Origin of the sequence: Aquabacterium sp. (assembly GCF_050725395.1) — a bacterium.
Classification (GTDB): Bacteria; Pseudomonadota; Gammaproteobacteria; order Burkholderiales; family Burkholderiaceae_C; genus Aquabacterium.
Window position 1 is genome coordinate 57672 of the sequence record NZ_JBOHHL010000006.1, and the last position, 57338, is coordinate 115009.

The window sequence follows — 57338 nt, forward strand, 5'->3', positions numbered from 1 at the left end:
ACATCCAGGACGTGATCCTGGTCGGCGGCATGACCCGCATGCCCAAGGTGCAAGAGAAGGTCAAGGAGTTCTTCGGCAAGGAACCCCGCAAGGACGTGAACCCCGATGAAGCCGTGGCCGTGGGTGCCGCCATCCAAGGCCAGGTGCTGGCCGGCGACCGCACCGACGTGCTGCTGCTGGACGTCAGCCCCCTGTCGCTCGGCATCGAAACCATGGGCGGCGTGATGACCAAGATGATCGCCAAGAACACGACCATCCCGACCAAGTTCGCGCAGACTTTCTCGACGGCCGAAGACAACCAGCCAGCCGTGACCATCAAGGTGTTCCAGGGTGAGCGCGAGCTGGCCTCGGGCAACAAGATGCTGGGCGAGTTCAACCTCGAAGGCATCCCGCCCGCACCGCGTGGCACGCCCCAGATCGAAGTGTCCTTCGACATCGACGCCAACGGCATCCTGCACGTGGGCGCCAAGGACAAGGGCACCGGCAAGGAAAACAAGATCACCATCAAGGCGAACTCGGGCTTGAGCGAAGACGAGATCCAGAAGATGGTGAAGGACGCCGAGCTGAACGCCGCCGACGACAAGAAGAAGGTCGAAGTGGTGCAGGCGAAGAACCAGGGCGACTCCATGGTTCACAGCGTGCGCAAGTCCCTGACCGAGTACGGCGACAAGCTGGACGCCGCTGAGAAGGAAAAGATCGAAGCCGCGATCAAGGACGTCGAGGAAGCCATCAAAGGCGACGACAAGGACGACATCGAGGCCAAGACCAACGCCCTGATGACGGCCAGCCAGAAGCTGGGCGAGAAGATGTATGCCGACATGCAGGCCGCCCAGGGTGCCGCTGGCAGCGCGCCGGGTGGTGCGGCCGAAGGCGCAGCAGCGGGCGCCGACACCAAGCCTGCGGACGACAACGTCGTCGATGCCGAATTCAAGGAAGTCAAGAAGGACTGATCGAGCGGCTTTTCACCGAGCTTTTGGGGCACAGCCGCGTGAGGGACAATCCCCCAGCACTGTGCCCCTTGTCACTCACAGCCTGAAAGCATCATGGCGACGAAACGCGATTACTACGAAGTTCTGGGACTCGCCAAGGGCGCCTCCGAGGAAGACATCAAGAAGGCCTACCGCAAGCTGGCCATGAAGCACCACCCTGACCGCAACCAGGGTGACAAGTCCAAGGAGGCCGAAGAGAAATTCAAGGAGGCCAAAGAGGCCTACGAGATGCTCTCGGACGCCAAGAAGCGCGCGGCCTACGACCAGTTCGGCCACGCCGGCGTCGACCCCAACATGGGTGGCGGACGTGGTGGCCCCGGCGCGGAAGGCTTCGGTGGTTTCGCCGATGCCTTTGGCGACATCTTTGGCGACATCTTCGGCCAAGGCGGCGGCGGTGGCCGTCGTGGCGGCGGCGGACCGCAGGTCTACCGCGGCAGCGACCTGTCCTACGCGATGGAAATCACGCTGGAAGAAGCCGCCAGCGGCAAGGACACGCAGATCCGCATCCCCAGTTGGGATGAGTGCGTCACCTGCCACGGCACCGGCGCCAAGCCCGGCACCAGCGCCAAGACCTGCCCGACCTGCAATGGCGCCGGCAATGTGCACATGCGCCAGGGTTTTTTCAGCGTGCAGCAGACCTGTCCTCACTGCCAGGGCACGGGCAAGGTCATCCCCGAGCCGTGCGTGACCTGCAGCGGCCAGGGCCGTGTCAAGAAGACCAAGACGCTGGAAGTCAAGATCCCGGCCGGCATCAACGAAGGCATGCGCATCCGCTCGGCCGGCAACGGCGAGCCAGGCACCAATGGCGGCCCCGCTGGTGACCTGTACATCGAGATCCGCATCAAGCAGCACGACATCTTCGAGCGCGATGGCGACGACCTGCACTGCAATGTGCCGATCCCGCTGACGTCCGCGGCGCTGGGCGGTTCGATCGAGGTGCCCACCTTGGGCGGCAAGGCCGAGATCGACATCCCCGAAGGCACGCAGCATGGCAAGACCTTCCGCCTGCGCGGCAAGGGCATCAAGGGTATCCGCGCCAGCTACCCGGGTGACCTGTACTGCCACATCGCGGTCGAAACCCCCGTGAAGCTGACCGAGCACCAGCGCAAGCTGTTGAAGGAACTCGACGAGTCCTTCAAGAAAGGCGGCGAGAAACACTCGCCCAACAGCAAGAGCTGGACCGACCGGGTGAAGAACATCTTCAAGTGACGCACAAGAACAAAGGCACCTTCGGGTGCCTTTGTCTTCAGTGGTTGTTGCTGCCCCGGTGCGCCCAGCCCGTGGTCCGGTTCTCGACCACCGAGAACAGTTCGTACATCACCATGGCCATGGCGCCCACCACCATCAGGCCGCCAAAAGCCAGCCCCATCTGCATGGACGATCCGGCCGAGATCAGCAGGTAACCGATGCCCTCGTTGGACGCCGTCATTTCGGACACCGTGGTGCCCACAAAAGCCAACGTGATCGCCACCTTCAGCGAACCGTAGAAGTACGGCATGGAGCGCGGCAGGCCCACCTTGACCAGCACGTCCCAGCGCTTGGCGCCCAGCACCCGCAACACGTCTTCCAGCTCGGGTTCCAGCGTGGCGAGCCCGGTGGCGATGTTGACCATGATCGGGAAGAAGCTGATCAGAAAAGCCGTGAGAACCGCCGGCCCCACCCCGATGCCGAACCACACCACCAGGATCGGGATAAAGGCGGCCTTGGGCAAGGCGTTGAACGCCGTCATCAACGGGTAGATGGCCGAATAGGCCAGGCGCGAGCTGCCCACCAGGAAACCCAGCAGCACGCCCACCACGATGGCGATGCCGAAGCCCACCATCGTCACCCAGAAAGTGCGCCAGGCGTGCTTGAGGATCTCTTCGTGGAACTCGACCAGTTGCTGCGCGATGCGCGCGGGGCTGGGGAAGATGTACTCGGACACCGAGAAGGCGCTGCAAATGACTTGCCAAGTCAACAAAATGATCAGCAGCAAGCCCCAAGGCGCCCACCGCTGTTGTTGCGCGGAACTCAACTTCATCGTCATGGCGCCACCTCCGCCGAGGTGCCCATGGCCGTGGGCTTGCGCAAGGCACCGATGTGCGCGCGCAACTCATGCACTGTGTCGCTGAATTCCGGGGCGTAGGTCACTTCCAGGTCTCGGGGGCGTGGCAATTCGATCTCGCGCTTGGCCAAGATGCGGCCGGGGCTGCGGCTCATCACGTAGACCGTGTCGGCCAGGAACACGGCCTCGCGCAAATCGTGCGTCACCAGGATGACGTTGAAGCCGCGCTGGGCTTGCAGGTCGCGCAAGGCGCACCACAGCTCTTCGCGGGTGAAGGCGTCCAGTGCGCCAAAGGGCTCGTCCAGCAAAAGCATCTTGGGCTCGTGGATGAGTGCGCGGCAAATGCTGGCCCGCTGCTGCATGCCGCCCGACAGCTGCCAAGGGAACTTGTCCTCGTAGCCGCCCAGGCCCACGCTCTGCAGCAGGGCCCTGGCCCGGGCTTCGTATTCGGCCCGCTTGGCGCGGAAGTTCGAGCGGTAAGGTTCGACGATTTCCAGCGGCAGGAGCACGTTGTCCACCGTGGTCCGCCAGGGCAGCAACGACGGGGCCTGGAAGGCCATGCCCGTGATCTTCAAGGGCCCGGTGACAGGCTGCCCACCGATCGTGATGCTGCCGCGCGAAGGCATTTTCAGCCCTGTCGTCAGCTTCATGAAGGTGGACTTGCCACAGCCGGACGGGCCCACGATGGCGACGAATTCGCCCTCGCGGATGCTCAGGCTCACGTCTTCGACCGCGAACTGCTGTTGTGCCAGCAAGCTCTCGTTGTAGGCCAGCCAGACGTGGCTGAAATCGACAAATGCAGGACTCATCGTGGCGGACTCACTCACTTCTTGGCTGCAGGCAGCACGTTCAGGTCGGCGGCCGATGGCAGGTAGGCGGGGGTCCAGACGGCATCCGGGTTCACGCGGGTCTTGGTCGTGTAGGCATCGGCCACCTGGGATGCCATCAGGGACAGGCGGGGCAGCTTGACCTGGCCAAAGCCTTCGGCGCGGGCATCCGGGCTGTTGACCACCTGGTCAATCGCCATCTTGAGGCGGCGCTTCTCGACCTCGACATTGATGATGCCGTCGCGGGCCTTGACGTGCTCGATGGATGCATCGGGGTTGGCCAGCACCTCTTTCAAGCCCTTGGTGAAGGCCAGCAGGAACGCCTTCACTGCTTCGGGGTTCTCCTTCAGGATCTTCGGCGACGCGATGATGGCGTTGCCGTAGAGCTTCACCCCGTACTGCAGGTAGGGCAAGACCACGATGTCTTGAGGCTTGACGCCCCGGGCTTCCAGGTTCAGCATGGACGTGAACGAGAAACCCGTGATGGCGTCGATGTCACCGCGCACGAGCATGGTTTCGCGCAAGGTGGGGTCCATGCTGGTCCAGGTGACCGCGCCGATCTTGTTGGCTTTGGCGAAGATGGGCCAGGCCTTGCGCCCGGCGTCGAAAACCGGGGCGCCCAGCTTCTTGCCTGCCAGGTCGGCTGGTGTCTTGATGCCGGAAGCCTTGAGGGCGAAAGCGGCAGCCGGGGTGTTGTTGTAGACCATCATGATGGCCACAGGCTTGTTGGGCGCATCGGGGTTGTTGGCATGGAACTCCATCAAGGCGGCCATGTCCGCGAAGCCCAGGTCGTAAGAGCCCGACGCAACCCGCGTGACCGTGCCCCCCGAGCCGTTGCCGGCATCGACGCTGACATCCAGGCCCGCCTGCTTGAAATAGCCTTTGGCCACGGGTTGCAGGAACAGGGCCGAAGGGCCCTCGAAACGCCAGTCCAACTGGAACTTGAGGGGGGTGGCCGCCTGGGTGGCCAGGCCTGCACCAGCGAGTTGAAGCAGAAGGACGCAGCGGATCAACTTGGACAGGGTCATTTTGAGGAAACTCCAGGAACAAATGGGGTGCCTCCGCTTACGCAAGATCTGTGCAAGCTTGGTGCATGGCCCCTCAAGTTGTCGGTGCCAGATGCCGAAATGCGAAATACGGGCCGGTCACGGCCTGTCGCACCAACCGAAGTGAGACTTTTGTCATGCCGATCCAAACCCAATTCTCGAACCTCCAGGCCCTGGTCATCGACGACATGTCGGTGCAGCAGACCACGCTGCGTGGCCAACTGGGTCAGTTGGGCATCGGCAAAGTCGATGTGGCCGCCAACGCGGAAGACGCCACACGCCTGATCAAGAGCCGGCGCTACAACCTGATCCTGTGCGACTTCAACCTGAACCACAAAACCGATGGCCAGCAATTGTTCGAGCACCTGCGTGACAACAAGCTGCTGCCTGCCGACTGCCTGTTCTTCATGGTGACGGCTGAAAGCGGCTATGCCTCGGTGGCCTCTGCCACGGAACACCACCCTGACGCCTACCTGCTCAAGCCCATCACCGCCAGCCACATCGAGGACCGCTTGAAGGCCCTGCTGGAAAAGCGGGACGCCCTCCTCTCTATCAGCCAGAAACTGGCCAAGGACGATCTGACCGGCGCCATCCTGGCCTGCGACCTGCTCCTGAAAACAGAAAACCGCTGGACCATGGCCGTGTTGCAGATCAAGGGCAAGACCTTGCTGGAACTGGGCAAACACGAGGACGCCAAGCAGGTCTACCGACAGGCCCTGGACAAGCGCGCCAATCTGCCCTGGGCGCAACTGGGCTTGGCGCGCGCGCACAAGGCCGCGGGCCAGTTCGACGAGGCCCGGCAACTGGCCCAGAACATCATCGAGACCCCGGAAGGCCAGAAAAACGTGGCCGCTTATGACGTGGTCGCCGAGTCGATGGAAGCGCAGGGCGACGCGCAAGGCGCCATGTGGGTGCTGCGCGATGCGGCCGCCGTCGTGCCCTCGTCCCGGAGGCAACGCCTGCTGGGCGAAAGCGCCTACCGCAACGGCGACCTCGAAACCGCCAAGGAATGCCTGCAAAAGGCTGCCAAGGCCACCCGGGGTTCCGTGATCGCCCAGCCGCAGGACTCCTTGTTGCTGGCCCAGACCATGGTCGACATGGGCGACTCGGCCGAAGCCTTGAAGCTCTTGACCGAAGCCAACAACCTGTACAAAAGCCTGCCCACCTTCGGCAGTGTGGCCCTGGCCATCCAGGTCCAGGCGCAGGTCAAATCAGGCGCCAAGGACGAGGCTGAAAAGACCCTCAAGCGCGCCCGCGAAACCCTTCGCAAAGGCAAGGCCGATTTCGCCACCATCGCGCTCGCCAAGGCTGAACTGATGGCTGGTCACGAAGACGAAGGCTTCAAGCTGCTGGCGACCGCCGTCAGTTCTGACCACGAGAACCCCAAGACCAAGCAGATGATCGGCAATGCCCTGCGTGACACCGGGCACGAGGACAAGATCGAACGCATCATCAACTCGTCATCGGCCGTCATGCAGACACGCGTGCAGGATGCCCGCAAGCTGCTGCGCGACAGCCAGATCGACGAAGCCGTGCTGGCCATTGAAAAGGCCGTGAGCGACTACCCCGAGAACACTGGTGTGTTGCTGCAGGCTGCGCAGATCAACTGCATGGCCTTGCGCCTGAAGAAGGAACACAACGTGAACATGGTCGAGCGGGTTCGCCTCTACCTGAATCGCCTGGACCAGCTCATGCCCGCCCACGACCGCGTGACCATGATGAAGCGCTACTTCCGCGAAACGCTGACCGCCATGGAGGCCGCACCGGCCGCCCACTGAGCCCCGACACCTCATGGAAACCGCCTCCTTCGCCCTCATCGCGCATGACTTGAAGAACGCGCTGGGCACGCTCGAAAGCGAGCTGGAAGCCCTGATCGACCAACCGGACCCCGGCCTGGCCCAGAGCGCCTATGTGCACTGCACGGAATTGCGCCGCCAGTTCGTTCAGTTCCTGACGGTGTACGGCGCGGGCGATGGCCTGCGGGTGCACAGCGAAGACGAGTCGCCCGTGGACATGCTCAAGGCGCTGCAGCACACGGCGGCGCTCAAGCGGCTCATCACGCCGGGCACACCCAAGGTCACATTGGGCGACGCTCAGGCCATGCCTTCGTTCTGGTACCTGGACCGCCGCCTGGTCTACATGGCGCTGGAAGCCGCGCTGCACAACGCCATGCGCTTCAGCAAGCAACAGGTGGTGATGGGGGCCCGCGAGCAGGATGGCTACCTGGTGCTGAGCATCGACGACGACGGCCCCGGACTGGGGGCCATCGATCCCTCGGACCAATCCACGGGCCTGGGCACGGCGCTGTGCGAGGCCGTGGCCAAGGCCCATCGCTGCGCCGACCGCACGGGCCGGGTGGCCCTGGTCAACCGGCCGGAAGGCGGCGCCAGCTTCGAACTCTGGCTGCCTTGATCAGGCCTCGTCCTTGACGCAATCCACGTAGTAGCAAAGCTCGCCCACTTCGTTGACCTGGGCGACCAGGCCGTGCACGTCCGTCGTGAAGCCTGGGAACATGCCGTTGAAATCGCGGGCGAAGCGCAGGTAGTCCACGATCTTCTTGTTAAAGCGTTCGCCAGGGATCAGCAAAGGGATGCCAGGTGGGTAAGGCGTCAGCAAGGCGGTGGTGACGCGCCCTTCCAGCTGTTCGATCTCGACGCGTTCGGTCTTGCGGTGCGCGATGTAGGCAAAGGCATCGCTGGGCTTCATGGCGGGCTGCAGGTCCGACAGGTACATCTCGGTCGTCAGGCGCGCGATGTCGCTCTTGGCGTACATCTCGTGGATGCGCTGGCACAAGTCGCGCAGGCCCATGCGCTCGTAGATGGGGTACTTGGCGGCGAACTCCGGCAGCACACGGCCCATGGGCTGGTTCTTGTCGTAGTCGTCCTTGAACTGCTGCAAGGCGGTCAGCAAAGTGTTCCAGCGGCCCTTGGTGATGCCGATGGTGAACATGATGAAGAAGGAGTACAGGCCCGTCTTCTCGACCACCACACCGTGCTCGGCCAGGTACTTGGTGACGATGCTGGCGGGGATGCCGGTGGGCGCGAATTTGCCCGACAGGTCCAGGCCCGGGTTCACGATGGTCGACTTGATGGGGTCGAGCATGTTGAAGCCTTCGGCCAAATTGCCGAAGCCGTGCCAGGTGTCGTCACCCTTGAGCGCCCAATCATCGGGCGAACCCACGTCGTCCTTGGTGAGCTTGTCCGGCCCCCAGACCTTGAACCACCAGTCCTTGCCGAACTCCTTGTCGACCTTGCGCATGGCGCGGCGGAAGTCCAGCGCTTCCTTGATGCTCTCTTCGACCAGGGCCGTGCCGCCGGGCGGCTCCATCATGGCCGCGGCCACATCGCACGAGGCGATGATGGCGTACTGAGGGCTGGTGGAGGTGTGCATCAAGTAGGCCTCGTTGAAGAGGTGCGTGTCCAGCTTGGTGTTCTGCGCGTCTTGCACCAGCACCTGCGAGGCCTGGCTGATGCCGGCCAGCAGCTTGTGGGTGGACTGCGTGGCATAGACCACGGCTTCCTTGGGGCGCACGCGGTCCTTGCCCATGGCGTGGAACTCGCCATAGAAGTTGTGGAAGGCGGCGTGCGGCAGCCAGGCTTCGTCGAAGTGGATGTTGTCGATCCAGCCGTCGAGCATGCCCTTGATGGTCTCGGTGTTGTAGAGCACGCCGTCATACGTGCTCTGCGTGATCGTCAAGATGCGCGGGCGCACCTTCTTCGGGTCCACGCCCTGGAGCAGCGGGTGCGCCTTGATCTTCTTCTCGATCGAGGCCCGCGTGAACTCGCTTTGCGGGATGGGACCGATCAGGCCATAGTGGTTGCGCGTGGGCGTGAGGAACACCGGCACCGCGCCCGTCATGATGATCGCGTGCAGGATGGATTTGTGGCAGTTGCGGTCGACCAAGACCACATCGCCGGGGGCCACGGTGTGGTGCCAGACCATCTTGTTGGACGTGGACGTGCCGTTGGTGACGAAGTAGCAATGGTCGGCGTTGAAGATGCGCGCGGCATTGCGTTCGGACGCGGCCACGGGGCCCGTGTGGTCCAGCAACTGGCCCAGTTCTTCCACCGCATTGCAAACGTCGGCGCGCAGCATGTTCTCGCCATAGAACTGGTGGAACATCTGGCCCACCGGGCTCTTCAGGAAGGCCACGCCGCCCGAGTGTCCTGGGCAGTGCCACGAGTACGAACCATCTTGCGCGTAGTCCATCAGCGCCTTGAAGAACGGCGGCGCCAGCGAGTCGAGGTAGCTCTTGGCCTCGCGGATGATGTGGCGCGCCAGGAACTCGGGCGTTTCCTCGAACATGTGGATGAAGCCATGCAGCTCGCGCAGGATGTCGTTCGGGATGTGCTGCGAAGTGCGCGTTTCACCATACAAATAGATGGGGATGTCGGCGTTCTTGAAGCGGATCTCGCTGACGAAGGCGCGCAGCATCTTGAGCGCGGCGTCCACTTCCTTTTTGGAGCCGGCGCCGAACTCTTCGTCGTCGATCGACAGGATGAAGGCGCTGGCCCGGCTTTGCTGCTGCGCGAACTGCGACAAGTCGCCGTAGTTGGTCACGCCCAGGACTTCGAAACCCTCTTTGACGATGGCGTCGGCCAAGGCGCGGATGCCCAGACCCGAGGTGTTCTCGGAGCGGAAGTCTTCGTCGATGATGACGATGGGAAAACGAAAACGCAGCATGGCCAGAACCCCTGTGGGCAAAGATGGGCGGGCGCCCGGAAAACGCGAAAGCGCGAAGTGTAGGACTTCTGGAGGCAGTCTGGATGACAGCGGCATGAAAACCGACACAGGCGCCGTACACTGCGGCCATGAGTGACGCAACCCTGTGGTGGATCGCAGCCGGCGTGATCGTCGGGCTGGAACTGTTGACTGGCACGTTTTACTTGCTGATGCTGGCCCTTGGCGCCGCAGCGGCAGCCATCAGTGCCCAGCTCGGGCACCCCATGTCGACCCAGACCCTGATCGCCGCCATCGTGGGTGGTGTGGCAGCCCTGGGCTGGCACCTCCAGCGGCAACGCCGCCGCGACCAAGCCCAAGGTGAAGGCCGCGCCAACCCGGATCTGCACCTGGACCTGGGCCAGACGGTCGAGGTGACCGCCTGGTCGGCCGACGGGCGCACGCGGGTCCACTACCGGGGTGCCGAATGGGACGCCCGCTACCTGGGTACGCCACCCGCCCTGGCCGGCGCCCACCGCATCCAGGCGGTGGAAGGCAACACCCTGGTCCTTGCCAAGATTTGAACCTACCGAAAGCCCGCGCACATGGAATTCGCCCTCGTCATCCTGGTCCTGGCCATCATCTTCGTCGCCAAATCGGTCAAGGTCGTGCCCCAGCAGAACGCCTGGGTGCTGGAGCGCCTGGGGAAGTACCACGCCACGCTCACCCCCGGGCTGAACGTGGTGCTGCCCTTCGTCGACGTGGTGGGCTACAAGCACTCGCTCAAGGAAATCGCCCTGGACGTGCCGAGCCAGGTCTGCATCACCAAGGACAACACGCAGTTGCAGGTCGACGGCATCCTGTACTTCCAGGTGACCGACCCGATGCGGGCCAGCTATGGCGCCTCGAACTATGTGGTGGCCATCACCCAACTGGCACAGACCACCTTGCGCTCGGTGGTCGGCCGCATGGAGCTGGACAAGACTTTCGAAGAGCGCGCCGTGATCAACACCGCCGTGGTCAACGCCCTGGACGAAGCCGCCTTGAACTGGGGCGTGAAAGTCTTGCGCTACGAAATCAAGGACCTGACACCGCCGGTCGAGATCCTGCGCAGCATGCAGGCCCAGATCACCGCAGAGCGGGAAAAGCGCGCCTTGATCGCGGCTTCGGAAGGCCGCCGCCAGGAGCAGATCAACATCGCCACTGGCGAACGGGAAGCCTTCATCGCCCGGTCCGAAGGCGAGAAGCAGGCCGAGATCAACAAGGCCCAAGGCGAGGCCGCCGCCATCACCGCCGTGGCCGATGCCACCGCCGACGCCATCCGCAAGATCGCCGCGGCCATCCAGCAGCCCGGTGGGCAAGATGCCGTGAACCTGAAGGTCGCCGAAAAAGCCGTGGAAGCCTATGCCCAATTGGCCCAGAAGAACAACACGATGATTGTCCCGGGCAACATGAGCGAGGTCTCGGCCCTGATTGGCACCGCGATGACCCTGATGAAACGCACCCCTTCCTGACCGACCACATGGCCATCGACATCGCCAGCGCCCGCAACGTCCTGGGCGGCCCCTTGAGGGCTTGCTCCTACGCGCCCATCACCGGCTTCTTCCGAGATGGTTGCTGTCGCACGCGGCGTGACGATGTGGGCCTGCACGTGGTCTGCGTCAAGGTCACGGCCGATTTTCTGGCCTTCTCGGCCGCGCAGGGCAATGACCTGAGCACGCCCATCCCGGAGGCGCGTTTCCCAGGGCTGAAGCCAGGCGACCGCTGGTGCCTGTGCGCCAGCCGCTGGCTGGAAGCCTGGCAGGCCGGCAAGGCCCCGTTCGTGGTGCTCGAAGCCACGCACGAGCAAGCGCTGGAAGTGATCCCGCTGGAGGCCCTGACCGCCCACGCCCTGGCTTCGGCCAGACCGCTGGACGAATAGCCGTTTTCAGCCCCGGCTCACCTGCTCCAGCGGGTCCAGCCCGCCCAGATCGGTCACCACGGCCAAGCCGGTTTTGGTGGACACGCGCACCTGGTTGCGGCCCATGCGCTTGGCTTGGTAGAGCGCCTCGTCGGCCCAGCGGACCAAGGTTTCGGCATGGCCGCCGCTGGCCTGCGCCACGCCGGCCGAGATCGTCACCTTGGGCATCAGCACGCCCTCGTGGTGCACCTCCAGGCTCTCGATCGCCTGGCGGATCTGTTCCATGCGCAGCACGGCATCGGCCTGTTCGCACCCGGGCAGCACCAGGGCCATCTCTTCACCGCCGTAACGGCAGGCGATGTCGTAACCCCGGATGCATTCGAGCAGCACACCAGCCACGGCCTTGAGCACGACGTCGCCGGCATCGTGGCCACGGGTGTCGTTGAATTGCTTGAAATGATCGATGTCGATCATGGCCAGCGAGACCACGCCATGGTCTCGGCGCACGCGCTGCAGCTCGTTGCTCAGGCACTCGTCCATGAAGCGGCGGTTGTGCAGGCCGGTGAGCGAATCGGTCATGGCCTGGTCGTGCAGCGAGTTGCGCAACATCAGGTTGCTCAAGGCCAGCTTCAGCGTTTCAGCGAAGCGCACGGCGCGGGCCTGCACATCGGCCATGCGCTCGTCGGCGACACGGGACTGCTGGCTGAACAGGTGCAAGGTGCCCACCGTTTCGCCATGGGCCACCATGGGAACGCACAGGTAAGGGTGCAGGTCTTCGCGGGGAATGCTCTTGAGGTGGACGCAGCACACGCCGTGGTCATGTCCATTGAAAGCGTGCGGCTTGCCGCGGCGCATGCCCCAGCAATCGCGGGCCAGGAAATTGTGCTCGGTCTGCGACGGCTCGCGGCCCCAGGATGCCCCGATCTGCAACTGGTGCCCACCTGGCTGCGTGGCCGCCAGCCAGCCCGACCAGCCTGGGAACAGGCGCTCGCAGGCCTGCCGGATGATGCTGAAGGCTTCTTCGAGGTTGTCGGCGGCGTGCAGCATGTCGCTGGCTTCCTGCACCACCACACCCTCGTCTTGCGAGGCCCGCAACTCCTGCACCATCTCGTGCAGGCGGCGGCGTTGCACGGCGGCTTCCAGCTCGGCTTGTTTACGCGCGTCGATGTCGATGAAATAGCCGCGCCGCTCCGAGTGCGATCGGTCGATGGTGCTGTTGTAGAGGTGCCAGCGGTAGCTGCCGTCGGCCATGCGCAAACGGGCCTCGAATTCGACCTGCATTTCGTCCTTGCTGTCCATGGCCTGGATGAAACGGTCTTTCAGCAGGCGAGAATCGTCTGGGTGGACGATGGACATGGTGTTGGAGAGGCTGGTCAAGGCCGCTGGCTCATAACCCCAGAGCTTGCGCACATTGGTGGACACGTAGACGAACTTGGACGTTCCACGCGCGTACTGCGCCCGGATCATGACCACGGGGCCGGTGGCGAACATTTCACGCTCTTCGTGCAATGCCAGCCTCATCAACCAACTCTGGTGGACGTCGATCAAGCTGCCATGGACTTTGAGCGGCTGCCCGGCATCCTCGCGCTCGACCACGCGGGCCTTGCACAGCACCCAGCGCCAGTCGTCGCCCGCCACCTTGAAGCGGAAGCGCAACTCGTAGCGTGGTGCGGTGCCGGCCAGGTAATCCTTCAGTTGCGAGCAGGCCTGGTCCACCTCGTCGGGGTGGATCAGCTCGCGCCATTGCTGCTGGCTGAACAACCGCGACTCCACGCCGGCCTCGGGGCTGGACTGGAGCAAACGCCCGTCTACCCTCACCTGCCCGGACTTCACGTCCATTTCGAAAAAGCTGACGTCGGCCGTCTCCAGCATGAATTGGCGTTTGGCCTCGCTTTGGGCGAGTTGAGCGCGCACGCCCACCGACAGATCGCGCGCGCGCTGACGGTGCCGCCGGATGCCGCGCCAGGCCAGGCCATGGCCGAGCGCACCGCCCAGCACCAGCAAGAGGAAAGCCCACAGCGTCCAGATGAACGAATCAGATCCCAACAAGTGTTTCTCCCAAGGCGTGCTCAGTATCACGGCTTTGGCGTTTTCCTAGAACAAACCCTTATCGCAAACTGCGGAATTTTCACGGTCCCCAGAAGTACCGCTTGATGCCGGCCAGGATCATTTCGACCGCGATGGCGCACAGCACCAGCCCCATGAGCTTCTCGATGGCCGTGACCACCGACTCGCCGAGCCACCGGTACAAGGGCTGGCTGGCCAGCAGCACCACCGCGCAAACGCCCACGGCCGCCGCCAGGGCCACGATCCATTCGCCCAGTTGGGCAGGCTGGCGAGAGGCCAGCAGCAGCACCGTCGCCATCGCGGACGGACCAGCCAGCAGGGGCACCGCGATGGGGAACAGGAAAGGCTCTCTCGCCGATGGCCCGTGGGCGGGGCTGGGTTCTTCGTCGAACAGCCGGCGGCCTGAAGCAAAGATGATGCGGATGGACAGGAGCAGCAAGATCACGCCGCCCGCCACTTCCAGCGAGCGTTCGGACAGCCGCATCATTTCCAGGAAGGTGCGGCCGCCCAGCATGAAGGCCAGCAGCACCCCGAACGCGACGCAGGCCTCGCGCAAGGCCACCCACACGCGCCTTGGTGGCGCCACGCCCCGCATCACCGAGATGAAGATGGGCAAGGTGCCAAAAGGATCGAGCACCAAGAGCAACAGGATGAAGGCCGACGTGATGGTGTGGCTCATGACGCCGCCGTTTGGCTCAAAGGTAGGCCGCCGCCCGGGGCGACACTTTCTGGGTCGCCTGCTTGATCAGCATCGGCCCCCAGGCCCCCGCGATCAAGAGCACCACGAAGTGAAAGACGAAGTATTCGTCACGCCATGGCGCGATGTGCAAAGTCACTGCCTTGGCCACGCCGATGCACAGGGTGTTGAACAGGTAGATGCTGAAGGTGTAGAGGCCCGCGGCCAGGAACACCGCCTTCAAGCGGCCTTGCAACTGTTCAGCCAGCGCCAGCACGAAAGGCACGGACAAGGTACCCACCAACCATTTGGGCAGGGGCTCTCGCATGACGACTTCACAAGCCACGGCCGCGAAAAATGGCAGCGCCCACAGCAAGGTCCAGGGGTGGATGAGGCGGGTGGCCTGGCGCCAGTGCTGCCCCATCAGGATGCCCGCCGAAAAGAACGGCAGGTACATGACGATGTTCGCCACGTTGAAAGTGGCCGGCCAGGTCCATTGGTAGAGGACCACGCCCAGGGCCAGCATGGCCCAAGGTGCCGCCTTGGGCGCCCTTTGCAGCAACCAGGGAAAGACCAGGAAATAGGCCGACAGCACGTAGATGAACCACAGGAAGGACGCGGCCGACGCCATGGGCCGCAGGAACAGGTCCAACAAGCCGGTCAGCACACCGGGGGGGGCGTTGTCGACATGGATGTACCGGCTGGCCACCAGCTTGCCGCAGATGATGAGCAAACCCAAGACGGCGTAGGGAATCACCAGTTTCTTGAGGCGCTTGCCGATGTAACCCAGCACGGCCGCGTCATTGGCCAGCACCTTCCAAGACAAACCCAGGGAGATGCCCGAGAGCACCATGAACAAGGGCATGTGGAAGGAATAGATCACCGAGCGAAGGATGTTGTACCAGTCCGCGCCTGGCACTTCCTCGCGCGCCGCGACGTGGCCGACCACGACCAGGACGATGGCGATGCCCTTGGCGATGTCGAGGCTGTTCACCCGGTTTGTCATGCGGTCTCCTGCTGTGCTTGTTTTCGGCATTCCCGCGCCGGGCTTGACTCAGTCGTCGGCATTCGGGTCAAGGCCTGGGAACAAGACCGAGGTGTAGCCGAAACGCGAGAAATCGCGGATGCGCATGGGGTAGAGCTTGCCGATCAGGTGGTCGCACTCGTGCTGCACCACCCGCGCATGGAAGCCCTCGGCTTCGCGGTCGATGGGCTGGCCGAACTGGTCGAAGCCGGTGTAGCGGATGCGCCCCCAGCGGGGCACCACGCCGCGCAGGCCGGGCACGGACAGGCAACCTTCCCAGCCCTCCTCTTCGTCCGACGACAGGGGGGTGATGGCCGGGTTGATGAGCACCGTCTGAGGCACTGGTGGCGCGTCGGGGTAGCGCTCCGAGCGGGTCACGCCGAAGATGACCAGCGCCAGGTCGACGCCGATCTGCGGGGCGGCCAGGCCGGCGCCTTGCGCGGCGGCCATGGTGTCGAACATGTCGGCGATCAGGGCGTGCAGTTCCGGGGTGTCGAACTGCCGCACAGGCTGGGCCACGCGCAAAAGGCGTGGGTCGCCCATCTTGAGGATCTCATGCACCGCCATCTTGAAGGCTCCCGGGGTCGATGTTGAGCAGGGCCAGCAGGCCGTCCTGGTCGAGGATGGTCAGGCCCAGCTCTTGGGCCTTGTCCAGTTTGCTGCCAGCTTCGGCGCCCGCGACCACGTAAGTGGTTTTCTTGGAGACCGAGCCGGCCACCTTGCCACCCTGGGCTTCGATCAGGGCCTTGGCGTCTTCGCGGCCCAGCGAAGGCAAGGTGCCGGTGAGCACGAAGGTCTTGCCGAACAGGGGTTGGCTGGCGGCATCGGCCTCGGCCGAGGGCTCATGCTCGGTCCAGGTGATGCCCACGGCGCGCAACTGTTCGACCACCTCGCGGTTGTGCACCTGATCGAAGAAGGTGCGGATGCTGTGCGCCACGATCGGGCCCACGTCGTTCACCGCCAGCAGTTGTTCTTCGCTGGCGTCCATCAAGGCGTCGAGCTTGCCGAAGTGCTTGGCCAGGTCCTTGGCCGTGGCCTCGCCCACGTGCCGGATACCCAGGCCGAACAGGAAGCGCGGCAAGGTCGTCTGCTTGCTTTTCTCAAGCGCCGCAACGATGTTCTGCGCGCTTTTGTCGGCCATGCGGTCCAGGGCCGCCAGCTTGGCCACGCCCATTTTGTACAGCTCGGGCAAGGTGCGGACCAGGCCGCCATCGACCAACTGGTCGACCAGCTTCTCGCCCAGGCCTTCGATCTCGACGGCACGGCGCTGCGCGAAGTGCAGCAGCGCCTGCTTGCGCTGGGCCGGACAGAACAGGCCGCCCGAGCAGCGGTGGTTCATCTCGCCGCGTTCGCGCTCGACCTTGCTGTGGCAGATGGGGCATTGCGTCGGCATGCGGAAGTTCGGCACATAGTGAGGCCGCTCGCCGCCCACCACGCCCACGACTTCGGGGATCACATCGCCCGCGCGCCGCACGATGGCGGTGTCGCCCACCCTCACCCGCTTGCGGCGCAACTCGAACAGGTTGTGCAAGGTGGCGTTGGTGACGGTGACGCCGCCGACGAACACCGGCTTGAGCCGCGCCACGGGCGTCAACTTGCCGGTGCGGCCAACCTGGATGTCGATGGCCTCGACTTGGGTCAATTGCTCTTGCGCCGGGTACTTGTGGGCCACGGCCCAGCGCGGTTCACGCGAGACGAAGCCCAGGCGTTCTTGCAAATCGCGGCGGTTGACCTTGTAGACGATGCCGTCGATGTCGAAGGGCAATTGGTCGCGCTTGACGCCGATCTGCTGGTGGTAAGCCACCAGGCCCTCGGCCCCCTGGGCCACCACGCGTTCGTCGCTGACCGGCAGGCCCATGGCCTGCAAGGCGTCGAGCAGGCCGCTGTGCGTCTCGGGCACGGCCCAGCCCTGCACATCGCCCAAACCATAGGCGAAGAAGCTCAAGGGACGCTGGACCGTGATGTTCGGGTCCAGCTGCCGCACCGCCCCAGCGGCGGCATTGCGCGGATTGACGAAGGTCTTGCCGCCCGACTCGCGCTGGCGCTCGTTCAGCTTGTCGAAATCGTCGCGGCGCATGTAGACCTCGCCGCGCACTTCCAGCACCTCGGCCTTCATGCCTTTCAGGCGGTGCGGGATCTGGCGGATGGTCCGGATGTTCTGCGTGACGTCCTCGCCCACCTCGCCATCACCGCGCGTGGCGGCCTGCACCAGCAGGCCTTTTTCATAGCGCAGGTTGATGGCCAGGCCGTCGAATTTCAGCTCGGCGCCGTATTCCACGGGCGGGCCCTCCGCCGTCAGCCCCAGTTCCTTGCGCACGCGGGCATCGAAGGCCAGAGCCCCCGCCGCCGTGGTATCGGTCTCGGTGCGGATGGACAGCATGGGCACCGCGTGGCGCACGGGCGTGAAGCCGTCCAGCACCTGGCCCAGCACACGCTGGGTGGGCGAGTCGGGTGTGCGCAAGTCCGGGTTGGCCTCTTCCAACGCTTCCAGTTCCTGGAACAGGCGGTCGTACTCGGCGTCGGGAATCTGAGGCGCGTCCAGCGTGTAGTACTGGTGCGCGTGGTGCTGCAACTGCTCGCGCAGTTCCGAAACACGGTCGATGATGCGCTGCTGATCGGTCGCCGGCATGGCCGAGGCCTCCAAAGCCGTCAACTGAACAAACGGCGCGCGGCCGCCGAACCCGCGGCCAGGTCACGCGCGGCCAGGGCTTCGTACAGGCGCTGCAACTCACCTTCGATCGACGCGAAAGCGGCAGGCGAGAAAGGTTGCCCCTGGTCGTCGGCCATCAGGGCATCCAGGCCCAGCGACAAGGCCTGGCCCGCCGCGCACCAGGCCTTGAAGGGCTCGCCCTCGGCCGAGGTCTGCGGCACGTCGAAAGACAGGCTCAACTCACGCAGGGTGGCCTGTTCCTGGTCTTCGGCAAAAGCGGCCTGCGCATCGAACTGCAGGGTCAGCACGGGGGGCGCGCCCTCTTCCGTCGATGGCAGCACAAAGCGGCCTGGCAAGGCGCCCGGCAGGAACCCATGGCGCGCGGCCTGCTGCTGCACGTAGCCGATGGACCAGGCGCTGCCCTGGGCGTACAGGCGCAAGGCCAGTTGCGCATCGTGGGCGCTGGCGAAGCCATCCAGCTCTTTCGCGCGGGCCACGATGTCCAGCATGTCAGGGAACTCGGCCGAGGCGCCCATGGCGTCGGCACAGGCTTGCACCTTCTGCACAAACTCGGAGTATTCGATCTCGTTGAGTCCACCGGTGCGGTTGGCCAGCAGCACGCCGGCCTGCAATTCACCGTAGATGACGCCGGCTTGTGGCGCTTCCCACTCGCCGCAATCAACGCGCAGGCCTTCGATCATGAAAGGCTTGCTGCCGGCGCGGCGCGTGGTGGGCAGGTGCAGCAACACGTTGTCGCCACTGACCGGCGTGTCGACCGTCAAGGTGGCGATGGCGTCGATCAGGGCGTCCAGCCGAGGCTGGTTGCGTTTGACCGGCGGCGGCAGGTTCATCGCGCCTGAAGTCAGCTCTTCAGCCGTGGGCTCGCCAGGGACGGTGTCGCCCATCTCGGTGGGGATGGTGTCGGCTTCAGAACGGTCGATGGTGCCGGTGCCCATCGGTTCCAGCGCGGCACGGCGAGGATGGCGCGCGGCATTCTTGCGCGCCGTCCAGGCGCCGTGGGCCACGAAAGCCGCCAGGACCAGGCCGCCCAACAGGGCCAGATACAGGGTGAGTGAATTGTTCATGGAAAGTGGGTTGGTTCTTCTTCGCGTCGCTCAGGCGGCCTGGGCCATCGAGAAGGCGGCCTCCATGTCGACGGCCACGATGCGGGACACGCCTTGTTCCTGCATGGTCACCCCGATCAATTGCTCGGCCATTTCCATGGCGATCTTGTTGTGCGAGATGAAGAGGAACTGCGTGCCGCTGGACATCTGCTTGACCAGCTTGGCGTAGCGTTCGGTGTTGGCGTCGTCCAGGGGTGCGTCGACTTCGTCCAGCAGGCAGAAAGGCGCCGGGTTGAGCTGGAAGATGGCGAACACCAGGGCGATGGCCGTGAGGGCCTTTTCGCCACCGGACAACAAGTGGATGGTGCTGTTTTTCTTGCCGGGTGGGTGGGCCATGACCTGCACGCCCGCGTCCAGGATTTCGTCGCCCGTCATCACCAGCTTGGCCGCACCACCGCCGAACAGTTCGGGGAACATGCGCCCGAAGTGCTCGTTGACGGTGTTGAAGGTGCCGGCCAGCAGGTCGCGGGTCTCGATGTCGATCTTGTGGATCGCGTCTTCGAGCGTGTTGATGGCATCGCTCAGGTCGGCCATTTGCGAATCTAGGAAGCCCTTGCGCTCGCGGGCCGCGGTCAATTCGTCGAGCGCAGCCAGGTTGACGGCGCCCAGGGCGTTGATCTCGCGCTGGATGCGGTCGATCTCGCTTTGCAGTCCATGCAGCTTGACGCCGTTTTCCTGGATGTTTTGCGCCAGCACTTCCAGGTCGACCTCGGCGGCGGTGAGCTGCTCCATGTACTGGGCGCCGCCCAGTGAAGCAGCCTGCTCTTCGAGCTGCAGCTTGGTGATCTGGTCGCGCAGGGGTTGCAGGCTGCGCTCGAACTCCATGCGTTGCTCGTCGGCGCGGCGCAACTGGATGGACAGCTCGTCGTAGCGGCTGCGGGTCTGCCCCAGCGCGGCTTCCTTTTCCAGCTTGACGGCCAAGGCCTCGTCCAGGCCAGTGCCAGCGGCGGTCTCGCTCAGCTTGGCGTGCTCTTCATGCAGGGCGACGGCGCTGGCCTCGTTGGCCTGGATCTGCTGCACGGCAGTCTCGATGCCGCGCTGCAATTCGCCACGGCGGGCCGACATGCTGCGGGCGCTGAACTGGGCTTCTTGCGCCTGGCGTTCCAAGGCGCGCGATTGCTCACGCGCCTGGTTCAGCTTGCGCTCGGCCTCGATCACGCCTTCTTCCAGCTGGGCGTGACGCTCCTGAGCATCGGCCAGGGACAGGTCGAGCTCTTCGAAGCGGGCCTCGCCCATGGCCCGGCGTTCGTTCAACTCCTCCAGTTGGCCGTCGATCTCGGCCATCTCGCCGACCAATTGCTCGCGGCGGGCATTGCTCTGCTGCGCTTGTTGCGTCAGGCGCAGCACTTCCACCTGCAGTTGGTGCGTGCGCTGCTGCAACTCGCTGGTGTCCCGGCGGCTCGTGGCCAGGCGTTGCGAGGCCTCCGTGTAGGCGGCTTCGGCCCGGATCAAGGCAGCGCGGGCTTCGTCGGCCATCATGGCCTGGGCGCGCACCTGCTTTTCCAGGCTCTCGATCTCTTGCGCGCGGGCCAGCATGCCGGCCTGCTCAGAGTCGGGCGCGTAGAAGCTGACGGCGAACTGGCTGACCGTGTGGCCGGCCTTGGTCATGATGACTTCGCCATGCGTGAGCTTGCCGCGGCTGGCCAGGGCTTCTTCCAGGCTACTGGCCGTGTACACGCCCTCCAGCCAATCGTTCAGCAAGGCTTTCAGGCCGTCGTCGGTCAAGCGCAGCAGATCAGACAAGCGCGGCAGCGTCTGGTGCGTGTTGGCGATCTGGCCCGAGGGCGGGCTGTAAAAGGCCAGCTTGGCGGGCGGTGCGTCGTTCTCGAAAGCGCGGACGGTTTCAACGCGGCCCACTTCCAGCGCAGACAAGCGCTCGCGCAGCGCCGATTCCAGCGCGTTTTCCCAGCCGTTCTCGATGTGGATCTTGGTCCACAAACCGGGCAAGCCATCCAGGCCGTGCTTGGCCAGCCAGGGCTTGAGCTTGCCTTCGGTCTGCACCTTTTCTTGCAAGGCACGCAGGGCTTCGAGGCGGGCGGTCAGGTCGGATTGCTTGCTGGCCTGGACATTGGCATCGCTCTGGCGCTCCTTGCGGGCATCGTCCAGGGCGGGCACGGATTCGGTCAGTTCGCCCAGTTGCGCTTCGGCGATCGCCAAGTCTTCCTGGCCCGCTTCCAATTGCCCGGACAACTCGGCCAGGCGCGCTTCATCGGGCGCGGCCAGGGTTTGCTTTTCGGCGGCCAGGCGTTCGCGGCGCAGATTCAATTGGCGCGACTGGTCGTCGATATTGCGCGATTCGGCGGCCAGCAACTGGATCTGCTGCTGCACCTGGCCGGCCACGCCGCGCTGCTCATTGGCCTTTTGCGAAGCTGCGCGCACGGTGTCTTCAAAGGCCGGCACATTGGCGGTCAGCTCTTCGGCCTGGGCGGCCAGGATCTCCGCCTGCTCTTCGGCGGTGGCCATCTTCTCGGCCAGGGTTTCCAGCTCCTCCTCGGCGGAGGCCTTGCGGTCGGCCCACTGGTCGTTCTGGCCTTTCAATTCGGCCAGGCGCTGCTCGACCTTCTGGCGGCCTTCGACGACGTAGCGGATGCGTTCTTCCAGGCGGCTGACTTCCAGATTGGCTTCGGCCAGCACACCTTGCGCGGTGTGCAGTTCATCGCTCGATTCGTAGTGGGCCTGGCGCACGTGTTCCAGTTCGGCCTCGACATGCCGCAACTCGGCCATGCGGCCTTCCAGTGCGTTGGTGGCGCCCAAAATATCCTGCTTGATGCGCGATTCTTCGGTCGAGGCATCGCGGTGCTTCAGGAACCACAGCTGGTGCAACTTCAGCGTGCCTTGCTCTTGCAGGCCGTTGTAGCGCGTGGCGACCTCGGCCTGCTTTTCCAGCTTCTCGAGGTTGTTGTTCAGTTCGCGCAGGATGTCGTCGACGCGGGTCAGGTTTTCGCGCGTGTCCTTCAGGCGGTTCTCGGTCTCGCGGCGGCGTTCCTTGTATTTGGAGACGCCCGCGGCTTCTTCCAGGAACAGGCGAAGCTCCTCGGGCTTGGATTCGATGATCCGGCTGATGGTGCCCTGGCCGATGATGGCGTAGGCGCGCGGCCCCAGGCCCGTGCCCAGGAACACGTCCTGCACGTCGCGGCGGCGCACCGGCTGGTTGTTGATGAAGTAGCTGGACGTGCCGTCGCGGGTCAGCACGCGCTTGACGGCGATCTCGGCGAACTGGTTCCACTGGCCACCGGCGCGCGCATCTTCGTTGCTGAACACCAGTTCGACACTGGCGCGGCTGGCCGGCTTGCGGTTGCCCGAGCCGTTGAAGATCACGTCCTGCATGGATTCCCCACGCAACTCGGACGCTTTCGATTCGCCCAGCACCCAGCGCACGGCGTCCATGATGTTGGATTTGCCGCAGCCGTTGGGGCCCACCACCCCGACCAGTTGCCCAGGCAGCTGAAAATTGGTGGGCTCGGCGAACGACTTGAAGCCAGACAGCTTGATCGAATTCAGGCGCATGCGTGTTGATATCGACTAAGTCATTGATTCATATGAAAAAACACGCAAAATAGCGCATTCAATCGGGTCTGGGATGATAGCATCGGCGACTCTCTCAGATTTCTCCTGCCGCCGCAGTTCAACATGGCCAAAAAAGCCCCCTCTACCCGCGCCGCCAAGAGCGCCCCCGCCGCCGACGCCGTCATCGTGGGTGAGCGCGTCAAACCCGCCACGCCCCCCTCGGCCGCCACCCGCAAACTGGACGTCTTCCCCAATCCAGCCCCTCAGCGCGACTACGTCATTCAATTCCAGATCCCGGAATTCACCTGCTTCTGCCCGTTGACCGGCCAGCCCGATTTCGCGCACTTCACCATCGAATGCATCGCCGACAAGCTGTGCATCGAACTGAAGAGCCTGAAGATGTACATGTGGAGCTACCGCAACGACGGCGCCTTCCACGAAAAAGTCACCAACGCCATCCTGGACGACTTCGTGAAGGCCATCCAGCCGCGTTACCTGCGCATCACCGCCAAGTGGTATGTGCGCGGCGGCATCTACACCAATGTGGTGGTCGAGCACCGCCAGAAGGGCTGGAAGCCTTTGCCCAAGGTCGAACTGCCGCAACATTCGGCGGAAACCGGGCTGCTTGGCTGAAATTGCCCGATTCAGGGTTTCAGGACATGTAACTTGATGTCAAGGCCCTGGGTTTTCAGCCGATAAGGGTGGAACAACATGTCCACCTGATGAAATCATCCCCCTGGTATTCACCTCTGGCTGACTGGGCGCTCGGGCAACATCCGGTCACGCGGCGCCACACCCTGCAGGTTTTGGGCACCCTGCAGATGTACGCCGTGTCCATCGGCATCCAACTGCACTCTGTTTACCTGGGTTTGCTGGACCGGCACATCGTCGAAGTCCTCACCCTGTATTGCGCACTCACCTTCATCCCGGTGTTCGCCCTGGTGCGTTCGGGATGGAGCCAACGGCTGCGCGACCCCGTGATGACCTTCCCGCACGCGCTGGCCGCCAACGCGGGTTGCGTGCTGGCCTTCGGTCTGCTGGGCGAGCACCGCGGCAACGTCATGATCCTGATCGGCCTGACCATCGTGGCCTCCATGTTCCGACTCAAGCCCGCCCGCGTGCTGACGCTGGGCATGCTGAGCGTGGGCATGCTGGCCGTGGCGTCCCTGGCCATGAGCTGGTCCGACCCGGTCCGCTACCCGGCCACCAAGACCTGGGCCATCCTGGTCGTGGGCGGCTCGACCCTGCTCATGCTGTCCATCGTCGCCAAGTGGATCAGCGACATCGGCGTGCGCCTGGGCCGCCAGACCCGGGACTTGGCCGAAGCCGTCCGCACGGTCGAACAAATGGCCACCACCGACGTCCTCACCGGCCTGCTGAACCGCCGCGTCATGACCGACCTGGCCGAGGCCGAACTCAAGCTGATCGAGCGCAGCGGCGCGCCCCTGTGCGTGGCCCTGATCGACCTGGACCATTTCAAGGACATCAATGACCGCTTCGGCCACCACGCGGGCGACACGGCGCTCAAGGGCTTTGCGCAATGCACGGCACCGCAGTTGCGGCAGGTCGACAAACTCGGGCGCTGGGGTGGCGAAGAATTTTTGCTGCTGTTGCCGCAATTGAGCCAAACCGAAGCCTGGACCGCCCTGGAGCGCCTGCGCCAGACCGTCGAAACGCAGATCTTCCAGGACCACGCCTTGATGCAATTGACCTTTTCGGCCGGCATCGCCCAGGCCCTGCCCGGCGAAAGCCTGGAGCAACTGGTCGACCGGGCGGACCAGGCGGTCTATGAAGCCAAGCGCACAGGCCGCAACCGCTGCGTGATCGCCAACCTGGCCCACGTGCCGGACGAGGCGGAGGCCCAGGCATGAGCGAGGTCCAGGCACTCAACCCGAAGGACGACGATCCCATCCTGAACGGCGTGGGCAAGCTGGTGGCGCTGATCTTCGGGCCGGACCGGCACACGCGGTCACGCACCGCCGCCATCCTGATGTGCGCGCTGATGTACATGATCTGCTGTTGGGCCGCGTTCTATGTGGCCGAGCTGGGCATGATCCGCCCCTTCGCGCCGCGCCTGCTGCTGGTCACCACCGTTCCGGTGTACGCCGTGCTCTACGCCCTGATCCGCTCTGGCAAAACGCGGCACTTCAAAGACCCGGCCTTGATGATTCCGCAGAACATTTTTGCCCTGTTGAGCATTTCGTTCGCCTACACGGCCCTGGGGCCCTACGACCGTGGCGTGGTGATGGTGCTCATTGCCCTGGTCATGGTCTTCGGCATGTACACGCACACCCCCAAGCAATCGGCGCTGGTGGGCGGTGGCGCCATGCTGTTGCTGGGGCTGAGCATGGGGGTGCTGTCGCACATCGATCCCGCGTACTACCCGCCGAAATTCGAGCTGATCCGGTTCGAGCTCATGGTCGGAACCCTGCCACCACTGACCTTCACGGCCTACCAGATTTCCACCTGGCGCAACCGCCTGATCAAGCAGCGGCGCGAACTGAAACTGGCCCTGGAGCAGGTTCAGCAACTGGCCACGCACGATTCGCTGACCGGCCTGTGCAACCGCCGCCACATGCAGGACAAGCTGGAAAACTGCGTGGGCCGCTTCGACCGTTACGGCGAGCGCTTCACCGCCGTGCTGATCGACCTGGACCATTTCAAGCAGGTCAACGACCGCCATGGCCACCGCGTGGGCGATGACTGCCTGAGCAACTTCGCCAAGGCGGCCGTGACCGTGCTGCGCGACACCGACACCATCGCCCGCTGGGGTGGCGAGGAGTTCCTCATCCTCATGCCCAACACCTCGCAGGACAAGACCACCGTGGCGCTGGAGCGCCTGCGCACCGCCCTGGCCGACACCGCGCTGTCGTCCGCGGTGCCGGCTTTGCGCGTGACCTTCTCGGCCGGCGTGGCCGTGCACGACAGCGTCACCTCGCTGAGCCAGACCCTGGAGCGCGCCGACCAGGCCCTGTACCAGGCCAAAGCCCTGGGCCGGGACCGGGTGGAAATGGCGCCGCCCGTCAAGCGCTGAACACATTCCCGCACATTCCGCGCTAACCCGCGCCACCAGTCGGCCTGGGGGCTGGGATAATCCCGGGCATGAATCCATTGCTGTCCAAACTGCAGCCTTACCCTTTCGAGCGGCTGCGACAACTCACCGTGGGCGTGAAGCCCAATCCGGCGTTGCGCCCCATCAGCCTGGGGATCGGCGAACCCAAGCACCCCACCCCTGCCTTCATCAAGCAGGCCCTGACCGATGCCTTGGACGGCCTGGCCAGCTACCCGGCCACCGCCGGCGAGCCCGTGCTGCGCGAATCCTGCGCCCATTGGGTGCAACGCCGCTATGGCTTGTCGCTTGATCCGGCCACGCAGATCCTGCCGGTCAATGGCTCGCGCGAGGCCCTGTTCGCCTTGGCCCAGGTGGTGATCGACCCCAACTTGCACCGCGAAGCGGGTGGCCCGGCGGTCGTCTGCCCCAACCCGTTCTACCAAATCTACGAAGGCGCGGCCCTGCTGGCCGGTGCCCGCGCGGTGTTCGCCAACTCCGATCCGGCGCGCAATTTCGCGGCCGACTGGTCCAGCATCCCCGAATCGACCTGGGCGACCACCCAGTTGCTGTACGTGTGCTCGCCGGGCAACCCCACGGGTGCGGTGATGCCGCTGGACGAATGGGCCAGGCTGTTTGAACTGAGCGACCGGTTTGGTTTCGTCATCGCGTCCGACGAGTGCTATTCCGAGATCTATTTCCGCGAAGGCCCTGGTGCCGCGCCTCTGGGAGGCCTGGAAGCCGCCGCCAAGCTTGGCCGCGGCGATTTCAAGAACCTCATTGCGCTGACCAGCCTGTCCAAACGATCCAATGTGCCCGGACTGCGCTCGGGTTTCGTGGCCGGCGATGCCGAGTTGATCAAGGCCTTTTTGCTGTACCGCACCTACCATGGCAGTGCCATGAGCCCTTCGGTGCAGCGCGCCAGCGCCGCCGCCTGGGACGACGAAGCCCACGTGGTCGACAACCGCGCCCTGTACCGGCAGAAATTCGAACAGGTCACCCCCATCCTGGCCGAAGTGATGGACGTGGCCTTGCCCGACGCGAGCTTCTACCTGTGGGCCGGTGTTCCAGCGCAGGTCGGCGGCGGCAGCGACGAGTGGTTCGCGAAAGAACTGCTGGCTCAATACAATGTGGCCGTTCTGCCAGGCAGTTACCTGGCCCGCGAATCGAATGGCATCAACCCCGGCGCAGGCCGTGTCCGCATGGCCCTGGTCGCCAGCGTGGACGAATGCCTTGAAGCCGCGCAGCGCATCCGCGCCTTCATCCAGTCTTTCTGATCTTCACTTTTTGATTGTTCCAAGCATGACTACCCAAGCACTCCAAACCACCATCGACAACGCCTGGGAACAGCGCACCACGCTGTCCGCGGCCGCGGCCCCCGCCGAAGTGCGCGATGCCGTCAACCACATCATCGACCAGCTCGACGGCGGCAAGCTGCGCGTGGCCGAGAAGATCGATGGCGACTGGGTGACCCACCAGTGGATCAAGAAGGCCGTGCTGTTGAGCTTCCGCCTGAACGACAACGTGCCCATGGGCGACGGCCCCCTGCAGTTCTTCGACAAGGTGCCCACCAAGTACGCCGGCTGGTCCGACGAACAGCTGCGTGCCAGCGGCGTGCGCGTGGTGCCGCCCGCCGTGGCCCGCCGCGGCAGCTTCCAGGCCAAGAACGTGATCCTGATGCCCTCCTACGTCAACATCGGCGCCTACATCGATGAAGGCGCCATGGTCGACACCTGGGCCACGGTCGGTTCCTGCGCCCAGATCGGCAAGAACGTGCACTTGTCCGGCGGCGTCGGCATTGGCGGCGTGCTCGAACCCCTGCAAGCCAACCCCACCATCATCGAAGACAACTGCTTCATCGGCGCCCGCTCCGAAGTGGTCGAAGGCGTGATCGTGGAAGAGAACTCGGTGATCTCCATGGGCGTGTACATTGGCCAGAGCACCAAGATCTATGACCGCGCCACGGGCGAAGTGACGTACGGCCGCATCCCCGCCGGTTCGGTCGTGGTCAGCGGCAACCTGCCCAGCGCCGATGGCAAGTACTCCCTGTACTGCGCCGTCATCGTCAAGCGGGTCGACGCGCAAACGCGCTCCAAGACCAGCATCAACGACCTGCTGCGCGCCTGATAAAAAACCGATCCCCAAGGAGACACTTGATGAGTGAAGGCAACCTGGAACGAGTCCTGCGTTTGATGGCCGAGAAAAAGGCCTCGGACGTTTTCCTGTCGGCCGCCACACCCATCCTCATCAAGCTCCATGGCCAGATCCTGCAACTGACCGACCAGCCGCTCAAGCCCTCGCAGCCGCGCCAATTGCTGGCCGAGATGCTCTCGCCCACGCAGATGGAAGAGCTGGACGACACGGGCGAGCTGAACGTGGGTTTGACGATTCCTGGCGTGGCCATCTTCCGGCTCAGCGCCTTCAAGCAGCGCGGTTCGATCGCGGCGGTGTTCCGGCACATCCCGTCCGACATCCCGCCGCTGGAAACGCTGAACCTGCCCGAGGTGCTGTCCTCGCTGGTGATGGAAAAGCGCGGCCTGATCATCCTGGCCGGCGCCACCGGCTCGGGCAAGAGCACCACCTTGGCCTCGATGCTCGAACTGCGCAACCAGCGCATGACGGGCCACATCCTGACCATCGAAGACCCGATGGAATTTTTGTTCTCGAACAAGAAATCGGTGGTCAACCAGCGCGAAGTGGGCCGCGACACGGCCTCGCTGCAGGTTGGCCTGCGCAATGCGTTGCGCCAGGCACCTGATTGCATCCTGATCGGCGAAATCCGCGACCGCGAAACCATGACGGCGGCCATCTCGTACGCGCTGTCGGGCCACTTGGTGCTGTCTACGCTGCACGGCAACAACAGCTACCACGCACTGGGCCGCATCCTGTCCTTCTACACGCCCGAGTCGCGTCCGGCCTTGCTGAGCGACCTGTCGTCGGGCCTGAAGGCGATCGTGTCGCAGCGCCTGTTGCGCGCCACGGCCGGTGGGCGCATCCCGGCGGTCGAGGTGCTGCTCAACACCAAGCTGGTGTCCGAGCTGATCGAAAAAGGTGATTTCAGCGGCGTCAAGGAAGCCATGGAAAAGTCCATGGCCGAAGGCTCGCAAGCTTTCGAGCATGACATCGCCCGGCTGATCGGCGAAGGCCTGATCACGCGCGAGGAAGGCCTGGCCAACGCCGACTCGCCCACCAACCTGATGTGGCGCTTGCAGAACGACCAGGGCGCCTCGTCGAAACTCACGCCCAAAGCCGAAGACTCCGAGGAAGGCCCGTCCTTCACCGAGATCACGCTGGACGTGAGCAACGACGACCGCGTCAGCGGCTTCGGCTCCACCCGTTTCTGACCGAGATTGTCCGACCATGACCGCCACCCTGCGCCTGACCGAGGCGCTGATCGCCCGTTCCTCCGTCACGCCCGACGACGGCGCTTGCCAGAGCCTGTTCATCGAGCGCCTGCAGGCCCTGGGCTTCGAATGCCACCCCCTGACCTTCGGCCCTGCCGAGGCCCCCGTCACCAACCTGTGGGCCATCAAGCGCGGCGCAGGCCATGCCAGCGGTGCCCCCACCCTGGTCTTCGCCGGCCACACCGACGTGGTTCCCACCGGCCCGCTGGACCAATGGACCAGCCCGCCCTTCGTGCCCACACACCGCGACGGCATGCTCTATGGTCGGGGCGCGGCCGACATGAAAGCCTCATTGGCCGCCATGCTGGTGGCCACCGAAGAGTTCGTCGCGGCGCATTCGCAGCACCAGGGCAGCATCGCTTTCCTGCTGACCAGCGATGAAGAAGGCCCCTCGGTCGATGGCACCGTCAAGGTCTGCGAATGGCTCACGCAACGCGGTGAGCGCCTGGACTGTTGCATCGTGGGCGAGCCCACCTCGGTCAGGTCCGTCGGCGACATGATCAAGAACGGCCGCCGCGGTTCGCTGTCGGGCAAACTGCGCGTCAAGGGCGTGCAAGGCCACATCGCCTACCCGCACCTGGCCAAGAACCCGATCCACCTGGCGGCACCGGCGCTGGCCGAACTGGCTGGCATCACCTGGGACCAGGGCAACGACCACTTCCCACCCACCAGTTGGCAGATGTCCAACATCCACGCCGGCACGGGCGCGAACAACGTCATCCCAGGCGAACTGGTGATCGACTTCAACTTCCGCTTCTCGACCGAATCCACGCCCGATGGTTTGAAGGAACGGCTGCAAGCGGTGCTGACGCAGCATGGCCTGGATTTCGCCATTGACTGGACACTGGGCGGCCGCCCCTTCCTGACCCGCCCCGGCACTTTGATCGAAGCCATCTCGGGCGCGATCAAGGACGTCACCGGCCTCAGCCCCGAGCTGTCCACGACCGGCGGCACCTCCGATGGCCGCTTCATCGCGCAGATTTGCCCACAGGTGGTCGAGTTCGGCCCCGTGAACGCCAGCATCCACAAGATCGATGAACATGTGGCGGTGGCCGACATCGAGCCCTTGAAGAACATCTACCGCCAAACCCTGGAAAGACTGTTGTCGTGACCACCGTCATTGAACTGATCGAAGCCGCCAGCGCCCGCCTCACCCAGGCGGGTGTTTCTTTTGGGCACGGCACCCTCAACGCCTTCGACGAAGCCGCCTGGCTGGTGCTGTGGCAATTGGGCTTGCCCATCGACGACCTGGATGGCGCGGCCGAGCAGCCCGTCGATGCCGCCCGGCAAGCCGAGGTCCAGGCCCTCATCCAGCAGCGCATCGACACGCGCCAACCCGCGGCCTACCTGACGAAGGAGGCGTGGCTTCAGGGCGTGCCCTTCTACGTGGACGAGCGCACCATCGTGCCCCGCTCCTTCATCGCCGAATTGATCGCCGATGGCAGCATCGACCATTGGCTGAGCGACCGCACCCGGCGCGTGCTGGACCTGTGCACCGGCAACGGCAGCCTGGCCGTGATCGCCGCCATGGCCTACCCCGACGTGACCGTGGACGGCCTGGACATCAGCGCCGATGCCCTGGCCGTGGCCCGCATCAACGTGGACAAGCACGACCTGGCCGACCGCATCACCCTGATCCAGAGCGATGGCCTGGCGCAAGCCCGCGGCCCCTACGACCTGATCCTGTGCAACCCGCCCTATGTGAACGCGCAGTCCATGCGCGCCCTGCCCCCCGAGTACCTGGCCGAGCCCGAACTGGCTTTGGCCTCGGGCGACGACGGCATGGACTTCACCCGGGCCCTGCTGGCGGCGCTGAAGGACCACCCGAGTCGCCATCTCTCGCCCGATGCGGTGCTCGTGCTTGAAATCGGCCATGAACGCGAGAACTTCGAAAAAGCGTTCCCCGATCTGGAAGTGATCTGGCTGGAAACCAGCGGCGGCGACTCATCCGTGTGCGTCATCACACCGGGCGCCTAGCCTCGAAGCCCCAGGATCAGGCAAACCGCCCTGCATTGCCCCGGTTTGGACCTGGGCACCGACATCCATGCTGGCCCGGAAAGTGCTCTTGATGCACATGGGAGGGAAAAGTGCCAGCTTTCGACAAATGCACCAAAAACAGAAGCTGAGGACGGTGACGCACTTTTGCCCCGAGAGCCATCTTGTTTTTTCGAGGGCAAATCATGCAGAGCACCGCATTACCGTCAACCTTGACCAACGAGGTTCGATACGACCTCGACAAGGTCCTGGACATCCTGGCCATCAGCCTGCTTCTGATCTACTGGATGGCCTTCATCACCTTGTCGCCGACCCGACTGAGCACCAGCATCGTCGACGATTCCTACATCTTCCAGAAAGTGGTGGACAACCTGTGGGAGGGGCGTGGCTGGACCTACAACCCCGGCACGCAGGTCAACCCCATCACCTCGCCGTTCTATGCCTTCGTGCTGCTGGTCGCCAAGGCCTTTGGCGCCCAGGCACCGACCACCATCAGCGCCTGCTACATTTTCGGCTTGATCGCCCTGGGCGTCGGCGTTTACTTCGGCATGAGGAAGTCGCACGACCAGGTGCTGTCGTGGTTGATGGCCGCGCTGGTCAGCAGCACCTTCGTGCTGACCAACTCATGGGGCATGGAGACCAGCATCTTCCTGGCTTGCCTGGTCTGGGCGGTGCTGACCTTCGTGAACCAGCAGTACCTTGTCTCAGGCCTGCTGTGCGCCTGCGCGGCATTGTCCCGGCCCGAAGGCCTGGCCTTGATCGGCATCCTGGCGGGCACCCATTGGTTGAAGGAGCGCCGCATCCTGTGGGGAATGGTGGGCATCTTCGCCGTGGTTCTGCTCCCATGGCTCGTTTTCTCATGGCTGGCTTACGGACACATCCTGCCCAACAGCGTGTCGGTGAAGGCCATGCAGCACGACATCGGCTGGTTCAAGACCCAACCCTCCTGGCTCAGGTTCTTCCTGAGCCAGCCCAGGGTCGCCTGGTTGACCTATCCTCTGGCCGCACTGGGCTTCTACCAGGCTGGTCGCGCTTACTGGCGCGGCGATCGATTCGTCGCCCTGGTGATCTTGTTCGGGCTCGTGCAAGCCAGCGCCTACGCCATCATGAACGCCCCGCCAGGCTACCTCTGGTACGTGGCACCGGGCAATCTGGCCGTCGACATGGCGGTCATCCTGGGCGCCTTCTGGCTCTGGCAGAAAGGCTCGCCCAGCCTTTCGCGAAAAGTCCTGGCCCAACTGCAAAAACCGCTGATCGGGATGCTGGTTTTCTTGGTGGCCATGGTCGGGCTCAGCCGGCTGACCATCTCGCCCGTCAGCCTGATCAAACCGTACCGGCTCACCACCGAGTACACCTTGGCGGGCGAATGGATCAACAACCACACGCCCGCGCACTACATCGTGGCCGCGACCGAGATCGGCTACCTGGGCTACTTCTCGAAACGGGAGATCCGGGACATCCATGGCCTGATCCACCCGGAAGCCCTGCCCTCGCTCAAAAGGGAAGAATGGGACTGGTGGTTCAAGACCAAGCCACCCGACATCATCGTGGTGCACTCGCCGCCCTGGTCCGGTGAGCCTTCGGACACGGCGGGCTGGCCGGCCAAGAGTTTGGAGGATTTCCGAACCGGATACGAGAAGGTGGCTTCGTTCGGCACCGTCGACATTTACCAAACCACCAAGCCAGCATCACCGTGAGAGGTTTTCGAGTTGGGGCATGATGCCCGCCAACTCGGAACATTTCTCCTCGATGACCCCAGCTCAATCGAACCGGCAACGCACCAAAGCACTGGCGATCGCCTCTGTCCTGCTCATCGCCTTGCTGGCGCTGTCAGGCCTTCACCCCTATGACCAGGCCACCTGGGTGCTGGAAGTCGCACCCGTGCTCATCGCCCTGCCCCTGCTCTGGGCCAGCTACCAGCGCTTTCCCCTGACCACCTTGTTGTACGTCGGCATCTTTGCGCACGCCTTGGTGCTCATGCTCGGAGGCGCCTACACCTATGCCCGGGTGCCCTTGGGCTTCCAGATTCAAGACTGGCTCGCGCTTGAGCGCAACCCCTACGACAAGATCGGCCACTTCTTCCAGGGCCTGGTCCCGGCCCTGGTGGCCCGCGAGATCCTGGTCCGTGGCCAGCATGTGAACGGCACCAAGATGCTGGCGTTCGTGGTGGTCTGCATCGTGCTGGCCATCAGCGCCACCTATGAATTCATCGAGTGGGGGGCAGCACTGGCGATGGGCCAGGGTGCCGACGAGTTCCTGGGGACCCAAGGCGATCCCTGGGACACGCAGTCGGACATGTTCTTTGCGCTCATCGGCGCGGTCACGGCCCTCCTGCTTTTCTCGCGCCTGCAAGACCGCCAGATCCAGCGGCTGACGAACACGCATGCCGACGACCGCTGAGCGATCGCATTCGACCTGGGCGATCCGAGGACAATTCTTCGCCGCTGGCGCCCTGTTCGCCACTTGGGGCGTTCAGGTCCCCACGGTCAAGGCGCACTTCGGCCTGAGCGAGCAGACCTTGGCTTTTGCCATGCTGGCCGCCGGCATCGGCTCCGTCACCGGCCTGACCCAGGCGGGCCGCGTCATCGGCAAGCTCGGGCCACGCAGTGTGGCCTTCACCGCTGGTCTGGCCGCCGCGGTGGCCATTGCCCTGCTGCTGGCCACGAGCCACTATGCGGTGTTGCTGGTGTTGATGTTCTTGTTCGGCATCGCCGCCAGCTTGTTCGACGTGGCCATCAATGTGGCGGCCAGCGAGATCGAAAGCCAGGCCAAGCGGCCCTTGATGAGCGGCTTCCATGGCCTGTTCAGCCTCGGTGGCATGGCGGGCGCCGGTCTGGGCAGCGCGCTGCAAGGCGTGGGCGTGGCCGCGCCTCAGCACCTGCTGTTGGCCGGCGTGATCTGCGGCGTGCTCACCATCTGGGGCTGCCTGCACATGCACCGAGGCCGAGACGCCAGCGCCGATGGCGGCGTCGTGCTGCCGCGCGGCGTGCTGGGCCTGATCGGCGCCCTGGCCGCCGTGGGCCTGCTGTGCGAAGGGGCCATCTACGACTGGAGCGTGCTCTACATGCGCGAATCATTGCAGGCACCTGCCGCCACGGCCGCCCTGGCCTACGCCAGTTTTTCCGGCGCCATGGCCGCCACCCGTTTTGCTGGCGATTGGGTGCGCGCGCGCTGGTCGTCTGTCAGGCTGGTGCAGGTGTGCGGCGCGCTGGCGGCCATCGGCCTGGGACTCACCTTGACCTCCAGCAGTGCCTTTGTCGCGCTGGTCGGCTTCGCCTTGATCGGACTGGGGCTGGCCAATGTGGTGCCGGTGTTGTTCAGCGCTGCGGCGCGGGTGCCTGGCGTGGCGCCTGCCGATGGCATTGCCGCCGTCGCGGCCTTGGGCTACCTGGGCATGATGGTCGGCCCGCCCCTCATCGGCATGGTGGCCGAATGGCAGTCGCTTTCCGCCGGCTTGGCCTTGGTCATGGTGTTCGCGGCCCTCCTGAGCCTGGCCGCGCGAACCGCCCTGCGGCATGATCGACCCTCCGCCGACTGAACGCCGCCTCAACATGCCCTACGCCATCCTCGCCAACGCCCTGGTGATCTTCCACCTGGCCTTCGTGCTTTTCGTGGTGCTGGGGGCCGCCCTGCTGTTCAAGTGGCCCACCCTGGTCTGGGTGCATGTGCCAGCGCTGGCCTGGGGCATCTTCATCGAACTCACCCAGGGCATCTGCCCTTTGACCCCGCTGGAAAACCGCTGGCGCTTCAAGGCGGGCCAGGAAGGCTACGAGGGGGGATTCATCGACCACTACATCATGTCGCTGCTCTACCCCAATGGCCTCACCCCAACGGCGCAAATCGTGCTGGGCGTGGCGCTGGTGGTGCTCAACGTGGTCCTGTATGGCCTGTGGATTCGGACAAGATTGTGACCACAGCATAGCCCTTGCCAATCGATCAGATTTGATCATTCAATCTTGCCAATGACCAAGCTGGCCTACCATTGACAATGTTCTGTTCAACAACCACCAACCTACAAGGAAACAAGCCATGAGCCTGATCAACACCCAAGTCCAACCTTTCAAGACCGAAGCCTTCGTGAACCGCGGCGGCAAGGGTGAATTCATCACCGTGTCCGACGAAACCCTGAAGGGCAAGTGGTCCGTCCTGATCTTCATGCCGGCTGCTTTCACCTTCAACTGCCCCACCGAGATCGAAGACGCCGCCAACAGCTACGACGAGTTCCAGAAGGCCGGTGCCGAGGTCTACATCGTGACCACCGACACGCACTTCTCGCACAAGGTCTGGCACGAAACCTCCGACGCCGTCGGCAAGGCCAAGTTCCCCCTGGTCGGCGACCCGACCCACAAGCTGACGCGCGCTTTCGACGTGCACATCGAAGAAGAAGGCCTGGCCCTGCGCGGCACCTTCATCATCAACCCCGAAGGCATCATCAAGACCGCTGAGATCCACAGCAACGAGATCGCCCGCGACGTGTCGGAAACCGTGCGCAAGCTGAAAGCTGCCCAGTTCACCGCTGCCAACCCTGGCCAGGTCTGCCCTGCCAAGTGGAAGGAAGGCGCCAAGACCCTGACGCCTTCGCTGGACCTGGTTGGCAAGATCTGATCTTTGCCTGATTGACTGACTAATTGTTGTACCGCCCCCTCCAGGCTCACGAGGCCCGTGGGGGGCACCCTCTCCAGAAATCCAACACGAAAGGATGCACACCATGCTCGACGACACCCTCAAGGCCCAACTCGGCGCTTACCTGGAGCGCGTCACCCAGCCGTTCGAGATCGTGGCATCGCTGAACGACTCCGAGACGTCCCGCGAGACGCTCGAACTGCTGCAGACCATCGTCGGTTTGCGCAGCGACAAGATCACTTTGAAGACCGACGGCCAGGATGCTCGTCGGCCCTCCTTCGCGTTGCGGCGTGATGGCAGCGAAACGCAACTGCGCTTTGCAGGCCTGCCGCTGGGCCATGAATTCACCTCGCTGGTGCTGGCCCTGTTGTGGACGGGCGGCCACCCGCCCAAGGTCGAACAGGACGTGATCGACCAGATCAAGGGCCTGGACGGTGACTTCAATTTCGAGGTCTACATGTCCCTGACCTGCCACAACTGCCCCGATGTGGTTCAGGCGATGAGCCTGATGGCCATCCTCAACCCCAAGGTCAAGACCACGGTCATCGAAGGCGGCGCCTTCCAGGATGAAGTGAATGCCCGCGAGATCATGGCCGTGCCCATGGTCTACCTCAATGGCCAGGTCTTCGGCTCGGGCCGCATGACCGTGGAAGAGATCGTGGCCAAGCTGGACACGGGTGCCGCCGCCAAGGAAGCCCTCAAGCTCAGCGGCAAGGAAGCTTACGACGTGCTGATCGTCGGCGGCGGCCCGGCCGGTGCTGCTGCGGCCGTGTACGCGGCGCGCAAGGGCATCCGCACCGGCGTGGCGGCCGAGCGCTTTGGCGGCCAGGTGAACGACACCCTGGCCATCGAGAACTACATCTCGGTGCTCGAGACCGACGGTCCCAAGTTCGCCATGGGCCTGGAAGCCCATGCCCGCACGTATGACGTCGACATCATGAACCTGCAGCGCGCCGAACAGCTCATCCCGGCAGCGCAGCCGGGTGGCCTGATCGAGGTCAAGCTGGCCAACGGCGGCTCGCTCAAGGGCAAGACGGTCATCATCTCGACCGGCGCGCGCTGGCGCAATGTGAACGTGCCCGGCGAACAGGAGTACAAGAACAAGGGCGTGGCCTATTGCCCGCACTGTGACGGCCCGCTGTTCAAAGGCAAGCGCACGGCCGTCATCGGCGGTGGCAACTCGGGCATCGAGGCCGCGATCGACCTGGCGGGCATCGTGGCCCACGTCACCGTGATCGAGTTCGCCGACCAGCTCAAGGCCGACGCCGTGCTGGTGCGCAAACTCAACAGCCTGCCCAACGTGACCGTGCACACCAATGCCCAGACCACCGAGATCACCGGTGCCGAAGGCAAGGTCAACGGGCTGCGGTACAAGGACCGTGCCACGGGCGAAGAGCACCTGGTGCCGCTGGAAGGCGTGTTCGTGCAGATCGGCTTGGTGCCCAACACCGAGTGGCTCAAGGGCACGCTGGAGCTGTCACGCCATGGTGAGATCGTGGTCGACAACCGCGGGGCCACGTCCATCCCGGGCGTGTTCGCGGCGGGCGACGCGACCACGGTGCCGTTCAAGCAGATCGTGATCGCAGCGGGCGATGGTGCGAAGGCGGCGTTGAGCGCGTTTGACCATTTGATCCGCGCTGCGGGCTGATTCCAGCAACCATTGACGGATCAGTTGACCGGGCGCCTCAAGCCTGGGGCGTTTTCAAAGAACTCGGCCACCCATTCCACGAAGGCCTGAACCTTGGTCGACAGGTGCCGTTTCGACGCGTAGACCACATAGAGCGGCACCGGATCGCTCACCCAATCCGTCAGCACGGCTTGCAACAGGCCTTGCTGGTGATAGCGCTGGTAGGCAAAGCTAGGCACCGTGCCAATGCCCATGCCCGCCAGGCACGCGTCTTCGTAGACCTTGGAGTCGTTCAAGGCCAAGCACGTGTCCGGCGTCCACTCCAGCCGCTCGCCGTCCTTGGAAAAATCCCAGGGCGTGACGCGGCCTGAAGCCGGCAAGAAGTAGTTGATCAAGGTGTGCTGGTGCAGATCGTTGGGATGACGGGGCACGCCATGCTGGGCCAGGTAGGCCGGTGACGCCGACGGCACGAACCACATCGACCCGATGCGCCGCGCGATCAAGGACGAGTCGTTGACCTCGCCCGCCCTGATCACGCAATCCACGCCTTCGCTGACCATGTTGACGGGCCGGTCGCTGCAGCCCATTTCCAACCGGATCCTGGGATGCCGGGCCAAAAAATCAGGCAGCCCCGACACCATCAAATAACTGGCCATGCCGGTGAACACATCCACGCGCAAGCGTCCGTTCGGATCACCCTGGCGTGAAGACACCGACTCGTCGGCTTCACGCAAGTCATCGAGGATGCGCAGGCAGCGCTCGTAGTACGAGGCGCCATCGGCCGTCACCGTGACCTTGCGCGTGGTGCGGTGCAACAGGCGCACGCCTAACTGGCTTTCCAGGTCCTGGATGAGGGTGGAGACCGTGGCCTTGGGGGCCTGCATCAACTCGGCTGCGCGCGTGAAACCGCCGGTGTCCACCACCCTGACGAAGGCTTCCATGGCCTTTAGTTTGTCCATTGTTCAAATTCCTGAACAGTCAATTCGTTATTTGCCAGTTTATTACCAACAGGCAAACAAATACAGTGCTACCTCGTTTCACCAACCGCAGTGGTCCGCCCATGTCCAATTCAGCCGTCGACGACGCGCCAGATGCCATCTTCGAGTGGCCGGGCAGCAGCGGACCGCTGCATTTGCGGCTGTACCGGGGCGCTCCTGGAAAAGCCAGCGATGCGTTGATGGTGTTCTTCCATCCTGGCGGCTTTGTCGTGTCCGACATCGAATCGACCGACGCCTGCTTTCGCGTGCTGGCCGACAACTGCAAGATCAACATGCTGGCCCCCTGCTACGCCCTGGCGCCTGACCGGCCGTTTCCTGCCGCCGTGGAAGACGCGCACGCCGTGCTGACACTGACCCACGAGCATCGGCGCGCCTTGTTCTGGAAAGGCACGAACCTGTTCGTCGGTGGCGTTGAAGCTGGCGGCAACCTGGCCGCCGTGTCCGCCCTGGTCTGCCGCGACCGGCAGGGCCCCAAGCTGGCCGGACAAGTGCTGGTCATGCCCATGCTCGACGCCAGCATGCGGTGCGACTCGATGCGCCACGCCGCCGACCAGCCCGACACCGCCGAAGTGGCCCAGGCCCTGGAGCGCAGCTACCGCACCTACTTGCCCCACCCGTCCGACCGGCTGCACCCTTACGCCAGCCCGTTGCAGGCCAGCCGCCTGACCGGCCTGCCCCCCGCTTTGATCATGCACACCGAAGGCGACCCGCTGTCCGACGAGGCCCGGGCCTACGCCAACAAGCTGGTGCACGCCGGCATTTCCGTGGACCAGATCACCCTCCCTCCCGCCGACGTCAACAACGTCAGCGAGCGCTGCGAAATCACCGCCGACGACCCCTGCGTGACCGCGCTGAGCGCATTTCTTGCAGCACACCGATCAGCCCAGACCTCTTCCAGTTCCACCATTTCCAAGAAACCGAGCCAAGCATGAAAACCTCTTTTGACTCCTCCCTGAAACGGCCGGCGCAAGCCGGTTTCGCGCTGGCCATGCTGGCCGCTTTGACCATGCTGCTGAGCGGTTGCGGCAAGGAGCAGGACGCCCACGCGGCGCCCGCCGGTGGTGCACCCCAGGCCATGCCGGTGAGCGTGGCCGAAGTCCTGTCCCGACCCGTGGCCGAACAACGCGAGTTCTCCGGCCTGATCGAGGCCATCGACCGTGCCGAACTGCGCCCCCGCGTGTCGGGCTACATCGACAGCGTCAACCTCAAGCCCGGCATGCTGGTCAAGAAGGGCGACGTGCTCTTCGTGATCGACCCCCGCCCCTACCGCGCTGCGCTCGCCCAGGCGGAAGCCGCCGTGGCGGGATCGCAGGCCAAGGCCGAACTGGCCAAGACCGAGCAAGAGCGCTCCAAGAAGCTGCTGGCCGACAATGCCATTGCCCAGCGCGACTACGACGAGCGCACCGCCAATGTGCGCCAGCTGGACGCCGCCGCGCGCGCCGACCAGGCCGCCCTGCAAACCGCCCGGCTCAACGTGGAATGGACCACCATCCGCGCCCCCTTCGATGGCCGCGTCGGCAAGGCCGAGGTCACCGTGGGCAATTTGGTCGATGGCAACACCGTGCTGACCTCGGTGGTGTCGGCCAGCCCGATGTACGTCAGCTTCAATGGCGACGAATCGACCTACCTGCAACTGGGCAAGCAGGCGCGCGCCAACCCGGCCGCCATGAAGCTGCGCATCGGCCTGGCCAATGAAAAAGGCTTCCCGCATGAAGGCAAGCTGGAGTTCGTGGACAACCGCGTGGACCCGGTCGCCGGCAGCGTGCGCATGCGCGGCCTGATCGACAACAAGGATGGCCTGCTGACGCCCGGCTTGTTCGCACGGGTCCAGGTCGGCACCGCCTCGCCCACCGGTGCTGAATCGGCGCTGGTGGCCGAGCGCGCCATCGGCACCGACCAGAACCGCAAGTTCGTCTACGTGGTCAACGACAAGAACACGCCCGAATACCGCCCAGTTCAACTGGGCACGCAAGTGGGCGCGTTGCGAGTGGTCACCTCCGGCGTGAAGCCGGGTGAGCGCATCGTGGTCGATGGCCTGCAGCGTGTGCGCCCGGGTGCGCCTGTGGCCCCGCAAGTCGTGCCGATGGATGCCCCCGAAGGCGGCGCATCCGGCGCGGCCGCTGGTGGCAAGAAGTAAGGACACCACCCCATGAACTTCTCCAGATTCTTCGTGAACCGCCCGATCTTCGCGGCGGTGCTGTCCATCCTGGTCTTCATCGCGGGGGTCATCGCGATCTTCCGCCTGCCGATCTCCGAGTACCCTGAAGTGGTGCCCCCCTCCGTGGTGGTGCGCGCCCAGTTCCCCGGCGCCAACCCCAAGGTGATCGCCGAAACAGTGGCCGCGCCACTGGAAGAGCAGATCAACGGCGTCGAGAACATGCTCTACATGTCCTCGCAGGCCACGACCGATGGTGCGCTCACGCTCACCGTCACGTTCAAGATCGGCACCAACGTCGAGCAGGCCGAAACCCAGGTGCAGAGCCGCGTGCAGCGCGCCCTGCCCCGCCTGCCCGAAGAAGTGCGCCAGATCGGCGTGACCACGGTCAAGAGCTCGCCCAACCTGACCATGGTGGTGCACTTGCTGTCCCCCAAGGGCACCTACGACGACGTATACCTGCGCAACTACGCCACGCTCAACATCAAGGACCGGCTGGCGCGCCTGCCGGGCATGGGTGATGTGCAAGTGTTCGGTGCGGGCGACTACGCCATGCGCGTTTGGCTGGATCCGCAAAAGGTCTCGCAACGCGGCCTGACCGCCGCCGACGTGGTGGCCGCCATCCGCGAACAGAACGTGCAGGTGGCCGCGGGTGTGGTGGGGGCGCCGCCCAACACCGGTTCGTCCTTCCAGTTGTCGGTCAATGCTTCGGGCCGCCTGTCGACCGAAGAGCAGTTCGGCGACATCATCGTCAAGACCGGCGGCGAAGGTGGCGTGACCAAGCTGCGCGACGTGGCCCGCATCGAACTCGGTGCCCAGCAGTACGCCCTGCGCTCGCTGCTGAACAACAAGCCGGCCATCGGCATGGGCATCTTCGAGGCGCCCAACGCCAACGCCCTGCAGTTGTCGGCCGACGTGCGCAAGCTCATGGGCGAGCTGAAGGCAGACTTCCCCGCCGACGTCGATTTCACCATCGTCTACGACCCGACGCAGTTCGTCAGCGCCTCCATCGACGCCGTGGTCCACACCCTGATCGAGGCCGTGGCCCTGGTGGTGATCGTGGTCATCGTCTTCCTGCAAACGTGGCGCGCGTCGCTGATCCCCTTGCTGGCCGTGCCGGTGTCCATCGTGGGCACCTTCGCGGTGCTGCTGGGTTTCGGCTTCTCGATCAACACGCTGTCGCTGTTCGGCCTGGTGCTGGCGATCGGCATCGTGGTGGACGATTCCATCGTGGTCGTTGAAAACGTCGAACGCAACATCGCCAATGGCCTGAGCCCGCACGACGCGACCATCCAGGCCATGAAGGAAGTGTCCGGGCCCATCATCGCGATCGCGCTGGTGCTGTGCGCGGTGTTCGTGCCCATTGCCTACGTGGCCGGCTTGACGGGCCAGTTCTACAAGCAATTCGCGCTGACCATCGCCATCTCGACGGTGATCTCGGCCTTCAACTCGCTGACCCTGTCGCCTGCCCTGGCCGCCGCGCTGCTCAAGCCGCACGACGCGCCCAAGGACAAGTTCGCCAAGGGCATGGACTGGGCTCTGGGGGGCTTCTTCCGCGTGTTCAACAAGGGCTTCGACCGCGCTTCGCACCGCTACTCCAAAGGTGTGGGCGGTGTGCTGAACCGCAAGGCCGCGACCATGGTGGTCTATGGCCTGCTGTGCGTGGCCACGTTCTTCGTGTTCAAGGCCGTGCCTTCGGGCTTCGTGCCCGCGCAAGACAAGCAGTACCTGGTCGGCTTCGCGCAGTTGCCTGACGCCGCTTCGCTGGACCGCACCGACGCCGTGATCCGCCGCATGTCCGACATCGCCAAGAGCGTGCCCGGCGTGAGCGATTCGGTGGCCTTCCCCGGCCTGTCGATCAACGGCTTCACCAACGCACCCAACGCCGGCATCGTGTTCTACACGCTGGACGACTTCGCCAAGCGCAAGGGCCCTGGCCTGTCGGGCGGCGAGATCGCAGCCGAAGTCAACAAGCGCCTGGGCGCCATCCAGGACGCCTTCATCATGGTCTTCCCGCCACCGTCGGTGAACGGCCTGGGCACCATCGGCGGCTTCAAGCTCTTCGTGGAAGACCGCGGCAACGTGGGTTACGACGAGCTGTACAAAGGCGTGATGGCGCTGCAGATGAAGGCTTGGCAGACGCCGCAACTGGCCGGCGTGTTCAGCAGCTACCAGATCAACGTGCCGCAACTGTTCGCCGACGTGGACCGCACCAAGGCCAAGCAGCTGGGCGTGCCGCTGGGCAGCATCTTCGACACGATGCAGATCAACCTCGGCTCGCTGTACGTCAACGACTTCAACAAGTTCGGGCGCACCTTCCAGGTGGTCGTGCAGGCCGACGCGCCCTTCCGCGCCAACGCCGAAGGCATCTCACAGCTCAAGACCCGCAGCAGCAACGGCCAGATGGTGCCCCTGGGCAGCCTGATGACGGTGACCGACTCATACGGCCCCGACCGCGTGCAACGCTACAACGCCTACGTGGCCGCCGACATCAATGGTGGCCCGGCCCCCGGCGTGTCGTCGGGCCAGGCACAGGCCATCATGGAGCAGATCGCCAAGGAGACCTTGCCCAAGGGCGTGAGCCTGGAATGGACCGACCTGACCTACCAGGAGATCCTGGCCGGCAACACCATGGTCTATGTGTTCCCGCTGTGCGTGCTGCTGGTCTTCCTGGTGCTGGCCGCGCAGTACGAAAGCTGGACGCTGCCGCTGGCCGTGATCCTGATCGTGCCGATGTCCATCCTGTGCGCGCTGGCGGGTGTCTACCTCACCCATGGCGACAACAACGTGTTCACGCAGATCGCGCTGTTCGTGCTGGTGGGGCTGGCGTCCAAGAACGCCATCCTGATCGTCGAGTTCGCCCGCGAGCTGGAGCATCAAGGCCGTGGCATCGTGGAAGCCGCGCTGGAAGCCTGCCACCTGCGTCTGCGCCCCATCTTGATGACATCCATCGCCTTCATCATGGGGGTGGTGCCGCTGGTGTTCTCCAGCGGTGCGGGCTCGGAAATGCGCCATGCCATGGGCGTGGCCGTGTTCGCCGGGATGCTGGGCGTGACCCTGTTCGGCCTGTTCCTGACCCCCGTGTTCTATGTGCTGCTGCGCAAGCTGGCGCAGCGTTTTGAAACGCCCAAGACCGCATCGGCCACAGCACTGCCTCTGGAGGCCCATTGATCATGAATCGCCCCTTTAAAAACACCCGAATAAGCCTGGTCCTGGCTCCCCTGCTGGCAGCCCTGGTGCTGGCTGGCTGCGCCACCGCGCCCACACCACCCGATGCCAAGATCGAGGTGCCGACCAGCTTCAAGGAGGGTGCACCCGACACCGCCATCCCTGCGCCGCAAGGCCAGTGGAAAGCGGCAGAGCCTTCCGAGGCTCAGGCGCGCGGCCAGTGGTGGCTGGCCTTCAACGATCCGGCGCTGAACCAGTTGCAGGATCGGGCCTTGGCCGCCAACCCCAACCTGGCCGTCGCCGCGGCGCGCGTCAAGGCGGCCCGCGCCCTCTTGCGCGGCGCGCAGGCCGATCGCCTGCCGCAGATCGGCGTCAACGCCGGTGTCGGCCGCGGCAAGTCCAGCGTGGTCGATGTGGGCGTGCCCCAAGGCACCAATGTGCCGGTCGGCACCGCCTGGCAAGCCGGCTTCACGGCCAGCTATGAAGTGGACTTGTTCCAGCGCGTGGCCAACAGCGTCGACGCCGCCACGGCCGATGCCGCTGCCAGCGAGGCCGCCTACCGCTCGGTGTTGCTGGCCCTGCAGGCCGATGTGGCGCAGACCTACTTCCAGCTGCGCACGCTGGACGCCGAGGTCGAATTGCTGAACCGCACGCTGGGCTTGCGCAACGAGAATCTGCAACTGACCGAAAAGCGCTACAAGTCGGGCGACATCTCCGAGTTCGACACGGCCCGTGCGCGCACCGAGTACAACACCACGCTGGCCGAGGCCCGTGGGCTGAAGGGCAACCGTGCCCAGGTCGAACACGCGCTGGCCTTGCTGCTGGGCCAGGCGCCTGCCGTCTTCACCGCGCCATCGGCACCCTTGACCTCGGCCTCGGTGGTGCCGGCCGTGCCGGCGGGCCTGCCCTCCGCGCTTCTGGAACGCCGTCCTGATGTGGCCGCCGCTCAAGCTCAGATGATGGCCTCGAACGCCCGCGTCGGCCTGGCCCGCTCGGCCATCTTCCCGGCCTTGAACCTGACGGCCAATGGGGGTTATGCCTCTTATGAGCTGTCCGATCTGTTCAAGTGGGATGCCCGCACTTGGCTGGTCAACGCTGTGCTGTCGATGCCGCTGTTCGATGGCGGACGCAACAAGGCCAACATCGCACGCGCCGAGGCCTCGCTCGAAGAGTCGGTGGCCAGTTATCGGCAGACCGTGTTGTCGGCCTTTGGCGATGTGGAAGACAAGCTGTCCAGCCTGTCGGCCGTGCGCAGCCAGACCGAAGCCTTGGACGAAGCCGTGGTCTCGGCGCGCCGCTCGGCCGATCTGGCGGACAAGCGTTACCGCGCTGGTGAAGACAGCTACCTGACGCTGATCGACACGCAGCGCAGCTTGTTGGCCATTGAGCGACAGGCGGTGCAGCTTCGCGGTGCTTGGGCGACGTCCACGGTGGGGCTGATCCGCGCTTTGGGTGGGTCTTGGGCGCCGGCTGTGTCGGTCGCCAGCAAGGACTGATGCGCTCCCATTGGTAGCGCGAGGCGGGGGGCTGGTGCGGCCTCCGTCAGGGCTTCAGGTGGGTGGTCCCGCGTTGCGGGACTGCCTTGCGATGCTCGCGCCGAGGTGGGGCCGTGGAACTCGCTTCGCGGCCTGCGGCCGCTGCGCTCAGACAACCACGGCCAGTCAGATAACGATGCACGCTGCGCGCGCCCACCTCGGCGCTGTGCTTCTCAGCACCCACCCAGGCGCCCCGCCGGAGGCCGCACCAGCCCTTTTCCCCGCCTCGCTGGTGGCCCAGCACGGTTCTTTTCCGTGCCACGCCACCAGCGAGGTGATCAGGGATGAGGCGGTGGCTGGCAGGGCGACTTCGGTGGCGTCGAGGAGCGCAGCCCGGGGCGGAAAAGGATCGTCCGTTGTTTGAGCCGCAGGCGAGTTTCGGACGATCCCCGCATCGGGCGAGCACCGCAGAGCAGTCCGCAGCGCAGTGAAGGACCGCCACCGCAGGAGCCCTGCCAGCCACCGCCTCATCCCACCTCGCGCTCCCACCAAAAGCGCCACCCCATCCAAACACCGCCTCATCAAAAGGCCCCAAAAAACGGCCCTTGATACACTGCCGCGCCGTCCCTGGCCGAATCCCGAGTTTCCGTTTCCCATGATCGTCATCAAGAACATCACCCTGCTGCGTGGCACCAAGGTCGTTTTACAGCAGGCCAATGCCACCTTGCACCCCGGCGAGAAAGTGGGCCTCATCGGCCGCAACGGCGCGGGCAAATCCTCCCTGTTCTCGCTGCTGGCTGGACGCCTGCAGCCCGACGCCGGCGACGTGGAAATCCCCGCGTCGTGGCTGAAAGCCGGAGGTCTGGCCGAAGTCGCCCAGAACATGCCGGAAACCGACGACCCCGCCACCGAATACGTCCTCCAGGGCGACGCCCGCCTCATGCTGGCCCGCGAAGAATTGGAACGCGCCGAGCAAGCCGAGGACGGCAACGCCATGGCCGAAGCCCATGCCGTGCTGGCCGAGGTCGGCCACTTCGACGCCCCCGCCCGCGCCCAAGCCCTGCTGTTGGGCCTGGGCTTTGCCGTCGAACAACTCGAAGCCCCCGTCAACAGCTTCTCCGGCGGCTGGCGCATGCGCCTGCAACTCGCGCGCGCACTGATGTGTCCCTCGCAACTGCTGCTGCTCGACGAACCCACCAACCACTTGGACTTGGACGCCCTCGTCTGGCTGGAAGCCTGGCTGCAAAAGTACGAAGGCACGATGATCGTCATCAGCCACGACCGCGAGTTCCTCGACGCCATCACCAAGGTCACCCTGCACCTGGACGAAGCCAAGCTGACCCGCTACACCGGCGGCTACACCGCCTTTGAATTCATGCGCGCCGAACGCATGAGCCAGCAATCGGCCGCGTTTTCCAAACAGCAAGACCGCATCGCCCACCTGAGCAAGTTCATCGCGCGCTTCAAGGCCAAAGCCTCGAAGGCCAAGCAGGCGCAAAGCCGCGTCAAGGCACTCGAACGCATGGAAAAGATCGCGCCCGTGCTCAGCGCCGCCGATTTCGACTTCGAGTTCCGCGAACCGCAAAGCCTGCCCAACCCCATGCTGGCCATGTCCGACCTGGAGTGCGGCTACCGTGGTGAAGACGGCGCCGAAACCATCATCGTGCGCGACATCAACCGCTCGGTCATGCCTGGCCAGCGCATCGGCATCCTGGGCGCCAACGGCCAGGGCAAGTCCACGCTGGTCAAGACGCTGGCCCACATGCAGCCGGCCATCAACGGCACCATCACCGAAGGCAAGGGCCTGAGCATCGGCTACTTCGCCCAGCAGGAACTGGACGTGCTGCGCCTGGACGAAGGCCCGCTGGAGCACATGGTGCGCCTGGCCCGCACGCAAGGCCCCGCCGGCCGCGAACAGGAACTGCGCGACTTCCTCGGCAGCTTCCGCTTCACCGGCGACATGGTCAACCAGCCCGTCGGCCTGATGAGCGGCGGCGAAAAAGCCCGCCTGGTGCTGGCCCTGGTCGTGTGGCAGCGCCCCAACCTGCTGCTGCTGGACGAACCCACCAACCACCTGGACCTGACCACCCGCGAAGCCCTGAGCATGGCGCTCAACGGTTTCGAAGGCACCGTGATGCTCGTCAGCCACGACCGCGCCCTGCTGCGCGAGGTGTGCGACGAGTTCTGGCTGGTCACCCACGGCGGCGTCCAGCCTTTCGATGGCGACCTGGACGACTACCAGAAGTGGCTGCAGGAGCAGAGCAAGCAGGTGGCCCAGGCCGCCCGCAAGGCCCGCGACCAAGGCAAGCAGGTCGCCAAGCAGCAACAGCAGGCCAAGGCCGTGGCCAAGGAATCGTCCGGTGAGGAACGCAAGGCTCATCAGGCGGCCCGCCAGAAACTGCTGGAACAGGCCAAGCCCTTGAAGAACGACCTCAAGAAGGTCGAGCAGCAAATGGCCACCCTGACCACCGAGCGGGACGACCTCACCACGGCATTGGGCGACGCCAAGCTGTCGGCCACCGACCGCGCCGAACAAGGCAAACGCCTCAAGACCGTCAGCGACCAGGTCGAAGCCCTGGAACACCGCTGGCTGGAACTCAGCGAAGCCATCGAAAAGCTCAATCCCGACGCGGCTTAAGACGGCGGGCTACCATTGCCCCATGTCCCACGCCGAGTCCGACGCCACGCCCATCGACCTGCTGAGCCTTGATCGCCAGTTGTGCTTTGCCCTGTATTCGGCATCGCTGGCGATGACCAAGCTCTACAAGCCCCTGCTCGCGCCGCTGGGCCTGACGTACCCGCAGTACTTGGTCATGATGGTGCTGTGGGAGCACCAGGACCTCACGGTCAACGACCTGGGCAAACGCCTGCAACTGGATTCGGGCACGCTCACGCCCTTGCTCAAGCGGCTTGAAACGGCGGGCCTGGTGCAACGCCAACGCGACCAGGAGGACGAACGCCGGGTGCGCATCACCCTCACATCCAAAGGCTGTGCATTGAAGGACCAAGCCCAATCGGTGCCCAAGTCCGTCGGTTGCCAGGTGAATTTGACGAACCAGGAACTGATGTCCTTGCGCACCACCTTGACCGAATTGCGTGAGCGTTTGAACCAGGGTTGAACCGTGACATTCCCCCGCAAATGGCCTGGAAATGCACCACAACCCTGTGCATGAGGGGTGCCAACGTTACACACGGCGCAGAGGTTCTGAGACGATGACATATCGTTACAAATCAAGCCTTCATGGCAAGCACTATGTGGATCCCCGAATCGCTGTACAAAGTACTGCCCTTCATCTACGCGTTGGCCGGTGCCGCCCTCATCCCACTGTTCGGTTTCAGCGGGCCCAGCATGCTGAGCGCCCTTCTGCTGCTGACCGCCTCGGTGCTGACCACCTTGTGGCGCTACCGCAGCCAGGAAGAAGTCCCGGCCGCGGCGCCCCTCAGCGCTAAAGACGAATGGGAAAAGCGCAAGGAACGCCGCACGGAGGCGATGCCGCTCGACGGCTTTCAGTGACCGAAGAGGCGCAGCAGGACCTGTTTGGCGCGGATGAACCACCGCGCATCGAACTGGCCGAAGGGTTCTTCCTGCTGAAAGCCTTCGTCGACACGGCGCCATTGCTGGCCCAGGTTCAGCAAGTGGCCGCCGCGGCCGCGTTCCGGCACATGCAGGTCGGTGGCGGCAAACAGATGTCGGTGGCCATGACCAACTGCGGTCCTTGGGGCTGGACCTCCTCGACCGCCGGCTACCGCTACAGCGCCACCGACCCGCAGACCGGCCGCCCCTGGCCCGCCATGCCCGCCCGCTTCATGGACCTGGCACAAAAAGCAGCGAGCGCGGCTGGCTTCCCCGGCTTCGAGCCTGACGCCTGCCTGATCAACCGCTACGCCAAGGGCGCCTCCCTGGGGCTTCACCAGGACCGGGACGAACGGGACCTGGGGCAACCCATCGTGTCCGTGTCCATCGGCGCCGAGGCGGTCTTTCAACTGGGTGGACTCAAGCGATCGGAGCCATTGCGCCAGTTGCCACTGCGCGATGGCGACGTGCTGGTCTGGGGTGGCCCCTCCAGGCTGCGATTCCATGGCGTCAAGGCGCTCAAGCCCCTGCCCGGTGGACCGGACACCCGCCACAACTTAACCTTCCGCAAAGCTCAGTGAAGCCCACAGGTGCGCCGCCACCAGCGAGCGCCAGGGCGAAAATGGCCTGAGCCAGGCCTCGGCGTGCGCGGCCGATAACTTGTCGGTGCTGGACAAGACGCGTTGCAAGGCATTGCGCACCGCCACATCGCCATGGAGCGATCCATCGGCATGGCCAAAGCCCCGCAGCAAGGTGTAGTTGACGGTCCAGGGGCCCACGCCCTTGATGGCCAGCAAGGTGGCCTCCACCCTGGCCACGTCCAGTGGCTCGGCCAACCAGTCGTCCAGGGGCAGGTGCCCGTCGTTCGCCAGCCGGCTGATGTTCAAGATCGTTTGCGTCTTGGCGACGGAAAACCTGGCCTCGCGCAACTGGTCTTCGCTCAGGCGCGCCACGTCCTCAGCGTCCGGGTGGCACCACAAGCCGCTGGAATGCCGCCGCCCGCCCAGCAGGATCAGGCGACGGCGCAATTGCGAGGCCACGCCCACATTGATCTGCTGGCCCGTCACGGCCCAGGTCAGCGCCTCGAAGGGCGTCGCCGCCATGGGGATGCGCAGGCCGCTTTGCGCCAGGACGATCGCGCCCAGCTCGGGGTGCTCGGCGTGGCGCGCCTCAAAGGCGTCCACGTCCAGGCGCAAGCCCAGCAGGCGCCTGGCCAGTTCATGCAGTTCGGGGGCTGACACGGTGCCCTTCGGGCCATCCACGGCCAAACTGCACACGGCGCGTCGGCCTTCCAGCGCGATCTCCAGCACGGCCGGAAGGCCGTTCAGCACGATGCCCTTGCGGAGGCGTTGGCCCTGCACGGACTCCGCCGTGGACTGCGTGTCGCGCCCGTGAAAGGCCAGCACATCGGCATGCCGGTAATTGGCCGGCAGGGCCAGCGTGCATTCAAGCCGCGTCATGGAAAATCACCCCCGCCGTGAAGCGTTGTCCGGCGGTCAACTCGCTGACGCCATGCCGCAGATTGACCCGGTAGCTGCCTCGCGTGCCCTGCACCGGTCGGTGGTGCACGGCGAAAACGACGCCTTCGCCCTGAAGCAAAGGCACCACGTGAGGCCGGCTTTGCATGCGCGGGCGCTGCTCCACCAGCACGAACTCGCCCCCTTCGAAATCCACGCCGGGACGCGACAGCAGGAAGGCCACCTGCAGTGGGAAGACATGGTCCCCGTAGAGGTCCTGGTGCAGGCAGTTGTAATCACCGGCGCCGTATTTCAAGATCAGGGGCGTGGGCCGGGTCTGGCCGGCCGCGTGGCAACGCGCCAGCATCGATTCAAGGTCCGGTGGGTAGCGCTCCGGCAAGCCCATGCGTTCATGCCAGTGGTTGGCCACGTGCACCAACTCGGGATAGAAGCCCTCACGCAGGGCCTCGATCACCGGGGGCAGCGGGTAGGCAAAGTAGCGGTATTCGCCCTGGCCAAAACCGTGGCGTCCCATGACCACGCGGCTGCGGTACCGCGCATCATCGTCATAGCCCGCGCTCAGGTCGGCGCATTCTTGCGCCGTGAGCAATGGCCCGGTCCGGGCAAAGCCCCGCTGGTCCAGGTCCAGGTGGATGCGTTCCCAGTCCAGGCTGGCGATGCGCGTGCGCCATGGCGTGACGCTCAAGATTCGCCGCCTTCCCGGCGCAGCAGTTCGGCCTTGCGTTCCACGCCCCAGCGGTAGCCGGCCAGCGCCCCGCCCGTCCGCACGACACGGTGGCAAGGGATGGCCAGCGCGATCTGGTTGTTGGCGCACGCGGAGGCCACGGCCCGCACGGCACCGGCCTGCCCCAGTCGCTGCGCCAGCTCGGAGTAGCTCACCGTCTGCCCACAGGGGATGGCCTGCAAGGCCTGCCACACCCGGCGTTGGAACGCTGTGCCCTGCACATCCAGCGGCAGGTCCAGCGATCCGCGGGGCAACTCGAGGTAGGCCAGGATCTGCCGCACCCACTGCTGGAAGGCCTCGTCGCCCGCTTCGAACGCCGCCTTGGGGTAGCGCTTTTGCAAGCTGGCGAGCAAGGCTTCTGGCTGGTCGGCGAACTCGATCGCGCACACGCCGCGCGGCGTGGCGGCCACCAACATCGGGCCCAAAGGGCTGGCCTCCACCGTGTAGCGGATCTGTTCGCCCGGGGCGCCTTGCCGATAGCGGGTGGGCGACATGCCCAAGGTGGCCCCGGCGTTTTCGTAAAAGCGGCCCGATGAACTGAAGCCGGCGTCGTAAATCGCCTCGGTCACCGACGAGGCTTCCTCCAGGGCCGGCCCCACACGGCGAGAGCGCACCGCCTGGTGGTACTGCCGGGGCGTGAGGCCCGTGGCGGCCTTGAAGACACGGTGAACATGGTGAGGACTCATGCCCACCCGCGCCGCCAGTTCGTCCAGCGATAGGCCCGATTCGCTTTGCTCGATGGCCTGGCAGGCCTGGAGCACCAGTTGCTGCCGTTGCGCCTCTTGCGACAAGCCATCCGGCTTGCAGCGCTTGCAGGCCCGGAAGCCCGCTTGGGCCGCCTCGGCCGTGGTGTCGAAAAACTCGACGTTCTGGCGTTTGGCGGGCCTGGCCGGGCAGGAAGGACGACAGTAAATGCCGGTGGTTTTCACGGCGAAAACGAAGTCGCCATCCCGCCGGGAATCCTTGGCCAGCACGGCCCCCCAGCGGTCTTCATCCTGGATGGCTTGCGCGACAGTGGTCTCCATGACCGCACCCCTTGTTGGCTGAGAAGGTCCCAGTATTGGCGTTCAAACCGCGCCGCGCACTCCGCCGCTTGCTTTCAAATTCAAGCCGCCGCGATCTCGCGGTCCATGCCCTGGATGCATTCTTGCATCTGCGCCCGACACCGCTCGATCAGCGCGGGCATGTCGTCCAGGCTCAGACCGGACGTCGGGATGGCGGGCAAGGACCGCACCTTGACCGTGCCGCTGCGCCAGCGGTTCAGGCGCATGTGGTTTTTGTAGTTGCTCGTGCACAGCGGGATGATGGGCACACCGGCATTGATGGCCATCTGGAAAGCACCCTTCTTGAAAGGCAGGAGGCCCTGGCCCAGGTTGCGCGTGCCCTCGGCGAACACCCAGATCGAGGTGTCCTTGTGCTGCAAGGTGTCGGTGGTCGTGAGCATGGCCTGTTTGGCCTGCTCGGCGTTGTCACGGTTGATCAGCACATTGCCCGCCAGCCAATAGATCTGCCCGAACAGCGGCACCCACTTCAGGCTCTTCTTGCCGATGGTCACCGTGCGCGGGGGCACCAGGCGCCCCAGCACGAAGAGGTCGAAGTTGGACTGGTGGTTGGCCACGATCACGCAGGAGCGCTGGTGTTGCATCAAAGCTTGCGCGTCCATCTCCAGCTTCAGGCCCAGGATGCGCAAGGCCGGCACCGAATAAATGCGCGCGCACAAGCGGCTGTTGTCAGGGTTGAAGGGGCGGGAAAGTCCGATCAACATGCCCAGTACGCCCGCTACCAGAAAGTGCACCGACATCAACAGCATTCGCACGGAATAAAGCATCTGATCGCCCATCGCAAGTCACAGGCGCGAAGTGTACGCGCCCGGCCATGGCCGATCAGCGCGGCAGGATCACGCTGGCGACGAGACCGCCGGCATCCCCATTGCGGAGCTGCAGCTGGCCCCGGTGATGCCGGGCAATGTCCTGGGCGATCGACAAGCCCAGCCCCACGCCACCGTGCTGGCGATTGCGGGAGCCCTCGACGCGGTAGAACGGCGCCATGACCTTGCCCAGTTCGTCCTCGGGCAGGCCTGCTCCCCGGTCGTGCACCTCGATGCGCAAGGTGTCCTGCGAATCGACCAGGCGCAATTCGGCGCACTGACCGTAGCGGATGGCGTTCTCGACCAAGTTGACCACGCAACGGCGCAGCGCCGAAGCCTGGGCCACCATGGGTTCCGCCCTGCCTGCCAAAGTCACCGTGTGGCCCAAGGCGACCTGGTCCTCGCGGATGCTGTCCAAGAGCGCGGTCACGTCCAGTGGCACGCGCTCTTCTGCATCGGCCGAACCGCGCAGGTAGTCCAATGTGGCCCGGATCATCTCGTCCATCTCGATGATGTCCTGCTGAAACTTGCGGCGCTGTTCCGGGTGCTCGATGCCTTCGGCGCGCAGGCGCAGACGGGTCAGCGGCGTGCGCAAGTCGTGCGACACCGCCGCCACGAAGCGGTCCCGGTCGTTCAGCTGCTGCTGGATCTGGGCCTGCATCTGGTTGAAAACCTGCGTGGCCTCGCGGCATTCCTTGGGGCCTTGCATGAGCAATGGCGGGCGGCCGATGTCGTGGCCCAGTTCCAGCGCCGCGTGCGCGAGTCGCTTGATGGGCTGCGACAGCCAACTGGCCCCCACCCAGGCGGCCAGGGCCACGGCGGTCAGGCGAATGGTGATGTCCAGCAGCAGGCCCCAATGCATCATCGGCGGCGGGCCGCCCAGTTCATCGGGGTGGTGATGGTGGTGGTGAGGCGGCGGCCCGGGCCGCAGCTCGAACATCATCGTGAGCGCCAGCGCGTGGCTGATGAGCGCGGTCACCAGCAACAGCAAGGCCAGCCGGCCGAACAGCGTCGCCGGCATCAAGCGCCGGAGCAAGCCCATCAGTGCGCGGGCCACGAAGCCTGTCCTTGCACCGTCTGGACATTGAACACATAGCCCTCGCCGCGCACCGTCTTGATCATGGTCGGGTCGCGCGGGTTGTCGTCCAGCTTCTGGCGCAGGCGCGACACCAGCAGATCGATGCTGCGCTCCACCGACTCCATCGAGCGGCCCCGCGCCTGCGACATCAGCTGGTCGCGGGTGAACAGCCGCCGCGGGGTTTTCAGGAAGGTCGAGAGCAACTGGAATTCGGCATTCGACAGCGGCACGACGAGGCCCTTGGGCGAGGTCAGACGCCGTTCGCTGCGGTGCAGCTCCCAACCGTCGAAGCGGATGAAATCCCCGCTGGCCTCCGTGGCGCGCTCTTCGGCCCCGCCTTTCACCCGGCGCAGCACCGTGTGGATGCGCGCCACCAGTTCGCGGGGCTCGAAAGGCTTGCTCATGTAGTCGTCGGCCCCCATCTCCAGGCCGATCACCCGGTCGATGGGATTGCCCCGCGCCGTCAGCATCACGATGGGAATGCGTGACTTGTGGCGCAGTTCCTGGGCCAGGGCCAGCCCATCCATGCCAGGCAATTGCAGGTCCAGCACGACCAGGTCGATGTGGCGCTCGTCAAGCTGCCGGCGCATGGCCGCGCCATCGCCCGCCGAATGCGCCACGAAGCCGAAAGTGGCCAGGTAGTCGCACAGCAAAGCGGTGATGCCATCGTCGTCGTCGACGACCAGGATGTGGGGGGCGTGGTTCATGGTGGAGGTTTCCCAAAGTACTTTAGGGGCCTGCCCGCACCGCGAAGAGCCTCAACAAGCGTGCAAAAGCCCTGCTGTTCATCTCCTCCAGCGCGCTTTGTACCAAGCCTGGTACACAGCAGCAATGCTGCGGCGACATGGCGCCTCAAGAATCCAAACACCCATCAACCTTTTCCAAAGGATTCACCATGAGCAGCATCAGCGGGGTCGGCAGCAGCGCCAGCGCCTGGTCCTCCATGAGCACTTCGCGCGCCTCACGGCAGCAGGAGATGTTCAACAAAGTCGACAGCGACGGCAGTGGCGGCGTCGATGCCACCGAGCTTCAAAGCATGCTCGACGACATCGCCAAGCACACAGGCACGGCCAGCAGCACCACGGCGGCCGATGCGCTGGCCAAGATGGACAGCAACGGCGACGGCAGCCTGGATTCGTCCGAAATGGAATCGGGCCTGAAAAACATCCTGCCCGAGCCTTCGTCGACCATGGCCTTTGCCAAGACGCGCCATGGCGAAGGCGGCCCGCAAGGCGCGGGGGGCCCTCCGCCGCCGCCACCGTCGGGCGGCACCTCGTCCACCGACAGCGACAGCGAGATCGACCCCTTGGACACCAACAAGGACGGCACCGTTTCGGAGCAGGAACGCGCCGCGGGCGACATGAAGGACGCCATCCAGGATCTGCTGAAAGCGGCCGACACCGACGGCGACCAGAAGATCAGCTCAAGCGAGTTCGACCAGTTCAAGGACATGCTCGGCCAGGCGGTGAACGAGCTGTCGTCATCGTCGTCTTCGTCCCAAAGCGACAGCGGCAGCGCCCAGCAGGGCTTCAGCCTGTCATCGCTGACCGACATGGTGCTGAAGGCTTACGCCAAGGCGGCCAGCCAGGCCGACTCGCTGCAAGGCACGGGCAGCACCCTCAGCGTGGCGGCCTGACCGTTGGGGAGAGGGGCTTTCACCCCTCTAGTAAAGTCCGGGCATGAGCAGTTCGATCGCCCCCAGCCCGACCCAAGATTTCCGGACCATCGGCCTCATTGGCCTGGCCCACGGCACCTCGCATTTCCACCACATGCTGCTGCCGCCCTTGTTCCCCTTGTTCATCCGCGACTTCGGGCTGAGCTATTCAGAACTGGGTTTGCTGGTCAGCCTGTTCTTCGTCATCTCGGGCATCGGCCAGGCCCTCGCGGGCTTCCTGGTGGACCGCGTGGGCGCGCGCCCCGTCTTGCTGGCCGCGCTGGGGTGCTTCGTGGCGGCTTCGCTGGCCGCCGCCTCGGCCCACAGCTACACCGGGCTGATGCTCGCCGCTGCGTTGGCCGGCCTGGGCAATGCCCCCTTCCACCCGGCTGATTTCACCATCCTGAACAAGCGGGTGTCCGCACCGCGCCTGGGCCACGCGTTTTCCGTGCACGGCATTTCAGGCAACCTGGGGTGGGCTCTGGCGCCCGTTTTCCTGATCGGCATCAGCACCTGGGCGGGCGACTGGCGCACCGCCTACCTGGCCACGGCCCTGGTCGGCGTGCTGGTGCTGGCCCTGTTGCTGCTCAACCGGGACGCCATCGACGACCGCGAAGGCAGTTGGGGGCACGAGCACGCGGCCCCCGCGCCCGGCAAGGCCGTGGTCAGCGCGCAGCTTGAACACCCCATGGCCTTCCTAAAGCTGCCCTCGGTCTGGCTGTGCTTCTCCTTCTTTTTCTGGACCACGGCCGCCATGAGCGCCATCCAGAGCTTTGCCAGCCCGGCTTTGTCGACCATCTATGGGCTGCCTGTGTCGGTCACCGCCTTCGTGGTGACCGGCTACATGCTGTGCGGTGCCGTGGGCATGGTGATTGGCGGCTTCCTGGTCGCGCGCGTGGTCCGGCTCGAGCGCACCATCGCGGCCGCCATGAGCCTGGCCGTCCTGCTGTTGCTCCTGACCGCCACCGCTTGGCTGCCAGCCTATGCCGCCATCAGTGCCGCGGCCCTGGCTGGGTTTGGCACCGGCCTGGCCGGCCCCTCGCGCGACATGCTCATCAAACGCGCCGCGCCTCCTGGCGCCACTGGCCGCGTCTATGGCACGGTTTACTCGGGCCTGGACCTGGGCTTCGCGGTGGCCGCCCCCGTGTTCGGCGCCCTGCTCGACCACCACCACCCGCGTGGCATTTTTTACGGCGCGGCGTTCGTCTTGGCTTTGGGCATTGCTTCGGCCAGCCTGGTGGGGCTCCGCCTCGCCCGCAGTGTCCGCGGCCCCGCGATGGCTTGAGTTTCAGCGCAAGACGCCGCCAAAAGTCCAGCACCTCGCGTCTCTTTGAAGCCGATGGGGCCTGCCAGGTCAGGGCGCGCCGCGCAGCATCTTCAATGCTTCGTGCGACCACTGCACCCAGCTTTGCTCGTACATGATCCCCGTCTTGAGGATCATGTGCTGGATCTGGGCTTCGCGGGTCAGCAGCTTGTCGGCCGGGAAGTCGCGCTTCTCGATGGCCCGGTAGGCCTGCAGCTTGGCCTCGTGCAGCGCCAGGCGGCGCTCGATTTCGACGTCCAGGCCCAAGGGCCCCATCACGGCCTCGGCGCGGAAGCGCACCATCAACTCGTCGCGCAGGTCCATGGGCTCGGAGGGCTCGCGCACCCAGCGCCGCAGTTCCTCGCGGCCGGCGTCCAGCACCCGGTAGAGGCGCTTGCGCGTCTTGCCACCATCGGGCGCGGCTTCGGATTCGATCCAGCCCGCCTTTTCCATGCGGGCCAGTTCGCGGTAGATCTGCTGGTGCGTGGCGTGCCAGAAAAATCCGATGGATTTGTCGAAACGTCGGGCCAGGTCATAGCCCGACGAAGACTTTTCAAGCAGCGAGGTCATCAAGGCATGCGACAAGGACATGCCTTGAGTTTAGCTTTCTCACAGCCCCCGCTGGATCACCGCCTGCGTCACCCGGTCGTCCA

At 64.8% G+C, this 57338-nt stretch carries 51 protein-coding genes (2 of these 51 cut by a window edge); 31 read left to right on the forward strand and 20 right to left on the reverse strand.

The annotated features are described in order from the left end of the window. Both dnaK and dnaJ read left to right on the forward strand, forming a co-directional pair. On the forward strand, nt 1-950 hold the end of the coding sequence (gene dnaK / locus ACREB4_RS05935; RefSeq protein WP_431587278.1) for a molecular chaperone DnaK. 1000 nt of this gene lie to the left of the window's left edge; only the last 950 of its 1950 coding nucleotides appear in the window; the start codon falls outside the window, past its left edge; it ends in the stop codon at nt 948-950. Between the two features lie 93 nt (nt 951-1043). Then, nucleotides 1044-2198, forward strand: a complete 1155-nt coding sequence (gene dnaJ, locus ACREB4_RS05940; protein ID WP_431587279.1) for a molecular chaperone DnaJ — start codon at nt 1044-1046, stop codon at nt 2196-2198. 37 nt (nt 2199-2235) lie between these two features. On the opposite strand, the gene ACREB4_RS05945 is transcribed toward dnaJ, so the two are convergent. The 3 genes from ACREB4_RS05945 to ACREB4_RS05955 are packed head-to-tail and all read right to left on the reverse strand — an operon-like array spanning nt 2236 to nt 4888. Beyond that, nucleotides 2236-3009, reverse strand: a complete 774-nt coding sequence (locus ACREB4_RS05945) for an ABC transporter permease (protein WP_431587373.1) — start codon at nt 3007-3009, stop codon at nt 2236-2238. 2 nt (nt 3010-3011) lie between these two features. Further along, nucleotides 3012-3842, reverse strand: a complete 831-nt coding sequence (locus ACREB4_RS05950; protein ID WP_431587280.1) for an ABC transporter ATP-binding protein — start codon at nt 3840-3842, stop codon at nt 3012-3014. Between the two features lie 14 nt (nt 3843-3856). Then, nucleotides 3857-4888, reverse strand: coding sequence for an ABC transporter substrate-binding protein (locus ACREB4_RS05955; protein WP_431587281.1), 1032 nt, complete (start codon nt 4886-4888; stop codon nt 3857-3859). Between the two features lie 155 nt (nt 4889-5043). Between ACREB4_RS05955 and ACREB4_RS05960 the strand changes: the two genes are divergently transcribed. Then, a complete protein-coding gene (locus ACREB4_RS05960; protein ID WP_431587282.1) occupies nt 5044-6684 on the forward strand; it encodes a tetratricopeptide repeat protein in 1641 nt (546 codons plus the stop codon). A 13-nt stretch (nt 6685-6697) separates the two neighbouring features. After that, entirely contained in the window at nt 6698-7318 is a 621-nt protein-coding gene (locus ACREB4_RS05965) for a sensor histidine kinase (RefSeq protein WP_431587283.1), read from the forward strand. Here ACREB4_RS05965 and ACREB4_RS05970 read toward each other — a convergent pair whose 3' ends face one another. Continuing rightward, nucleotides 7319-9589, reverse strand: a complete 2271-nt coding sequence (locus ACREB4_RS05970; protein ID WP_431587284.1) for an Orn/Lys/Arg decarboxylase N-terminal domain-containing protein — start codon at nt 9587-9589, stop codon at nt 7319-7321. It lies immediately after the preceding gene. A gap of 128 nt (nt 9590-9717) precedes the next feature. On the opposite strand from ACREB4_RS05970, the gene ACREB4_RS05975 reads away from it, so the two are divergent. Genes ACREB4_RS05975 through ACREB4_RS05985 form a run of 3 tightly spaced genes read left to right on the forward strand, consistent with a single transcriptional unit; the run spans nt 9718 to nt 11486 of the window. Next, nucleotides 9718-10149 carry an NfeD family protein gene (locus ACREB4_RS05975; protein ID WP_431587285.1) on the forward strand — a complete coding sequence of 144 codons (432 nt, stop codon included), beginning with the start codon at nt 9718-9720 and terminating at the stop codon, nt 10147-10149. A gap of 21 nt (nt 10150-10170) precedes the next feature. After that, nucleotides 10171-11079 carry an SPFH domain-containing protein gene (locus ACREB4_RS05980; RefSeq protein ID WP_431587286.1) on the forward strand — a complete coding sequence of 303 codons (909 nt, stop codon included), beginning with the start codon at nt 10171-10173 and terminating at the stop codon, nt 11077-11079. An 8-nt stretch (nt 11080-11087) separates the two neighbouring features. After that, nucleotides 11088-11486: a DUF2237 family protein gene (locus ACREB4_RS05985; RefSeq protein ID WP_431587287.1), complete on the forward strand. Its 399-nt coding sequence runs from the start codon at nt 11088-11090 to the stop codon at nt 11484-11486. Between the two features lie 6 nt (nt 11487-11492). Here the strand turns inward: ACREB4_RS05985 and ACREB4_RS05990 are convergent, their stop codons facing one another. The 7 genes from ACREB4_RS05990 to smc all read right to left on the reverse strand — a co-directional run bounded on the left by ACREB4_RS05990 (nt 11493) and on the right by smc (nt 22513). Beyond that, on the reverse strand, nt 11493-13514 hold the full coding sequence (locus ACREB4_RS05990) for a diguanylate cyclase (RefSeq protein WP_431587288.1): 2022 nt from the start codon (nt 13512-13514) through the stop codon (nt 11493-11495). A gap of 79 nt (nt 13515-13593) precedes the next feature. Next, nucleotides 13594-14211 (reverse strand): MarC family protein, encoded by a 618-nt coding sequence (locus ACREB4_RS05995; protein ID WP_431587289.1) that lies wholly within the window; start codon nt 14209-14211, stop codon nt 13594-13596. Nucleotides 14212-14227: 16 nt separating this feature from the next. Beyond that, nucleotides 14228-15214 carry an acyltransferase family protein gene (locus tag ACREB4_RS06000; protein WP_431587290.1) on the reverse strand — a complete coding sequence of 329 codons (987 nt, stop codon included), beginning with the start codon at nt 15212-15214 and terminating at the stop codon, nt 14228-14230. Between the two features lie 48 nt (nt 15215-15262). Next, on the reverse strand, nt 15263-15799 hold the full coding sequence (gene def, locus ACREB4_RS06005; protein WP_431587291.1) for a peptide deformylase: 537 nt from the start codon (nt 15797-15799) through the stop codon (nt 15263-15265). Continuing rightward, complete coding sequence (gene ligA, locus ACREB4_RS06010) at nt 15786-17861, reverse strand: NAD-dependent DNA ligase LigA (RefSeq protein ID WP_431587292.1); 2076 nt, start codon at nt 17859-17861, stop codon at nt 15786-15788. The genes def and ligA overlap by 14 nt, the downstream gene beginning before the upstream one ends. A 20-nt stretch (nt 17862-17881) precedes the next feature. Further along, entirely contained in the window at nt 17882-18967 is a 1086-nt protein-coding gene (locus ACREB4_RS06015; RefSeq protein ID WP_431587293.1) for a cell division protein FtsZ, read from the reverse strand. A 30-nt stretch (nt 18968-18997) separates the two neighbouring features. Beyond that, nucleotides 18998-22513 carry a chromosome segregation protein SMC gene (gene smc, locus ACREB4_RS06020; RefSeq protein ID WP_431587294.1) on the reverse strand — a complete coding sequence of 1172 codons (3516 nt, stop codon included), beginning with the start codon at nt 22511-22513 and terminating at the stop codon, nt 18998-19000. 123 nt (nt 22514-22636) lie between these two features. Here smc and queF point away from each other — a divergent pair, with 123 nt between their 5' ends. The 14 genes from queF to ahpF all read left to right on the forward strand — a co-directional run bounded on the left by queF (nt 22637) and on the right by ahpF (nt 37232). After that, complete coding sequence (queF, locus tag ACREB4_RS06025; protein ID WP_431587295.1) at nt 22637-23146, forward strand: preQ(1) synthase; 510 nt, start codon at nt 22637-22639, stop codon at nt 23144-23146. An 89-nt stretch (nt 23147-23235) separates the two neighbouring features. Further along, complete coding sequence (locus ACREB4_RS06030) at nt 23236-24384, forward strand: diguanylate cyclase (RefSeq protein WP_431587296.1); 1149 nt, start codon at nt 23236-23238, stop codon at nt 24382-24384. Further along, nucleotides 24381-25547 (forward strand): GGDEF domain-containing protein, encoded by a 1167-nt coding sequence (locus tag ACREB4_RS06035; protein ID WP_431587297.1) that lies wholly within the window; start codon nt 24381-24383, stop codon nt 25545-25547. Before ACREB4_RS06030 ends, ACREB4_RS06035 begins: the two co-directional genes overlap by 4 nt. A gap of 68 nt (nt 25548-25615) precedes the next feature. Continuing rightward, nucleotides 25616-26839 carry a succinyldiaminopimelate transaminase gene (gene dapC / locus ACREB4_RS06040; RefSeq protein WP_431587298.1) on the forward strand — a complete coding sequence of 408 codons (1224 nt, stop codon included), beginning with the start codon at nt 25616-25618 and terminating at the stop codon, nt 26837-26839. A 25-nt stretch (nt 26840-26864) separates the two neighbouring features. Next, a complete protein-coding gene (gene dapD / locus ACREB4_RS06045) occupies nt 26865-27689 on the forward strand; it encodes a 2,3,4,5-tetrahydropyridine-2,6-dicarboxylate N-succinyltransferase (RefSeq protein WP_431587299.1) in 825 nt (274 codons plus the stop codon). 29 nt (nt 27690-27718) lie between these two features. Further along, nucleotides 27719-28906 carry a PilT/PilU family type 4a pilus ATPase gene (locus ACREB4_RS06050; RefSeq protein ID WP_431587300.1) on the forward strand — a complete coding sequence of 396 codons (1188 nt, stop codon included), beginning with the start codon at nt 27719-27721 and terminating at the stop codon, nt 28904-28906. Nucleotides 28907-28922: 16 nt separating this feature from the next. Next, nucleotides 28923-30077 (forward strand): succinyl-diaminopimelate desuccinylase, encoded by a 1155-nt coding sequence (gene dapE, locus ACREB4_RS06055; protein ID WP_431587301.1) that lies wholly within the window; start codon nt 28923-28925, stop codon nt 30075-30077. Further along, nucleotides 30074-30943, forward strand: a complete 870-nt coding sequence (gene prmB / locus ACREB4_RS06060) for a 50S ribosomal protein L3 N(5)-glutamine methyltransferase (RefSeq protein WP_431587302.1) — start codon at nt 30074-30076, stop codon at nt 30941-30943. Before dapE ends, prmB begins: the two co-directional genes overlap by 4 nt. A gap of 203 nt (nt 30944-31146) precedes the next feature. Beyond that, nucleotides 31147-32658 carry a hypothetical protein gene (locus ACREB4_RS06065; RefSeq protein ID WP_431587303.1) on the forward strand — a complete coding sequence of 504 codons (1512 nt, stop codon included), beginning with the start codon at nt 31147-31149 and terminating at the stop codon, nt 32656-32658. 19 nt (nt 32659-32677) lie between these two features. After that, complete coding sequence (locus ACREB4_RS06070) at nt 32678-33361, forward strand: DUF2238 domain-containing protein (RefSeq protein WP_431587304.1); 684 nt, start codon at nt 32678-32680, stop codon at nt 33359-33361. Then, nucleotides 33345-34499: an MFS transporter gene (locus tag ACREB4_RS06075; RefSeq protein ID WP_431587305.1), complete on the forward strand. Its 1155-nt coding sequence runs from the start codon at nt 33345-33347 to the stop codon at nt 34497-34499. The genes ACREB4_RS06070 and ACREB4_RS06075 overlap by 17 nt, the downstream gene beginning before the upstream one ends. Further along, nucleotides 34477-34872, forward strand: coding sequence for a DUF2784 domain-containing protein (locus ACREB4_RS06080; protein ID WP_431587306.1), 396 nt, complete (start codon nt 34477-34479; stop codon nt 34870-34872). Before ACREB4_RS06075 ends, ACREB4_RS06080 begins: the two co-directional genes overlap by 23 nt. Before the next feature lie 118 nt (nt 34873-34990). Next, nucleotides 34991-35566, forward strand: coding sequence for an alkyl hydroperoxide reductase subunit C (ahpC, locus tag ACREB4_RS06085; RefSeq protein ID WP_431587307.1), 576 nt, complete (start codon nt 34991-34993; stop codon nt 35564-35566). Nucleotides 35567-35669: 103 nt separating this feature from the next. Beyond that, the gene (gene ahpF, locus ACREB4_RS06090; protein WP_431587308.1) at nt 35670-37232 is read left to right on the forward strand and encodes an alkyl hydroperoxide reductase subunit F; all 1563 of its coding nucleotides are present in this window, start codon (nt 35670-35672) and stop codon (nt 37230-37232) included. 20 nt (nt 37233-37252) lie between these two features. Here the strand turns inward: ahpF and ACREB4_RS06095 are convergent, their stop codons facing one another. Further along, nucleotides 37253-38170, reverse strand: a complete 918-nt coding sequence (locus ACREB4_RS06095) for a LysR family transcriptional regulator (protein ID WP_431587309.1) — start codon at nt 38168-38170, stop codon at nt 37253-37255. A gap of 101 nt (nt 38171-38271) precedes the next feature. Here ACREB4_RS06095 and ACREB4_RS06100 point away from each other — a divergent pair, with 101 nt between their 5' ends. The 8 genes from ACREB4_RS06100 to alkB all read left to right on the forward strand — a co-directional run bounded on the left by ACREB4_RS06100 (nt 38272) and on the right by alkB (nt 49162). After that, nucleotides 38272-39141, forward strand: coding sequence for an alpha/beta hydrolase (locus ACREB4_RS06100; RefSeq protein ID WP_431587310.1), 870 nt, complete (start codon nt 38272-38274; stop codon nt 39139-39141). Further along, nucleotides 39138-40346: an efflux RND transporter periplasmic adaptor subunit gene (locus tag ACREB4_RS06105; RefSeq protein ID WP_431587311.1), complete on the forward strand. Its 1209-nt coding sequence runs from the start codon at nt 39138-39140 to the stop codon at nt 40344-40346. Before ACREB4_RS06100 ends, ACREB4_RS06105 begins: the two co-directional genes overlap by 4 nt. Nucleotides 40347-40358: 12 nt before the next feature. Further along, entirely contained in the window at nt 40359-43535 is a 3177-nt protein-coding gene (locus tag ACREB4_RS06110; protein WP_431587312.1) for an efflux RND transporter permease subunit, read from the forward strand. A gap of 2 nt (nt 43536-43537) precedes the next feature. Then, a complete protein-coding gene (locus ACREB4_RS06115; protein ID WP_431587313.1) occupies nt 43538-45028 on the forward strand; it encodes an efflux transporter outer membrane subunit in 1491 nt (496 codons plus the stop codon). A gap of 634 nt (nt 45029-45662) precedes the next feature. Further along, complete coding sequence (locus ACREB4_RS06120; protein ID WP_431587314.1) at nt 45663-47645, forward strand: ABC-F family ATP-binding cassette domain-containing protein; 1983 nt, start codon at nt 45663-45665, stop codon at nt 47643-47645. 22 nt (nt 47646-47667) lie between these two features. Beyond that, complete coding sequence (locus tag ACREB4_RS06125; protein ID WP_431587315.1) at nt 47668-48126, forward strand: MarR family winged helix-turn-helix transcriptional regulator; 459 nt, start codon at nt 47668-47670, stop codon at nt 48124-48126. 122 nt (nt 48127-48248) lie between these two features. Then, nucleotides 48249-48521: a hypothetical protein gene (locus tag ACREB4_RS06130; protein WP_431587316.1), complete on the forward strand. Its 273-nt coding sequence runs from the start codon at nt 48249-48251 to the stop codon at nt 48519-48521. Then, the gene (gene alkB, locus ACREB4_RS06135; protein WP_431587317.1) at nt 48518-49162 is read left to right on the forward strand and encodes a DNA oxidative demethylase AlkB; all 645 of its coding nucleotides are present in this window, start codon (nt 48518-48520) and stop codon (nt 49160-49162) included. Before ACREB4_RS06130 ends, alkB begins: the two co-directional genes overlap by 4 nt. On the opposite strand, the gene ACREB4_RS06140 is transcribed toward alkB, so the two are convergent. The 6 genes from ACREB4_RS06140 to ACREB4_RS06165 form a co-directional block, all read right to left on the reverse strand. Beyond that, complete coding sequence (locus tag ACREB4_RS06140; protein ID WP_431587318.1) at nt 49139-50041, reverse strand: DNA-3-methyladenine glycosylase family protein; 903 nt, start codon at nt 50039-50041, stop codon at nt 49139-49141. The two genes, alkB and ACREB4_RS06140, sit on opposite strands and share 24 nt — an antisense overlap. Beyond that, entirely contained in the window at nt 50028-50744 is a 717-nt protein-coding gene (locus ACREB4_RS06145; RefSeq protein ID WP_431587319.1) for a 2OG-Fe(II) oxygenase, read from the reverse strand. Before ACREB4_RS06145 ends, ACREB4_RS06140 begins: the two co-directional genes overlap by 14 nt. Next, on the reverse strand, nt 50741-51808 hold the full coding sequence (gene ada / locus ACREB4_RS06150) for a bifunctional DNA-binding transcriptional regulator/O6-methylguanine-DNA methyltransferase Ada (RefSeq protein ID WP_431587320.1): 1068 nt from the start codon (nt 51806-51808) through the stop codon (nt 50741-50743). Before ada ends, ACREB4_RS06145 begins: the two co-directional genes overlap by 4 nt. 80 nt (nt 51809-51888) lie before the next feature. After that, nucleotides 51889-52548 carry a lysophospholipid acyltransferase family protein gene (locus ACREB4_RS06155; protein ID WP_431587321.1) on the reverse strand — a complete coding sequence of 220 codons (660 nt, stop codon included), beginning with the start codon at nt 52546-52548 and terminating at the stop codon, nt 51889-51891. A 118-nt stretch (nt 52549-52666) separates the two neighbouring features. Next, nucleotides 52667-53707 (reverse strand): ATP-binding protein, encoded by a 1041-nt coding sequence (locus ACREB4_RS06160; RefSeq protein WP_431587322.1) that lies wholly within the window; start codon nt 53705-53707, stop codon nt 52667-52669. Then, nucleotides 53692-54435 carry a response regulator gene (locus ACREB4_RS06165; RefSeq protein WP_431587323.1) on the reverse strand — a complete coding sequence of 248 codons (744 nt, stop codon included), beginning with the start codon at nt 54433-54435 and terminating at the stop codon, nt 53692-53694. Before ACREB4_RS06165 ends, ACREB4_RS06160 begins: the two co-directional genes overlap by 16 nt. Before the next feature lie 188 nt (nt 54436-54623). Here ACREB4_RS06165 and ACREB4_RS06170 point away from each other — a divergent pair, with 188 nt between their 5' ends. Together ACREB4_RS06170 and ACREB4_RS06175 are read left to right on the forward strand one after the other, a co-directional pair. Continuing rightward, the gene (locus ACREB4_RS06170) at nt 54624-55364 is read left to right on the forward strand and encodes a hypothetical protein (RefSeq protein ID WP_431587324.1); all 741 of its coding nucleotides are present in this window, start codon (nt 54624-54626) and stop codon (nt 55362-55364) included. A gap of 43 nt (nt 55365-55407) precedes the next feature. Further along, nucleotides 55408-56667 (forward strand): MFS transporter, encoded by a 1260-nt coding sequence (locus ACREB4_RS06175; protein WP_431587325.1) that lies wholly within the window; start codon nt 55408-55410, stop codon nt 56665-56667. A 69-nt stretch (nt 56668-56736) separates the two neighbouring features. On the opposite strand, the gene ACREB4_RS06180 is transcribed toward ACREB4_RS06175, so the two are convergent. Both ACREB4_RS06180 and ACREB4_RS06185 read right to left on the reverse strand, forming a co-directional pair. Next, complete coding sequence (locus ACREB4_RS06180; protein WP_431587326.1) at nt 56737-57276, reverse strand: PadR family transcriptional regulator; 540 nt, start codon at nt 57274-57276, stop codon at nt 56737-56739. An 18-nt stretch (nt 57277-57294) separates the two neighbouring features. After that, on the reverse strand, nt 57295-57338 hold the 3' end of the coding sequence (locus ACREB4_RS06185) for a GMC family oxidoreductase N-terminal domain-containing protein (protein WP_431587327.1). Its footprint extends 1732 nt past the window's final position; the window shows 44 of its 1776 coding nt (coding positions 1733-1776); its start codon lies off the right edge, out of view; its stop codon occupies nt 57295-57297.

Coding starts and splice junctions, on each gene's coding strand:
- dapE (WP_431587301.1), top strand. CDS start 28,923: ATGACCGCCACCCTGCGCCTGACCGAGGCGCTGATCGCCCGTTCCTCC.
- ada (WP_431587320.1), bottom strand. CDS start 51,808: ATGGAGACCACTGTCGCGCAAGCCATCCAGGATGAAGACCGCTGGGGG.
- ACREB4_RS06155 (WP_431587321.1), bottom strand. CDS start 52,548: ATGTTGATCGGACTTTCCCGCCCCTTCAACCCTGACAACAGCCGCTTG.
- ACREB4_RS06050 (WP_431587300.1), top strand. CDS start 27,719: ATGAGTGAAGGCAACCTGGAACGAGTCCTGCGTTTGATGGCCGAGAAA.
- ACREB4_RS06165 (WP_431587323.1), bottom strand. CDS start 54,435: ATGAACCACGCCCCCCACATCCTGGTCGTCGACGACGACGATGGCATC.
- ACREB4_RS06035 (WP_431587297.1), top strand. CDS start 24,381: ATGAGCGAGGTCCAGGCACTCAACCCGAAGGACGACGATCCCATCCTG.
- ACREB4_RS06065 (WP_431587303.1), top strand. CDS start 31,147: ATGCAGAGCACCGCATTACCGTCAACCTTGACCAACGAGGTTCGATAC.
- def (WP_431587291.1), bottom strand. CDS start 15,799: ATGGCGGTGCATGAGATCCTCAAGATGGGCGACCCACGCCTTTTGCGC.
- ACREB4_RS06015 (WP_431587293.1), bottom strand. CDS start 18,967: ATGAACAATTCACTCACCCTGTATCTGGCCCTGTTGGGCGGCCTGGTC.
- ahpF (WP_431587308.1), top strand. CDS start 35,670: ATGCTCGACGACACCCTCAAGGCCCAACTCGGCGCTTACCTGGAGCGC.
- ahpC (WP_431587307.1), top strand. CDS start 34,991: ATGAGCCTGATCAACACCCAAGTCCAACCTTTCAAGACCGAAGCCTTC.
- dapC (WP_431587298.1), top strand. CDS start 25,616: ATGAATCCATTGCTGTCCAAACTGCAGCCTTACCCTTTCGAGCGGCTG.
- ACREB4_RS06105 (WP_431587311.1), top strand. CDS start 39,138: ATGAAAACCTCTTTTGACTCCTCCCTGAAACGGCCGGCGCAAGCCGGT.
- ACREB4_RS06170 (WP_431587324.1), top strand. CDS start 54,624: ATGAGCAGCATCAGCGGGGTCGGCAGCAGCGCCAGCGCCTGGTCCTCC.
- ACREB4_RS06075 (WP_431587305.1), top strand. CDS start 33,345: ATGCCGACGACCGCTGAGCGATCGCATTCGACCTGGGCGATCCGAGGA.
- ACREB4_RS05980 (WP_431587286.1), top strand. CDS start 10,171: ATGGAATTCGCCCTCGTCATCCTGGTCCTGGCCATCATCTTCGTCGCC.
- ACREB4_RS06180 (WP_431587326.1), bottom strand. CDS start 57,276: ATGTCCTTGTCGCATGCCTTGATGACCTCGCTGCTTGAAAAGTCTTCG.
- smc (WP_431587294.1), bottom strand. CDS start 22,513: ATGCGCCTGAATTCGATCAAGCTGTCTGGCTTCAAGTCGTTCGCCGAG.
- ACREB4_RS05985 (WP_431587287.1), top strand. CDS start 11,088: ATGGCCATCGACATCGCCAGCGCCCGCAACGTCCTGGGCGGCCCCTTG.
- ACREB4_RS05965 (WP_431587283.1), top strand. CDS start 6,698: ATGGAAACCGCCTCCTTCGCCCTCATCGCGCATGACTTGAAGAACGCG.
- ACREB4_RS05970 (WP_431587284.1), bottom strand. CDS start 9,589: ATGCTGCGTTTTCGTTTTCCCATCGTCATCATCGACGAAGACTTCCGC.
- ACREB4_RS06125 (WP_431587315.1), top strand. CDS start 47,668: ATGTCCCACGCCGAGTCCGACGCCACGCCCATCGACCTGCTGAGCCTT.
- ACREB4_RS05950 (WP_431587280.1), bottom strand. CDS start 3,842: ATGAGTCCTGCATTTGTCGATTTCAGCCACGTCTGGCTGGCCTACAAC.
- ACREB4_RS06030 (WP_431587296.1), top strand. CDS start 23,236: ATGAAATCATCCCCCTGGTATTCACCTCTGGCTGACTGGGCGCTCGGG.
- ligA (WP_431587292.1), bottom strand. CDS start 17,861: ATGCCGGCGACCGATCAGCAGCGCATCATCGACCGTGTTTCGGAACTG.
- ACREB4_RS06130 (WP_431587316.1), top strand. CDS start 48,249: ATGGCAAGCACTATGTGGATCCCCGAATCGCTGTACAAAGTACTGCCC.
- ACREB4_RS06110 (WP_431587312.1), top strand. CDS start 40,359: ATGAACTTCTCCAGATTCTTCGTGAACCGCCCGATCTTCGCGGCGGTG.
- ACREB4_RS06095 (WP_431587309.1), bottom strand. CDS start 38,170: ATGGACAAACTAAAGGCCATGGAAGCCTTCGTCAGGGTGGTGGACACC.
- ACREB4_RS06115 (WP_431587313.1), top strand. CDS start 43,538: ATGAATCGCCCCTTTAAAAACACCCGAATAAGCCTGGTCCTGGCTCCC.
- queF (WP_431587295.1), top strand. CDS start 22,637: ATGGCCAAAAAAGCCCCCTCTACCCGCGCCGCCAAGAGCGCCCCCGCC.
- ACREB4_RS06080 (WP_431587306.1), top strand. CDS start 34,477: ATGATCGACCCTCCGCCGACTGAACGCCGCCTCAACATGCCCTACGCC.
- dnaJ (WP_431587279.1), top strand. CDS start 1,044: ATGGCGACGAAACGCGATTACTACGAAGTTCTGGGACTCGCCAAGGGC.
- ACREB4_RS06175 (WP_431587325.1), top strand. CDS start 55,408: ATGAGCAGTTCGATCGCCCCCAGCCCGACCCAAGATTTCCGGACCATC.
- ACREB4_RS06070 (WP_431587304.1), top strand. CDS start 32,678: ATGATGCCCGCCAACTCGGAACATTTCTCCTCGATGACCCCAGCTCAA.
- ACREB4_RS05960 (WP_431587282.1), top strand. CDS start 5,044: ATGCCGATCCAAACCCAATTCTCGAACCTCCAGGCCCTGGTCATCGAC.
- ACREB4_RS05955 (WP_431587281.1), bottom strand. CDS start 4,888: ATGACCCTGTCCAAGTTGATCCGCTGCGTCCTTCTGCTTCAACTCGCT.
- ACREB4_RS05995 (WP_431587289.1), bottom strand. CDS start 14,211: ATGAGCCACACCATCACGTCGGCCTTCATCCTGTTGCTCTTGGTGCTC.
- ACREB4_RS06140 (WP_431587318.1), bottom strand. CDS start 50,041: ATGACGCGGCTTGAATGCACGCTGGCCCTGCCGGCCAATTACCGGCAT.
- ACREB4_RS05975 (WP_431587285.1), top strand. CDS start 9,718: ATGAGTGACGCAACCCTGTGGTGGATCGCAGCCGGCGTGATCGTCGGG.
- dapD (WP_431587299.1), top strand. CDS start 26,865: ATGACTACCCAAGCACTCCAAACCACCATCGACAACGCCTGGGAACAG.
- ACREB4_RS06100 (WP_431587310.1), top strand. CDS start 38,272: ATGTCCAATTCAGCCGTCGACGACGCGCCAGATGCCATCTTCGAGTGG.
- ACREB4_RS06120 (WP_431587314.1), top strand. CDS start 45,663: ATGATCGTCATCAAGAACATCACCCTGCTGCGTGGCACCAAGGTCGTT.
- ACREB4_RS06000 (WP_431587290.1), bottom strand. CDS start 15,214: ATGACAAACCGGGTGAACAGCCTCGACATCGCCAAGGGCATCGCCATC.
- ACREB4_RS05945 (WP_431587373.1), bottom strand. CDS start 3,009: ATGAAGTTGAGTTCCGCGCAACAACAGCGGTGGGCGCCTTGGGGCTTG.